Source organism: Shewanella sp. VB17, assembly GCF_013248905.1.
Lineage (GTDB): Bacteria > Pseudomonadota > Gammaproteobacteria > Enterobacterales > Shewanellaceae > Shewanella.
In genome coordinates, this window is the sequence record NZ_JABRVS010000001.1 from 4784195 (window position 1) to 4841865 (window position 57671).

General features: G+C 39.3%; 57 protein-coding genes. 27 read left to right on the top strand and 30 right to left on the bottom strand.

What is annotated here, in order from left to right; all coding sequences use genetic code 11:
* Positions 1-522: 522 nt before the first annotated feature.
* Together HQQ94_RS20585 and HQQ94_RS20590 are read right to left on the bottom strand one after the other, a co-directional pair.
* Positions 523-930, bottom strand: a complete 408-nt coding sequence (locus HQQ94_RS20585) for a CBS domain-containing protein (protein ID WP_173296174.1) — start codon at positions 928-930, stop codon at positions 523-525.
* Between the two features lie 100 nt (positions 931-1030).
* Positions 1031-1267: a hypothetical protein gene (locus HQQ94_RS20590; protein WP_173296175.1), complete on the bottom strand. Its 237-nt coding sequence runs from the start codon at positions 1265-1267 to the stop codon at positions 1031-1033.
* Positions 1268-1791: 524 nt separating this feature from the next.
* On the opposite strand from HQQ94_RS20590, the gene HQQ94_RS20595 reads away from it, so the two are divergent.
* Positions 1792-2391 (top strand): hypothetical protein, encoded by a 600-nt coding sequence (locus HQQ94_RS20595; RefSeq protein ID WP_173296176.1) that lies wholly within the window; start codon positions 1792-1794, stop codon positions 2389-2391.
* Between the two features lie 101 nt (positions 2392-2492).
* Here the strand turns inward: HQQ94_RS20595 and ubiA are convergent, their stop codons facing one another.
* The 9 genes from ubiA to HQQ94_RS20640 all read right to left on the bottom strand — a co-directional run bounded on the left by ubiA (position 2493) and on the right by HQQ94_RS20640 (position 11629).
* Positions 2493-3356: a 4-hydroxybenzoate octaprenyltransferase gene (ubiA, locus tag HQQ94_RS20600; protein WP_173296746.1), complete on the bottom strand. Its 864-nt coding sequence runs from the start codon at positions 3354-3356 to the stop codon at positions 2493-2495.
* A gap of 84 nt (positions 3357-3440) precedes the next feature.
* Positions 3441-5606, bottom strand: a complete 2166-nt coding sequence (uvrD, locus tag HQQ94_RS20605) for a DNA helicase II (RefSeq protein WP_173296177.1) — start codon at positions 5604-5606, stop codon at positions 3441-3443.
* Positions 5607-5725: 119 nt separating this feature from the next.
* Positions 5726-6307, bottom strand: coding sequence for a serine acetyltransferase (locus HQQ94_RS22930; protein WP_309247262.1), 582 nt, complete (start codon positions 6305-6307; stop codon positions 5726-5728).
* Positions 6308-6428: 121 nt separating this feature from the next.
* A complete protein-coding gene (locus tag HQQ94_RS20615) occupies positions 6429-6785 on the bottom strand; it encodes a RidA family protein (protein ID WP_173296178.1) in 357 nt (118 codons plus the stop codon).
* Between the two features lie 139 nt (positions 6786-6924).
* Positions 6925-8121 carry a sodium/glutamate symporter gene (gene gltS / locus HQQ94_RS20620; RefSeq protein ID WP_173296179.1) on the bottom strand — a complete coding sequence of 399 codons (1197 nt, stop codon included), beginning with the start codon at positions 8119-8121 and terminating at the stop codon, positions 6925-6927.
* A 262-nt stretch (positions 8122-8383) separates the two neighbouring features.
* Entirely contained in the window at positions 8384-9130 is a 747-nt protein-coding gene (locus HQQ94_RS20625; protein ID WP_173296180.1) for an alpha/beta hydrolase, read from the bottom strand.
* Between the two features lie 175 nt (positions 9131-9305).
* Positions 9306-9899, bottom strand: a complete 594-nt coding sequence (locus HQQ94_RS20630) for a Crp/Fnr family transcriptional regulator (RefSeq protein ID WP_173296181.1) — start codon at positions 9897-9899, stop codon at positions 9306-9308.
* Complete coding sequence (locus HQQ94_RS20635) at positions 9896-10792, bottom strand: DMT family transporter (RefSeq protein ID WP_173296182.1); 897 nt, start codon at positions 10790-10792, stop codon at positions 9896-9898. The genes HQQ94_RS20630 and HQQ94_RS20635 overlap by 4 nt, the downstream gene beginning before the upstream one ends.
* A gap of 12 nt (positions 10793-10804) precedes the next feature.
* Positions 10805-11629, bottom strand: coding sequence for an arylamine N-acetyltransferase (locus tag HQQ94_RS20640; protein WP_173296183.1), 825 nt, complete (start codon positions 11627-11629; stop codon positions 10805-10807).
* A 224-nt stretch (positions 11630-11853) separates the two neighbouring features.
* Here HQQ94_RS20640 and HQQ94_RS20645 point away from each other — a divergent pair, with 224 nt between their 5' ends.
* Entirely contained in the window at positions 11854-12705 is an 852-nt protein-coding gene (locus HQQ94_RS20645; RefSeq protein ID WP_173296184.1) for a phytanoyl-CoA dioxygenase family protein, read from the top strand.
* 167 nt (positions 12706-12872) lie between these two features.
* Complete coding sequence (locus HQQ94_RS20650; protein ID WP_173296185.1) at positions 12873-13787, top strand: homocysteine S-methyltransferase family protein; 915 nt, start codon at positions 12873-12875, stop codon at positions 13785-13787.
* A gap of 31 nt (positions 13788-13818) precedes the next feature.
* On the opposite strand, the gene HQQ94_RS20655 is transcribed toward HQQ94_RS20650, so the two are convergent.
* The 4 genes from HQQ94_RS20655 to HQQ94_RS20670 form a co-directional block, all read right to left on the bottom strand.
* Positions 13819-14361, bottom strand: a complete 543-nt coding sequence (locus HQQ94_RS20655) for a GNAT family N-acetyltransferase (RefSeq protein ID WP_173296186.1) — start codon at positions 14359-14361, stop codon at positions 13819-13821.
* A 161-nt stretch (positions 14362-14522) separates the two neighbouring features.
* A complete protein-coding gene (locus HQQ94_RS20660; RefSeq protein WP_173296187.1) occupies positions 14523-15014 on the bottom strand; it encodes a GNAT family N-acetyltransferase in 492 nt (163 codons plus the stop codon).
* A 345-nt stretch (positions 15015-15359) separates the two neighbouring features.
* Entirely contained in the window at positions 15360-15779 is a 420-nt protein-coding gene (locus HQQ94_RS20665) for a hypothetical protein (protein ID WP_173296188.1), read from the bottom strand.
* 1 nt (position 15780) lies between these two features.
* Positions 15781-16443 carry a TIR domain-containing protein gene (locus HQQ94_RS20670; protein WP_173296189.1) on the bottom strand — a complete coding sequence of 221 codons (663 nt, stop codon included), beginning with the start codon at positions 16441-16443 and terminating at the stop codon, positions 15781-15783.
* Between the two features lie 423 nt (positions 16444-16866).
* Here HQQ94_RS20670 and HQQ94_RS20675 point away from each other — a divergent pair, with 423 nt between their 5' ends.
* The gene (locus HQQ94_RS20675) at positions 16867-17052 is read left to right on the top strand and encodes a hypothetical protein (protein WP_173296190.1); all 186 of its coding nucleotides are present in this window, start codon (positions 16867-16869) and stop codon (positions 17050-17052) included.
* Between the two features lie 64 nt (positions 17053-17116).
* On the opposite strand, the gene HQQ94_RS20680 is transcribed toward HQQ94_RS20675, so the two are convergent.
* Genes HQQ94_RS20680 through HQQ94_RS20690 form a run of 3 tightly spaced genes read right to left on the bottom strand, consistent with a single transcriptional unit; the run spans position 17117 to position 19494 of the window.
* A complete protein-coding gene (locus tag HQQ94_RS20680) occupies positions 17117-18049 on the bottom strand; it encodes an SPFH domain-containing protein (protein WP_173296191.1) in 933 nt (310 codons plus the stop codon).
* Positions 18046-18978: a slipin family protein gene (locus HQQ94_RS20685; protein ID WP_173296192.1), complete on the bottom strand. Its 933-nt coding sequence runs from the start codon at positions 18976-18978 to the stop codon at positions 18046-18048. Before HQQ94_RS20685 ends, HQQ94_RS20680 begins: the two co-directional genes overlap by 4 nt.
* A gap of 54 nt (positions 18979-19032) precedes the next feature.
* Complete coding sequence (locus tag HQQ94_RS20690) at positions 19033-19494, bottom strand: NfeD family protein (RefSeq protein ID WP_173296193.1); 462 nt, start codon at positions 19492-19494, stop codon at positions 19033-19035.
* Positions 19495-19828: 334 nt separating this feature from the next.
* On the opposite strand from HQQ94_RS20690, the gene HQQ94_RS20695 reads away from it, so the two are divergent.
* Complete coding sequence (locus HQQ94_RS20695) at positions 19829-20575, top strand: outer membrane protein OmpK (protein ID WP_173296748.1); 747 nt, start codon at positions 19829-19831, stop codon at positions 20573-20575.
* A gap of 94 nt (positions 20576-20669) precedes the next feature.
* Here HQQ94_RS20695 and udp read toward each other — a convergent pair whose 3' ends face one another.
* Positions 20670-21428, bottom strand: a complete 759-nt coding sequence (gene udp / locus HQQ94_RS20700; protein ID WP_173296194.1) for a uridine phosphorylase — start codon at positions 21426-21428, stop codon at positions 20670-20672.
* Between the two features lie 420 nt (positions 21429-21848).
* On the opposite strand from udp, the gene HQQ94_RS20705 reads away from it, so the two are divergent.
* The 5 genes from HQQ94_RS20705 (at position 21849) to HQQ94_RS20725 (ending at position 26461) form a co-directional block, all read left to right on the top strand.
* Positions 21849-22070, top strand: coding sequence for a YdcH family protein (locus HQQ94_RS20705; RefSeq protein ID WP_173296195.1), 222 nt, complete (start codon positions 21849-21851; stop codon positions 22068-22070).
* 118 nt (positions 22071-22188) lie between these two features.
* Positions 22189-23034, top strand: a complete 846-nt coding sequence (locus HQQ94_RS20710; protein ID WP_173296196.1) for a mechanosensitive ion channel family protein — start codon at positions 22189-22191, stop codon at positions 23032-23034.
* 410 nt (positions 23035-23444) lie between these two features.
* Positions 23445-24467 (top strand): outer membrane beta-barrel protein, encoded by a 1023-nt coding sequence (locus HQQ94_RS20715; RefSeq protein ID WP_173296197.1) that lies wholly within the window; start codon positions 23445-23447, stop codon positions 24465-24467.
* 129 nt (positions 24468-24596) lie between these two features.
* Complete coding sequence (locus tag HQQ94_RS20720) at positions 24597-25550, top strand: LysR family transcriptional regulator (protein ID WP_173296198.1); 954 nt, start codon at positions 24597-24599, stop codon at positions 25548-25550.
* Entirely contained in the window at positions 25547-26461 is a 915-nt protein-coding gene (locus HQQ94_RS20725) for a LysR family transcriptional regulator (protein WP_173296199.1), read from the top strand. The genes HQQ94_RS20720 and HQQ94_RS20725 overlap by 4 nt, the downstream gene beginning before the upstream one ends.
* Before the next feature lie 123 nt (positions 26462-26584).
* On the opposite strand, the gene HQQ94_RS20730 is transcribed toward HQQ94_RS20725, so the two are convergent.
* Positions 26585-27313 (bottom strand): YebC/PmpR family DNA-binding transcriptional regulator, encoded by a 729-nt coding sequence (locus HQQ94_RS20730; RefSeq protein ID WP_173296200.1) that lies wholly within the window; start codon positions 27311-27313, stop codon positions 26585-26587.
* Between the two features lie 584 nt (positions 27314-27897).
* On the opposite strand from HQQ94_RS20730, the gene HQQ94_RS20735 reads away from it, so the two are divergent.
* Both HQQ94_RS20735 and HQQ94_RS20740 read left to right on the top strand, forming a co-directional pair.
* On the top strand, positions 27898-28860 hold the full coding sequence (locus tag HQQ94_RS20735; protein WP_173296201.1) for a TAXI family TRAP transporter solute-binding subunit: 963 nt from the start codon (positions 27898-27900) through the stop codon (positions 28858-28860).
* Positions 28861-29007: 147 nt separating this feature from the next.
* Positions 29008-31590: a TRAP transporter permease gene (locus HQQ94_RS20740; protein ID WP_173296202.1), complete on the top strand. Its 2583-nt coding sequence runs from the start codon at positions 29008-29010 to the stop codon at positions 31588-31590.
* A 63-nt stretch (positions 31591-31653) separates the two neighbouring features.
* Here the strand turns inward: HQQ94_RS20740 and HQQ94_RS20745 are convergent, their stop codons facing one another.
* A complete protein-coding gene (locus tag HQQ94_RS20745) occupies positions 31654-32601 on the bottom strand; it encodes a LysR family transcriptional regulator (protein ID WP_173296203.1) in 948 nt (315 codons plus the stop codon).
* A 94-nt stretch (positions 32602-32695) separates the two neighbouring features.
* On the opposite strand from HQQ94_RS20745, the gene HQQ94_RS20750 reads away from it, so the two are divergent.
* From HQQ94_RS20750 to HQQ94_RS20765, 4 genes are all read left to right on the top strand, one after another.
* The gene (locus HQQ94_RS20750) at positions 32696-33754 is read left to right on the top strand and encodes an HlyD family secretion protein (RefSeq protein WP_173296204.1); all 1059 of its coding nucleotides are present in this window, start codon (positions 32696-32698) and stop codon (positions 33752-33754) included.
* A gap of 2 nt (positions 33755-33756) precedes the next feature.
* Complete coding sequence (locus HQQ94_RS20755; RefSeq protein WP_173296205.1) at positions 33757-35331, top strand: DHA2 family efflux MFS transporter permease subunit; 1575 nt, start codon at positions 33757-33759, stop codon at positions 35329-35331.
* 171 nt (positions 35332-35502) lie between these two features.
* Positions 35503-36351, top strand: a complete 849-nt coding sequence (locus HQQ94_RS20760) for an ABC transporter substrate-binding protein (protein ID WP_173296206.1) — start codon at positions 35503-35505, stop codon at positions 36349-36351.
* 415 nt (positions 36352-36766) lie between these two features.
* The gene (locus HQQ94_RS20765; RefSeq protein ID WP_309247290.1) at positions 36767-37666 is read left to right on the top strand and encodes an aldo/keto reductase; all 900 of its coding nucleotides are present in this window, start codon (positions 36767-36769) and stop codon (positions 37664-37666) included.
* 43 nt (positions 37667-37709) lie between these two features.
* Here the strand turns inward: HQQ94_RS20765 and HQQ94_RS20770 are convergent, their stop codons facing one another.
* From HQQ94_RS20770 to HQQ94_RS20785, 4 genes are all read right to left on the bottom strand, one after another.
* Positions 37710-38543, bottom strand: coding sequence for a MaoC/PaaZ C-terminal domain-containing protein (locus HQQ94_RS20770; RefSeq protein ID WP_173296749.1), 834 nt, complete (start codon positions 38541-38543; stop codon positions 37710-37712).
* Positions 38544-38828: 285 nt separating this feature from the next.
* Positions 38829-39170 carry a hypothetical protein gene (locus HQQ94_RS20775; RefSeq protein ID WP_173296208.1) on the bottom strand — a complete coding sequence of 114 codons (342 nt, stop codon included), beginning with the start codon at positions 39168-39170 and terminating at the stop codon, positions 38829-38831.
* A 484-nt stretch (positions 39171-39654) separates the two neighbouring features.
* Complete coding sequence (locus tag HQQ94_RS20780) at positions 39655-40287, bottom strand: chemoreceptor glutamine deamidase CheD (RefSeq protein ID WP_173296209.1); 633 nt, start codon at positions 40285-40287, stop codon at positions 39655-39657.
* A 122-nt stretch (positions 40288-40409) separates the two neighbouring features.
* The gene (locus HQQ94_RS20785) at positions 40410-41291 is read right to left on the bottom strand and encodes a TraB/GumN family protein (RefSeq protein WP_173296210.1); all 882 of its coding nucleotides are present in this window, start codon (positions 41289-41291) and stop codon (positions 40410-40412) included.
* A gap of 65 nt (positions 41292-41356) precedes the next feature.
* Between HQQ94_RS20785 and HQQ94_RS20790 the strand changes: the two genes are divergently transcribed.
* Positions 41357-41668 carry a prephenate dehydrogenase gene (locus HQQ94_RS20790; RefSeq protein ID WP_173296211.1) on the top strand — a complete coding sequence of 104 codons (312 nt, stop codon included), beginning with the start codon at positions 41357-41359 and terminating at the stop codon, positions 41666-41668.
* Between the two features lie 148 nt (positions 41669-41816).
* On the opposite strand, the gene HQQ94_RS20795 is transcribed toward HQQ94_RS20790, so the two are convergent.
* Positions 41817-42338, bottom strand: a complete 522-nt coding sequence (locus HQQ94_RS20795) for a DUF3016 domain-containing protein (protein WP_173296212.1) — start codon at positions 42336-42338, stop codon at positions 41817-41819.
* 214 nt (positions 42339-42552) lie between these two features.
* Here HQQ94_RS20795 and HQQ94_RS20800 point away from each other — a divergent pair, with 214 nt between their 5' ends.
* On the top strand, positions 42553-42792 hold the full coding sequence (locus HQQ94_RS20800) for a hypothetical protein (protein ID WP_173296213.1): 240 nt from the start codon (positions 42553-42555) through the stop codon (positions 42790-42792).
* Positions 42793-42908: 116 nt separating this feature from the next.
* On the opposite strand, the gene HQQ94_RS20805 is transcribed toward HQQ94_RS20800, so the two are convergent.
* Positions 42909-43418, bottom strand: a complete 510-nt coding sequence (locus HQQ94_RS20805) for a DUF4240 domain-containing protein (protein ID WP_173296214.1) — start codon at positions 43416-43418, stop codon at positions 42909-42911.
* A 157-nt stretch (positions 43419-43575) separates the two neighbouring features.
* Here HQQ94_RS20805 and HQQ94_RS20810 point away from each other — a divergent pair, with 157 nt between their 5' ends.
* From HQQ94_RS20810 to HQQ94_RS20820, 3 genes are all read left to right on the top strand, one after another.
* Positions 43576-43977, top strand: a complete 402-nt coding sequence (locus HQQ94_RS20810) for a hypothetical protein (RefSeq protein ID WP_173296215.1) — start codon at positions 43576-43578, stop codon at positions 43975-43977.
* Between the two features lie 107 nt (positions 43978-44084).
* Positions 44085-44882 carry a response regulator gene (locus HQQ94_RS20815; protein WP_173296216.1) on the top strand — a complete coding sequence of 266 codons (798 nt, stop codon included), beginning with the start codon at positions 44085-44087 and terminating at the stop codon, positions 44880-44882.
* Between the two features lie 522 nt (positions 44883-45404).
* Positions 45405-45677 carry an HU family DNA-binding protein gene (locus tag HQQ94_RS20820; RefSeq protein WP_012326932.1) on the top strand — a complete coding sequence of 91 codons (273 nt, stop codon included), beginning with the start codon at positions 45405-45407 and terminating at the stop codon, positions 45675-45677.
* A 74-nt stretch (positions 45678-45751) separates the two neighbouring features.
* On the opposite strand, the gene HQQ94_RS20825 is transcribed toward HQQ94_RS20820, so the two are convergent.
* Together HQQ94_RS20825 and fdhD are read right to left on the bottom strand one after the other, a co-directional pair.
* Complete coding sequence (locus HQQ94_RS20825; protein WP_173296217.1) at positions 45752-48037, bottom strand: FdhF/YdeP family oxidoreductase; 2286 nt, start codon at positions 48035-48037, stop codon at positions 45752-45754.
* A gap of 17 nt (positions 48038-48054) precedes the next feature.
* Complete coding sequence (gene fdhD, locus HQQ94_RS20830; protein WP_217274085.1) at positions 48055-48855, bottom strand: formate dehydrogenase accessory sulfurtransferase FdhD; 801 nt, start codon at positions 48853-48855, stop codon at positions 48055-48057.
* Between the two features lie 334 nt (positions 48856-49189).
* On the opposite strand from fdhD, the gene HQQ94_RS20835 reads away from it, so the two are divergent.
* The 4 genes from HQQ94_RS20835 to HQQ94_RS20850 all read left to right on the top strand — a co-directional run bounded on the left by HQQ94_RS20835 (position 49190) and on the right by HQQ94_RS20850 (position 53385).
* A complete protein-coding gene (locus tag HQQ94_RS20835; RefSeq protein WP_173296218.1) occupies positions 49190-50710 on the top strand; it encodes a YifB family Mg chelatase-like AAA ATPase in 1521 nt (506 codons plus the stop codon).
* A gap of 112 nt (positions 50711-50822) precedes the next feature.
* Positions 50823-51731, top strand: a complete 909-nt coding sequence (locus HQQ94_RS20840; protein WP_173296219.1) for an acyltransferase — start codon at positions 50823-50825, stop codon at positions 51729-51731.
* 4 nt (positions 51732-51735) lie between these two features.
* Entirely contained in the window at positions 51736-52656 is a 921-nt protein-coding gene (locus tag HQQ94_RS20845; RefSeq protein ID WP_173296220.1) for an acyltransferase, read from the top strand.
* Between the two features lie 354 nt (positions 52657-53010).
* Complete coding sequence (locus tag HQQ94_RS20850; RefSeq protein ID WP_173296221.1) at positions 53011-53385, top strand: hypothetical protein; 375 nt, start codon at positions 53011-53013, stop codon at positions 53383-53385.
* Between the two features lie 56 nt (positions 53386-53441).
* Here HQQ94_RS20850 and HQQ94_RS20855 read toward each other — a convergent pair whose 3' ends face one another.
* Positions 53442-54533: a branched-chain amino acid aminotransferase gene (locus HQQ94_RS20855; RefSeq protein WP_173296222.1), complete on the bottom strand. Its 1092-nt coding sequence runs from the start codon at positions 54531-54533 to the stop codon at positions 53442-53444.
* A gap of 486 nt (positions 54534-55019) precedes the next feature.
* Here HQQ94_RS20855 and HQQ94_RS20860 point away from each other — a divergent pair, with 486 nt between their 5' ends.
* Both HQQ94_RS20860 and HQQ94_RS20865 read left to right on the top strand, forming a co-directional pair.
* On the top strand, positions 55020-55640 hold the full coding sequence (locus HQQ94_RS20860) for an outer membrane beta-barrel protein (RefSeq protein WP_173296223.1): 621 nt from the start codon (positions 55020-55022) through the stop codon (positions 55638-55640).
* Positions 55641-56181: 541 nt separating this feature from the next.
* Complete coding sequence (locus tag HQQ94_RS20865; protein ID WP_173296224.1) at positions 56182-57318, top strand: RCC1 domain-containing protein; 1137 nt, start codon at positions 56182-56184, stop codon at positions 57316-57318.
* Positions 57319-57671: the final 353 nt, after the last annotated feature.

Consider the following 57671-nt stretch of genomic DNA (forward strand, 5'->3'; position numbering starts at 1 on the left):
TCTCAGTAATAAGCGACAAGGGATCTACTCTTCATCACTAAGAATGATTAATAGTCTCAAACCTTATTTAGAAATCACTGATATGCTAGATTTCAGTATTAATCAGTTATTTTCCATTAAAAAAAATGAGCGATTAAATAGTGACAATCAGAAACAAGTGACTGGATTAAAGTAGCACTTTGGATACCATACATCACCACTATCAGCTACAGCCTGTGTCGTTGACATTGATGTTAGCAGGGTGGCAATAAGTACGAGTGTTTTCATTAAAGTTTATCCTTATTATTATATTATTTATTTTGTTTTATTTATATTTCAAGTGGAACTTATTTAACGCAAATCATCAAAATTCAGTCTAGATACTCTTCACCAATGATGTATTTCATAAAAAGTGACCACAACCATCTTTGCTAACTTGCGTAGGAATGAATACTAAAACAAATCAAGGAATATAACATACTAAAAACAGTTGTTTATTTTTAGTTAACAGACAAATATAGTATCAATAAAATACCTAAATATTCATTTTTTCCCCCCAAGCGCTCGTATTATATCCCGCCAAGAAAGTATGCCAACAGGTACATCATCATTGTTGGTTATCGGAATGCACGATATATTATTGTTATTAAATACTTCAATAGCACTAAGCACGGTAGCATTTTCATTAATTGCTATGGGTTTTCTCGTCATTATTTGATGAGCCTTTTTTTTAAGACAAGCTATATCTTTAGTTGTAGCAGCGATGCTATCCACAGCGGGGCTGAGTGATTTGAGTAGATCCCGATCTGAAATAATACCGAATAGCCGTTTATCTTCTAGTACCAATAAATGATGAAATCCCGTTTTTTCAAATAAACTTTTAATTTTACTAAGAGAATCATCCATTTCCACTGTAACAACATTTTTACTCATTAATTCACTAATTCTCATAATTTTCTCGAGTAGCACAAGGCATGAATACTTAGCTAACGACCATGATTCAGGTGTTAAGTGCGATTCAATGAACAAGATTGATTAACATATTGTTATGCTAACTAAACGGCTTGAATTCCATGAGGACATGTTCACCATCTCTTCTACCAATAGTCCAGTAGCCATCATCATTTTCAATTAATCCGGTTTCCATTAACCCTGTTTGTATCAATTTCATAATCATATCAGGGTCTTTAACTGGATAAAATGTCATATCACCTTTTTCCAATTGTTCACAATATCCTGTTGATATTTGAATCAGTTCATCCACATCAATATCCAGTTCTATTTTCATATTTATTCTCCATGATTAAAACCATGATTGTCTAACCTAACACCTAAAAAATAAATTACTTATTTAACAATGGCTTATCTAAAAAAATAAAAACATACTACATGAACATATAGCACAAATTAGTGAACACTACCGTATGTTCAAATAACATGCCCATTTCTATCGCCGAGAAAGCATCTTGAAACATGACAGCCTCAGATGAGACCTTATGCAACATGTGATGTGTAGCAGACCAATATATAAATTACTTTTAAATCATAATGATACATTAAAAACAACATTAAACATGTACTTAACTCTGATGATAAACCTCCAAAATGGTGACTGTTGTCAACTCTCTCTTAATGACTTTAAAGTATTCAGTCTAATACCAAATAAAATGACCACTTTATGTATTTATAATCGATTAACAGAGACAAAAACTGGATTATCCGTCTATGCTTATAACAATGAAAATAAGCATACTTTTAATAAACATAAATTTTTGAGCTAAAAGCTCTATTTAGTCACATAAAAAAGGTTTTATGAAGTCACTTACAAGACAATTTATTCATAGCCCTATGGGGTTGAAGCTAACGCTATCAATTATTGTTTTTAGCTTATTAATCACATTATTAGCTGCTGGATTGCAACTTATGAGTGACTATAAAAGCGATGTCAACAGAATCGATTGGCAATTAAAAAACATAGAAAAAGTTAATCTAGACGTGCTAGCGGCCAGCCTTTGGGTTATTGATGAACGCCTGATAAACCTTCAACTCAATGCCCTTATCCAACTACCGGATATTAGTTATATTTCAATTAATGATGATGGCGGTCAAAGGTGGGCGGCAGGGGAAAAGTTACCTACAGATACGATAGAAAAGTCATTTATACTCACCTATAATGCGGGAAAAGATAGGGTACCTGTTGGAGTTTTACATGTACAGGCTGATCTAAAAAATATACACAATAATCTACAAAATCACGCCATGATTGCCTTACTTTATAATGCCATTAAAGTTTCTATTCTCATCGGATTTATACTATTCCTAGCTTGGCTAATGGTGACAAAAAATCTACAAAATATAATTCGATACTGCAAAAAGATTGATCTTAACGATGGGAATAAGCAACAAGAATAGCTTTTAACTAACGAGCTATCAGGTTGATACAAGATTAAACAGCCCCTAGTAATAGACACAAAGGGGAGCTGACAATGCCATGCTCCAATTTGATAATCGTTTTAGATAAGGTAATCGAGCCCTAAAGCAGTAAACAAACTTAATCCCGCCCAATTATTATTAAGAAAAGCCTTAAAACAAAGACTGCGCGATCTGCCATAAATAAGCTTCTGTTGGTAGAGGCCTAAAACAACAAATGCAAGAATACCTAACGCATAAACCCAACCCCGTTCAGCAACTAAACCTGCAATAATAAAACACGCTAATGCCCCCAACTGAAAGAGCCCAATGATCTGACGATCATATTGGCCAAATAAAATGGCAGTAGATTTTATGCCCACTTTTAGATCGTCATCTCTATCGACCATGGCATACATGGTGTCATACGCTACCGTCCAACTCCAATTGGCGGCAAACAACCACCAAGCTGCATTTGGCACCTCACCCGTTTGTGCCGCATAAGCCATAGGGATTGACCAACTCCAAGCGACTCCGAGAAACATCTGCGGCATATTGGTGAAACGCTTAGTAAAAGGATAAATAATGGTCAAAACTATCCCTACAAAAGCAAGTTTAATAACAAGTTCATTAAGTTGTAATACTAAACAAAATGCAATTAACGCCAATACAGCAAACAAAATTAATGCCTCTTTAGCACTCACCTCACCACTGGCTAATGGCCTAGATTTAGTACGTTCAACATGAGCATCCAAATCCCTATCAGCATAATCATTAATGATATCACCACAGGCTCGCATCACGCCCACGCCAATAATAAAAATCACTAACACCTTAACATCGGGCATACCACCGGCGGCGAATAATAGTGCCATCATGCATGGCCATAACAGTAAATATGTCCCTATTGGACGATCCATACGGGATAGGCGCATATAAGCATCTAACTTTCCCTTTAAAACACTCATCATTGAAAACGTACCTTTAACTCTTCTAAAATAGCTCGATGGTTGTGATAATTGCTATTCATTACATCAAGCTGTAGCCGCGTTCTAGCAGGTTTCTAATCTCGCATAAGCAAGTACTAACCACTTACTGCCCACATCTAGAAAATGAACTTGTACCCTTGCTTGAGAACCACTTCCTTCAGTACTAGTAACCTTACCTTCACCAAACTTAGGATGCATAACACCCTGGCCTAGTTTAAAACCAGTGTCATTAACCACAGCCGAACGAGTAAATGAAGGCTGAGCTCGGGCAGGTGCATTGACATTGGTCTTCAAGCGGATCTCTTCCACATGCTCTGGCGGGATCTCCTTGATAAAGCGGGACGGCTTAGCAAAGTTTTCACGCCCATAAATACGCCGAGTTTCGGCATAAGAGATGTAAAGTTTTTCCATTGCGCGTGTCATCCCTACATAACACAAACGTCTCTCCTCATCGAGCCTATCGCCCTCATCCATCGCCATCTGACTTGGAAATATTCCCTCTTCGACACCCGACATAAAGACCACAGGAAACTCAAGTCCCTTAGCTGAATGTAGGGTCATTAACTGCACCGCATCAGTAAACGCATCGGCCTGACCTTCACCCGACTCTAGTGCTGCATGGGATAAAAAAGCATTCAGCTCTCCCATATCATCGCTTTCTTCTGGCATGATAAAGGTGCGGGCCGCCGTCACCAGTTCATCGAGGTTCTCAACACGTGATTGAGCCTTCTCCCCTTTTTCAGATTCATACATCGCTTTAAGACCTGACACCTTAATCACATGATCTGTGGTGCGATGCAAAGTCATGTCTTCGGTATCTTGTTGCATTTCAACAATCAAATCCATAAAGCTATTGACTGCATTTGCGGCGCGCCCATTGAGTAGTTTTTCTTCCATGGCACGTAAACAGGTTTGCCACAACGTCAGCTTTTGCTGACGAGCGGTTGAGCGCAATATGTCTAAAGTACGACCGCCGATCCCGCGAGCTGGCGTATTAACCACACGCTCAAACGCCGCATCATCGTCTTTGTTATTAATAAGACGCAAATAGCTCATTGCGTCTTTAATCTCTTGCCGTTCAAAGAAACGTAGTCCACCATAAATTCGATAGGAAAGTCCCTTATGCAACAAGGCTTCCTCTAACACACGAGATTGAGCATTCGAGCGGTACAAAATCGCACACTTACTCAAATCCCCTCCCATATCATGCCAATCACCAATACGGCCAACGATAAATCTCGCCTCATCCATTTCGTTAAAAGCGCAGTAAATAGAGATAGGCTCACCATCTTTATCTTCGGTCCACAGCTTCTTGCCTAATCGTTCAGGATTATGAGCGATAAGCGCATTCGAGGCGTTAAGAATATGCCCTGTAGAACGATAATTTTGCTCAAGACGAATGGTACTAGCTTGCGGAAAATCTTTGAGGAATTTGTGCAAATTCTCTACTTGGGCACCACGCCAGCCATAGATAGACTGATCGTCATCACCGACAATCATCACCTTAGCCGTGTCTCCGGCTAATACTCGGATCCAAGCATATTGAATGGCGTTAGTATCCTGAAACTCGTCCACTAAAATATTGTTAAATCTGTCTTGATAATGTTTCAGCACATGAGGCTTATTAAGCCAGAGCTCGTGGGCACGCAGTAAAATTTCGGCAAAATCGACTAAACCTGCACGATCACAAGACTCTTGATAGATTTGATAAATTTGCAGCAAAGTCTGCTCAATAGGAAAACCTCCAGCATCAATATGCTTAGGTCGTAGCCCCAGATCTTTCTTACCATTAATATAACCTTGAGCCTGACGAGGGGGATATTGCTTTTCGTCTAAGTGTAAACTTTTAAGGATACGTTTAATCAATCTTAACTGATCATCTGAATCAATGATCTGAAATGTCTGAGGCAAATTAGCGTCTTGATAATGAGTACGCAGCAGGCGATGGGCTAAACCGTGAAAGGTGCCAATCCACATACGTCCCATATTGCTTTCACTGACTTTTTCAACGCGTTCTCGCATTTCAGCAGCGGCTTTATTGGTAAAGGTAACCGCAAGAATAGAGTATGGACTTTGCTGTTCAACCTGCATCAACCAAGCAATTCTATGGGTTAATACCCGAGTCTTGCCACTACCCGCTCCCGCCAACACCAACATACTTGATTGCGGTGCACCTACGGCTTCGCGTTGTTTATCATTCAGGCCGTCAAGTAAAGAAGATACGTCCATTATTGCCTCCAAAAAATCGAAGAGGCAGTATAGCACAAGGTTGCTGTTGGTCATCTTCTAGGTATAAATTTAACCCGTTAGCTCAAGTAAGCAAAGAGGTTAAAATAACAGTTTATACATTAATAGGTTAAGTTATTCACCTTGGGTTTTTCGCCGTTATTCGGACACATTAAATACTCGCCTTTATCGGCAAAAAACCAAACACCACGTCGAGGAAAATAATAATTATTGTCCAATGTAGACTCTCTGGTTAACACTCTTTGCTCACCGTTAGTGACAATAGAATTATCAGGTACATCATGATAAACAACCGCATTAGCTCCAATTCTAACATTATGTCCGAGACGAATATTACCAATTATTTTTGCTCCTGCACCTATATAACAATTGTCACCAATAATCGGGGAACCATGCTTCTTAGAGTCAATTGTCGTTACCGAACCAATGGTGACTTGATGAAAAATAACGGCATTGCTTCCTATGACTGATCCACTTGATATAAAAATTCCCGATAGCCCATGAGGCAATGTAGGTTTGGATTTAAATTTCGCCCCAGCCATAACATTACAAGTATGTTTCACCATCAGGCTACCATAGTGTTTCTTTAGTATTCTACTTGTAGACTTATCACTCATAATAATATTTTTTACAGTCCACCAATCACCTATATATTTTGTAATAAACCAACTGATCAAAAACACAAATTTTACTCCAAAAAATCATTTAAAAAATCGCAAGCACCTTCCCTAAAGCTTTAAGATTAACTTGCTAATTTAGCTATCAGAAAGTTCAGGGTAATATCAATAAATTCACCATGAAAATTTACGTCACTTTCTCGGCAGCAACAACAGTGATCTCAACTAACAGTGCTTCTCTTGCCATCTTGGCCGCAACACATGCACGAGCAGGTGCATAACCTTCAGGTACCCAAGCATCCCAAACCGCATTCATTTCAGCAAAGTAAGACATGTCTTTGACATAAATGGTCGCCGACAAGATGTGTTCTCTATCACTTCCCGCTTGCGCCAATAAAGAGTCGACCTTTTCAAGCATGGTCGAGGTTTGTTCGGTAATGCCTTGTTCGGCATCTTTACACACTTGGCCACACAAGTAGATGGTGCCATTGTGCTTAACAATACGACTCATGCGAGTCGCTGTTTCTATTCTTTCAATACTCATATTTTGTCCTACTAATGTTAATCAAGGTGGTAATAATATACTCAAGTAACGTCGAGATGCTGAATTGAGCATCTCGAGCAGTGACCGAGAATCTGATGAGTGAGATCAAACCAATAAACCAATGCTACCAGCCCCACATTTAATTAATCCAATTTAACATCGTTGGAATAATAATGGCATTAGAAATATCGATAAAAAACGCACCCACTAAAGGCACAACAATAAATGCTTTGGGCGCTGCACCGTACTTTTTGGTTACCGCAGTCATATTCGCAATGGCTGTTGGGGTCGCTCCCAAGGCTAAACCAGCGTAGCCTGACGCCATTACTGCGGCTTCATAATTCTTACCCAGCAGCCGGAAAACCACAAAGATGACAAATATTGTGATCATCAATACTTGTGCTAATAAAAGAACCAAAATGCCACCGGCCAAATCAACGAGAGTCCACAACTGTAGGCTCATTAGCGACATTGCTAAAAATAACCCTAAACTTAAATCCGACACTAACGCCAAAGTTGGGGTACCATATGGCCAAGATATTTTTTTAAAACCATATGGCAAGGTGTTGGTCAACACGATACCACCAAATAGACAGGTCACAAATACAGGTATTTTAACTCCAAACTCTTCAAGTAGAAGCTGTAAATGAATCCCTAATCCCACCGCCATACTAATAATCAACAAAGACATCAACATAGAATCGACATTTATTTTTTCACCGATCTCATCTTGAACACCGACGGTGATAGCTTCACTACTATCAGCTTTTAGTTTATAACGTTTAATTAAAAACTTGGCAATGGGACCACCAACCACACCACCAAGTACCAAACCAAAAGTTGCGCAAGCAATCCCTAATTCCATCGCATTAGGAATACCATAGTCCTCGATAAAAACAGGTGCCCAAGCAATGGCGGTACCGTGTCCACCACTTAATGACACTGACCCTCCCAGCACTCCGGCATTAAGATTGCCACCACCCAACCCAGCGACTCCGATCCCAGTAAGATTTTGAATAAACAAATAAGTCACCGCCAACGCCAATAGGATAAGTAGTAATTTCCCCCCCTCCAATAAGGTCGATAACTTAGATGACAAACCGATACAGGTAAAAAATACCATTAACAAGGCATCACGCTGATCAAGTGAGAAATTAATCGTTAAATCGACAAGATAATATAAGGCACCGAAGATGAGTGAGGCTAGCACCCCACCAGTAACAGGCTCAGGAATATTATATTCTTGAAAGAAACCAACACGTTTATTGAGGTATTTCCCTGCAAACAGAACGATTATTGCAAGCATAAGAGTCTGACGACCATCGAAGTCTACCATATTTAACCTCTAAAAAAATAACAAGAAAAAGCTTGAAAGCTAGCTATCAGGCCTTCCAAGAGGTAATTCCTAGGTAGAAGTACAAAAAAGCTAACTAACAACATAAAAATATCAAACAAACCAATTTGGAACCGACTCCAAAGCTATTGCTTCTATGGCGGTAACCTCAATAATTAACATCATTGCTGTAGTACGAACCTTAGATAACCTTACCCCACAGATCTAGACATACGCAAACATTGTCTTTTTTTAAAAGCTCTTGCTAGGCTTTGATTAACTCAGAGCAAGCGTGTCCCTTTACGTAATGACTCATTATTAATGTAACATTGTCAGTTAACCATAAAGGACCAAAATCAGTGATGTCATTATGCCTAGCCTTCGGGATTGTTACGATACAAATCCCCTTTGCTTTTTGCTCACTTGCTGTGGGTAATACACCTTTATCCGCAGGGAAATCACTAGCCCTAATAGACAAGATTTTGATTTTCCCATCTCTAGGCAATGGAACACGCCGGTGATCTAATGTAATAATCTGCTGGATGTAAGCCTTACCTTCATTGCCCAGCCACGCTGAAATATCCCCACCGTTAGAATGGCCAACGAGCATAAGCTTTTCAAAATCGAATTGGTCGAAACGCTGACTCAATGAATCTTTTAAGAAATCTAACGTTTCCGCACCACGGCTCCAATTCTCACTCCGAGTGTCATATAAATTGCCAGACACGGATAGAGGAGGATCACTTGGCAACTCATGACCAATTGCAACCACAAGGTAGCCAAGCTGATTAAGTTGCTTGGATAAAAAAGTATACTTTATATGCGATACACCGTACCCAGCACTTAAAAAAGCAACTGGGCATTTTACATTAACAGAACACTTTTCCAACTCCACAGGAAAAGTCATCTCTACAGGTATGCTTCTATCTCTAGACTCATCATAAATATTCTCGGCATGAACAATCTTGACACAACAAGCAATAATGATTGCAATCACTTTTAAATACTTCATCACTCTCCTAAAAGGCTATCACCTAAAATACAGTCACTCATGGTTATCGCGTTAACATATACCGTCTAAAGCGAGTGAGCAATGAGCCGATTCGATATCAGTGCCAGAATAAATGGTTACTCACCACCCATAAGCACAAGTCTCAATGGCGAGCACCTAAATCTAATAGCAATATTTATGTTAACTTTTTGCGAATACGACTAAGCGCTATCGGTGTAATTCCAATATGTGACGCGATCATGTTAAGTGGTAATTTATCACGCAACTGGCTATTTTCTTGTAAAAAATGTAAATATCTTTGTTCAGCCGTTTGCCGAGCAAAGGCATATTCCCTTTCTTCTTTTTTAATAAACAAGTTCTCTAATAGAGAATTATAAGCCATTAAAAAACCTGGTTTATCTTGCATAATATTAAAAAATGATAGCCAATCGAACTCCAAACATAGCACATCATCCAAAACCTCAATACTAAACAAGGCGTTGGTTTTCCGACTCATTGCTCGAGTGGACCCTGCGATACCCGGTGAGTGAGCGAACGATTGAGTAAATTCTTTACCGTCCTCAGAAAGACTCAAATATCGCACATAACCTTTTAATAGAAAATAAATTTTGGGGGCTAGCTGACCTTGGCGGATCATAAACTGACCGATTTTATAATGTTTCAATTCGCCTTTTAGGCCAAATTTAACAAAATCGTCTACTTCGATACTGCTAGTATTCTTGCCAGTAAAATAGGCGAGAAAATCTTGTAACTCATTCTGTGTATTCACCTAGTATATTTCTGCTCTTTAGATATAAGGTATAATGCCAGCAGCGTTATTGATATACCAAACACGCTACCTTTTAAATTGGGTATTGAAGCCCCCCCTTCAGGGATAACCACTAAAATAGGGATTAAATAGGTAAAAGCCAATAACTGATTTGGCCCGACCTTCTGCACTAAATGTTGTTGTAAAAAGAAAGTCGCCATCGTCGTAAATACGGTCAAATAAAGCAGTATGCTCCAAAATGTAGAGGCTTGCCAAGCAACGTCATTAAGCTCTCCAAATAATACCATCAAGGGTAATAACATCAAACTGCCTAAAACCATGATATAAAAAGAGCCCTGTATTGGTGGAACCCCAGTTCCCCATTTTTTAACCAAAATCACATGGATCGACAAACTAAAACAGGCTATGATAAATACACTATCACCTATATACCAACTAAAAAACTCAACACTTTCCTTATTAAGGTCCTTATTAGAAGCCAGCAAGACTAAAGTCGCACCACAGGTTCCTAAGATAAACCCCAACAATTTGGTTATTGATGTTTTAGTTTTCAGCAATACCAACGTAAACACCATACTCATCAGTGGAATTAATGTATAAATGACTGACATTCGCATAGCGGTAGTCGACTTCAATGCTTCAAATAAACCAACAAAAAACAGCACTAAAAATAGGCTGATCAGACTATAGTGAAAATAAACCTTCTTGCTAGTCATAGGTCGGTAATGAGTGACAACAAGCGGGATCATCAAAATACTGGCTAAGATGAATCTCAACCCCGTACTTGCAATCGAATTAGCGTAAGGTATTAAATCAGCAGAAACGACAAAAGAGGAGGACATGAGACAAACCCAGAGTAGTAATAATACTTTATCTGAAAATAACAATTTCATACTATTTACCACTTAAGCTAAATCATTTGCAATGAACTTTGAGAATAAAAAACCTGCAATAGCAGGATCTAAATCCAATTCAAAAATCTCAGTCAAGATCTGATGTAAATGCTTGGGGTTCGTTATAACAGTAGTGATCGTTTCATCATTACTAATACGAAAAAAATCACTGTTTCGTAAAGAAAAAATATCATTATAAAACTTCCGACAAACGACCATGTTATTAACAAAAATTGCATCAGGGCTCTTATGTGAATAAAAGTGTGCAGGTAAGCATTCCGCCTCACTGTAGTAATTTAGATTAAATGTATATAGGGTAAAAAAGGCATCATCTTTAAATATCTGATAAAAATAATCATTTTGTGCGTTCTGGACGATGCGATAAACTGCATCTCCTTGGTCTTGCTCTACACCCAGTGCTAACTTCACCGGGAAACGCGCACCAAAATGGCCAAATCCGGTATCGACAATGTAATCATCTCCTGCTAAGTTGAGTAAGGTGACTCTATGGGTTCGAGCAACATCGACATCACGATTGTTAATGACCTTAGCCATGAGCAACCTGACGTCAAAACCAAGTTCTGATAATACATTCAGCACTAATTTATTATGTTCAAAGCAATAGCCACCACGTTTATTTTCTACTATTTTTTTGAAAATAGCCTCTACTTCTAATGAAATATCCTGTCCTAATACAACAGCTAAGCTGTTAAATATATACCGAGAAACATGTTTACTTTGCAATTCACGTACAAACTCAATATCCGTTGAGGCTGATAATTCTAAATCGGTTAAATAGGCATTGGTCATATACTGAAGCGATAGGCTGTTTGTCATGTTTATCTACCATTAATATTCTATGCTGCTCACTATAATCGAACTGTTTCCCAATGTAATAAACCTAGGTTTAGTTACAAAATAAATATCACCTACAATGCTTATCCTAATTTATGTATTTGGAGTATATGATTCAATTTAACGACCTACTATCCCTTTGATGGTAATTCTGATGACAATCACTCATTAAATTAAACTCACTCTGACGCCGAAGAAGGATGCTTATGTTAAGCAATGAACAAATACAGCACTATAAACAACAAGGTTTTCTAGTATTAGACCGCCTTATCGATACTGACATGCTAAGTAAGCTAAAACAACAAGCATCAACTATCGTTGAAAAATGGGTCGATGATAGCCAATCACCTGTTTTTACCACTAAAGACAATGATCGCAGTGGCGATGATTATTTTTTGCAATCTGCAGAAGAGATTCGATGTTTTTTTGAAGAAGAAGCTTTCGATGAAAACGGTCAGCTGGTACAGCAACGCTCATTATGCATCAATAAAATTGGCCATGCTTTACATGCGATTGATCCGGTATTTGAGGCTTTTAGTCACCAAAGTATATTCGGTAACATTGCCGCAAAACTCGGTATACAGCAAGCCCAAGTTCGCCAATCCATGTACATCTTTAAACAGCCTCACATTGGTGGCGAAGTTAACTGGCATCAGGATGCGAGTTTTTTCTTTACACAACCGCAAAGTGTCATGACTTTTTGGCTGGCTATTGAAGATGCCACTTTAAATAACGGCTGTTTATGGGTTGAACCTGCTGGTCATTTAGGTCCTTTAAGAGAAAGATTTAACCTTGAGGGGACAACAACAAAGATGGAATCCCTCCATAACATGCCTTGGCCTAGTCTTGATAAAGGACAACCCGTTGAAGTCAAAGCGGGCAGCTTAGTTGTTTTTCATGGCTCATTGCCCCATTACAGCGCACCGAATCGCTCAGCTTATTCACGCCAAGCTTATACACTTCATGTTACCGATGGCCGCTGTCATTATTCATCAAAAAACTGGTTGCAAGCCAATACACTCACCTTGCGTGGATTCGATCTGTCATTAACTGATTAGATAGTCTCCTTAGCAACCACTACTGGGTTTTCAATACTTACAATGATCTTAACAGCACAAGATCATTGATTGTAAAACGCGTCTATACATTCTCAATGTCACGCTTGCTTTACGTCAAGTACGCCGTTATTCTGTTTATTTAATGAATAACTGATTAAAACACCAGTATGACAATACAGTTTACATTACCGGTCATTCTTGATGGTGGAATGGGTCGTGAGCTTCAACGCATTGGCGCACCTTTTCAGCAACCACAATGGTCAGCTCAAGCATTAATTGAAGCCCCCCATTATATCTCTCAAGTACATCGTAACTTTATAAAGGCTGGCGCTGAAATTATTACCACCAACACCTACGCGTTAGTGCCATTTCATCTTGGGCAGCAAGGTTTCAACGAACAAGGAACAGAGCTGATTAAACTCGCCGCCAGATTAGCACGAGAGTGTGCGAATGATAATTCAGGTGTATTAGTCGCGGGCTGCCTTCCACCAGTGTTAGGCTCTTACAGACCGGATCTCTTTTCAGTAGAACACGCCAAGCCATTACTTGAAATACAGATTAAAAATCAACAAGATGATGTCGACATTTGGTTAGCCGAAACGATATCTTCTATCTCAGAAGCAGTCATGATCAAAGACCGCACACGTATTACAGACAAACCCACCTGGATTGCATTTACCGTTAAAGATGAAATAAGTTCCGAGTCGATGCTACGTTCAGGTGAATTAGTTTATGATGCGGTGAGCCACATTGCCGGACAACATGTGTCAGCGATATTATTTAATTGCAGTTGTGTCGAGAGGATGGAAGGTGCACTTATCGCAGCTAAGCAGGCGTTATTAGATCTAGGAATGACTGATACTGTTCAGCTAGGCGTTTACGCAAATAATTTCCCACCGATAGGGGATCAGCATCAAGCCAATATCAATAATGGTATCTCTAGGATCAGAGACGATATCTCCCAGGATAAATACACCGAGTTTGCAGCATGCTGGCTAAATGCAGGTGCATCGATTGTTGGTGGATGTTGTGGAGTGTCGCCACAACATATTAACAAACTAGCCAAACTTAAAAACCCTTGAATTATTGATTAACATCAGATGAATGTATCCTTTAATGTAAATTGATTACCTGGTAATAAACCGCCTCGACATCACCCGCTTCTGCATGATGTCGATAATTTTTTATATGGCTCATACCAAGATTTTTCATCACACTAATCGAAGCCAAATTATCTGCAAGTGCTGTTGCACTGAATGCATTAATGGCAGAGTCTTCACTCAGCTGTTCTTTGATATGCTGGGTAGCTTCAGAGGCGAAACCTTTACCCCAAGAAGATTGTTTAAAACGCCAACCTAATTCAAGATTATCAAATTCTGGTTTATCTGAGAAAAATGCCATCGGGCGCACTAAAACCCAACCAATAAACTCAGTATTATTGCTTAAAAACACTCCCCATAAGCCCCAACCTTTGCTCTCATTACGATAAGCTTCCATACTCGGAATAAATATGTCCGCAATATCGGCTCTTGAGGTTAACTTTCCTCCAGTAAGATAACGCATAACGTCAGGGTCTTGATCAAGTTCAAAAAATAACTCGGCATCTTCTGCGGTCAATAGACGAAAAGACAAACGACTTGTGGCTGTTAAATACATAATAAACCTATGATAAATTTACGCCCTAATAAAAGACAATAATAACATCAAATACTATTACCCTCTTTAATCAATATTTTATCAATTTTACCTGCTAAATGATGCTTGATAGATTAGGTTTTATTGTTGAGGATACTAACTTTATCGACAACAGCATTTTGTTAGTTAGCATTTATCCGAGCCATAAAAAATGCATCAACATATTTACCCTCTCTAAAAGCATATTTTTTAGCTTCTCCTTCGACTTCAAAACCGAATTTTTGGTAAAGATGTATAGCGGCTTTATTATCGGTGTAAACCTCAAGTTCAACCCTTATCAAATTTAACCAATTATCCGTCATATCTAAGGCCGCAGCTAACAGTTTTGAGCCAATTCCTTTTCCTGTATGAATATTAGCAACGCCCATTCCCAAGGTGGCTACGTGCTTTCTTCTCGCTCTTTCCATTACGTTTAACGTCAATTGACCCACAATGTCATCATCTAATACGGCCACCAAACTGACATTGCTCTCAGAGCTATCAGATAAGCGTTGCTCCCACAGAGAATCAGATTGATAGGGTAATTGCAAGGTACCACCATAAGCATGTTCCTGTTCAAATATTGCTTTAATACCTTGTAAATCAGATTTTTTACTGTGCCTAATTTTAATCATTTACGTCTCTCATTCGCTATCTAGAAAACAGATCGCAGCTTATTGTTTATCAGCGGGATAACAGACTAATCTGCTTATTGTTTTTATGTTAATCTAACACCACTAAGTATTTAGTGTAAATAGATTATTCCCCATAAAATATAGATTAAATATCCTGAGTAATTAGCGAAAAAAACCTCGAAATTAACGATGCCTGTCGATATTGATTGTGAGTTGACAGTTGCAGAACGTGAAAGCTCGCGGGAATGTCGATATGTTATTGATTAACAATGGCTGGCTATGATTTTGCGCGCTTGGGATAAGGACGCGGCTGCGCGCGGCCTATCCTTATTTGTTAGGTATTTTTCAATTACATTTCAATATTAAAAAGACAAGACCGATAAAAAAAACTTCCATTAAGTAAAAAATGAACAGAGTGGTAGAAAATATCGCATTATGCCATTTGTGTTTAGGTTTATTAAGCTGTTCAAGGATATTCATTTCAAATTGTGTATCGTCTTGCTTTCGAATATCATTGTAAACACCTCTAAATAGCCTTTCTTGCCAAAGAAAATAACCATCTAACGTCCAAAAAGCTATAACTGGAATAATGAAAGATAGTGTTAAAAATGTAGAGTTAGAACCATTACTTCTAGTAATAAATAATATTGCAGCAGCTAGTATTGTCATACTCCAACCCTTTATAAGGAAAGAGTTATTAGCAAGACGATTTACAATTCCTTGAGTTATTTCTAAATGTTTTATAACTCTATCTTTACCATCCATATTAAACCTCTTTGGTAATATCGAAAGAGTTTCTATCATCTCGAATAGAGATACATTTATTTAAATAATAATCTTTCTGACTTATGAAATCCTTCCATTTTACCGTTTCAATGTATGATGAAGAACCACCATAAAAACCTTTACCACAATAGTTACATTGACCTTGATGTTGCTCTTTATTTTTAGCATTGAACATATTGCTACTGAGTATTTGGAATGTTTTATTTGTTTGGAATTGTTTTGAATTACAAGCAGTACAAGATTCATCTATATAGTAACTGTATGAGCCGTAATAATCGGGCAATACTATAGCAAGTATCCCATTCGTATGACTCATTCTATCACTTCTTGTGATTTCTTTTAATGAATATGATATTTCCCAAGGAATCCATTGAGAAGACTCAGGAATATGGGTCTCTTTCATGTTTGGTGAAATAAGAACAAGAGTTACACTGCTATCATGTATTTTATCTTTTAATCTAGTCTTGATAGTCTCATTTTTAAACTGACTTATATCTTCATCACCTTCACCTTTATAAACTTCATCATGAAGTCGGTTTGTAATTAAATAGTCAACATAACCACGTGCAGTCTGAGTATATCCAGGTAAGTGCTGGACGTTATTATCCCGATGTTTATATGAAACAAAAACTTTTTTACCCATTTTTATAACTCCATGTTTGATTTTAAAAGTAGATTGAGTAGATAAATAGTATTAATACATAAGAGTTTATTAGGAGGAGAAACACACTCTTTCTTCAATGCAGCCACGTTCCACCTATAACTTTATTGCCTGTCACTTTATATTAACAATCACATTGAATCAATTAGTTATCATATACCGTAGTGCTCACGATGCTATTGAGTAGAAAACGGGCATTTTTCCCTCTTTAATTGCTTAATGTTAAAACTCGCTAACGAAGAGATGGGACAGTCGTAACTTTATAGACTATACGAAATCCTTTCAGATTAGCTTTTCTAAAGAAAAGAGCTTATTTGGTTTGATGGTCTTTTAGCCTGTAAAAATGATAAAGGGGTATAAATAAGCCAGAAAACTAACTAACAAGGCCAAATCGAAGAGGCACACTTGCTTGAAATAACGGGTGTAGATACGGCTGTGGCCGTTGACAGCATGGATGCTGTCGTCGAGCTTACAAGGACGTACTTGCAGCGAGCCACAGAAATATCTGCACATACCCCGCTGGAAGCGATAAATAAAAGTCAAGGTACGACCTTCAACATTCCACCTAACATCACATCAGCCAAAAGATAACACAGCCAAAAGCTAAACCATAAAATGTGATCGGCCTTCATTCGAAGGCCAACACATTATTGGTTTATTTTGTCTCTTCAAGCCCTATGCTGTCCATCCAGTGATCAAAGTCCATTAAATTCCCCGGCAAGACCACCTTGCTGGCACTATTGCTCAAACCATCAAGCTGCTTAAGGTATTCTGCACCGAGCTGCATACGCACCACGTTTTTGCCGCCTGGCGCTGCAATAACCTTTGCTATACGTTCTATCGATTCAGCGGTAGCGCGTGCAATGGTGATAATCTCTTCACCTTTCCCTTCTGCTTCATTGATCAACTTTTGCATTTCACCTTCTGAAAGGTTGATCATTTCGGTTTTAATCCCTTCAGAGCGATTGATCTTACTCTGCTTATCACCTTCACTCTTAGCCAATAGCGCACGACGTTCACGTTCTGCGTTAACCTGCATTTCCATGGCATTTTTAACTGTCTCAGGCGGGGTGATATTCTTTATCTCATATCTGTGTACACGAATTCCCCACATAGCACCAGCTTGATCAAGTACTTCAACCACTTTGGCACTGATCACGTCACGCTCTTCGAAAGTGCGATCTAAATCTAAAGTACCAATGACCGAACGCGTGGTCGTTTGAGCTAACTGGATGGCAGCATAGCGGTAATCCACCACGCCGTAACTGGCCTTCACTGGATCGACGACTGAAATATAAATCACCCCATCGACTTCGACATTCACCTCATCGCTGGAAAAGCACTCTTGAGGCGGTACATCAATTGTCTCCTCTTTAAGATCGTGAATATAAGTGACCTTATCAACAAAAGGAATTAAGGCATGAAAGCCTGCATCTAAAGTGGCCTTATATTTACCTAAACGCTCGACAATATACGCTGACTTAGTCGGTACTAGGCGGATCGATTGAAACAATTTAATAATGAAGACAACAAAGATGATCCCCCAAATACCTAATACTATAAAATCCGTATTTATACCTGCAATCATGAGCGTGCTCCTTTTGTTGAATGTGAACTCACCGCATGAGTCACCTGCTCCATGCCTTCAAAGAAACCTTCCAATTTGGCCATTTCAGCCGGAATAACGGACACTTCAGCCTCATGTAATATCTTACCAACTTGGCCAATAAACTGCTCTTTAAGCTGCATGTTCATCGCTTCATTACCGCCATCTAATGCCAGCGCAGTTGATACTAACTCCATCCCTTCGGCTTTCGCTTTGGCGACGATGCTAATTTCTTGAGCCAGTCCTTTCGCCTCATTAATCCGTTTCTGTTTCTGCCCTTCGGAGATATTAATGGCCTCTTGTCGTTCACCTTCAGATAAGTTAATCATCGCCGCTTTTTCAGCATTGGCTAAGGTGATTTCAGCGCGCTTTCTTCGCTCTGCTTCCATCTGTTTCTCTAAGGTATGGATAACCTTACGCGATGGCGTGATATTTTTAATTTCATAACGCAACACTTTAATCCCCCATGGATCTGAGGCTTTATCTATCTCACGTACGATAGATTCATTTAAGCTATCTCGCTCTGAGAAAGTTTGGCTTAGGGTCAACTTACCAATTTCTGAGCGCATGGTGGTTTGCGCAAGATTAACCGCAGCAAGACGGTAGTTTTCAATACCATAGCTGGCTAACTTACCATCCATCACCTTAAGATAAACCAGTCCATCAACCTCCAATTGAGTGTTATCTTTAGAAATACAGCTCTGAGGTGGCACATCTAGCACCTGTTCACGGATCTCATGCCTATAAGACACACGATCAAAAAATGGGATCAAAAAATGAAAGCCTGGCTGCAACACGGCGCGAAACTTACCTAGACGTTCAATGACATTAACCTCCCGCATCGGAACAATTAACAATAACTTGTAGAGGATAAAAAATACAAATAGCACAAATAATGTAAACACAAACATAAACTCTTTCCTTATTTGTTGGTTGCACCTAAATAGTTCATTAATACGATGAGTTTATTTAGCATGCTTGATAGGCTCTACAATCAGGCCAATGTTTTCACGACAGATAATTCTAACTTCTGCCCCGACAGCAATCTCGCTACCATCACCAAGTGCCGACCATTCGGTTCCCTGAAATTCAATCCGCCCAGGGTGCTGAGCAGGTCCTATCGCCTCTTTCACTAAGGCAATTTGGTTATAGATATCCAGTTCTTCATCTGTGTTGCCAACATGAGAGTCGCCGCCAACTATTTTTTGCGTCACCTGCCTAAAACCTAACAAAAAAATAATAGACACAATAAACCAAAGCGTCAGGCTTTGAGCGATCCCTTCAACTAAACCAATCCCTAAAGATAAGGCCACAATTAAACACGCTCCACCAAGTAAAATCACGATCCCACCAGGAATGATCAATTCAGCCAACATCAATAGCAGTCCAACACTGCCCCATATAATAATGGGATCCGTTAACTCCATATACCCTCCTTAACTCTGAGCGACGAGTCATCACTATATCAGTTGCGCTGCACTTCTGCGACATAATATGTCCTGATATTTAATAAGTAAAATTTACGTGACGAACCAAAGCTGCAGCCTCTACATCAAGGTCGATTAGTCATAAAAAATAAAAAAACTTAATATATTCAGTAAAAAGCATGTATTCAATATCTCAATATTTAGCATCAAACATTAAATAACCTATACTTCTTTTGTTAGTAGTGCGCACTCATTTTTAGGCTAACCCGACATCTATCTTAGAATATAATGATTGTGATTAAAATTACCTCTCCCGATAAAAAGGTAAATAATGATGAACAAAAAATGGCTGTTATTGGCCCTCCTCTTAAGCCAACCTGTCATTGCTGACAATAGAGTTCAATGGTGGGACATCAGTATCACTGCTTTACATGGTGACAATTACGATCTTGCACCCTCTGAGAGACAAACCACATTCACCTTCGAGACAGCAGGAGCATGGCAATATGGCGACTGGTTTGCTTTCCAAGACTTGACCTATTTTAACGACACTAATACTGACAATACGACTTACGGCGAACTATCAACCCGATTAAGTGTCACTAAAATCACAAACAACACCCTGGACTTTGGACCGATTAGCGATGTATCTTTAGCCATCACACTGGAAGAAGGTGAGGGGCCGGTTAAGAGCTTTCTTTATGGTGTGGGCTTAACCATAACGATCCCTTATTTCAGCTACTTCAATCTCAACACTTATCGCCGTGAAGCACTCAGTAGTAATGGTATCAGTGACGGTTGGCAGATGACGCCTGCATTTAGAATGGATTTTCCACTCGGTAAATCAACTATCGTCTTGGATGGTTTTTTTGATTGGGTATTTTCGACAAATAATGAAGGATATGCAGAGAATTTTCACTTTAACCCTCAGCTAAAATATGATCTTGGTACTGTACTGTTTGGTGAAAATAACAAGAATAAACTGTTTGTTGGTATCGAATATGACTACTGGAAGAATAAATATGGTGTTAAAGACGTTGACCAAAATACTTATTCGGTGATCGCTAAATATCACTTTTAAAACCAACCGGTAAACTTAACGACATTAAAACACCAACAAGGCGCCTATAGCGCCTTTGGCTGATTTAAACGTAAAAAACTACACTCGCTCACAATTAAACTAATAATTTTCTTGCCGCTGCCACCACGATAGAAATAGCGCTAACTTCAGTGCTCTGCATTTTAGCTTCATCGGGAATTTCTTGCTGTGTACGGTTAACGATCACACCCGCAACACATGCTGCGCGCCAACCTTGTGAGGCACACATGGTAAAAAGAGTTGAAGACTCCATTTCATAGTTAAGCACACCTAACTCCTGCCATTGCTGCATAGATCCCTTAAATTGCCGTGTTACTCGTCCAGACACAGTATCATAACGCTCTTGGCCAGGATAAAAAGTATCCGAAGAAGCCGTGATACCAATATGCGGCTCAAGGCCTGCTTCACGACTCGCTGCGACCATCGCTGTTGTGCATTCAAAGTCTGCTACTGCAGGAAATTCCATAGGTGCAAAATGCAGACTAGCACCGTCTAAACGAACTGATGCTTGAGTCACAATAACATCACCAACATTAACATGTGGCTGGATCGCACCTGTCGTACCGATACGTAAAAATGTACTCACGCCGAGTTGAGCCAACTCTTCAACCGCAATAGAGGTTGACGGACCACCAATCCCTGTTGAACAAATGACCACAGCCTTTTCATCAATATAAGCAAGATAACTGGTATATTCACGATGACTCGCAAGAAACGTCGCACCATCCATCAATTCAGCAATTTTTTTTACTCGCTCTGGATCACCAGGTACGATAGCTAGACTGGCTCCGTCCAACATTTTTTTAGTCAGTCCTAAATGGAATACATCTGACATGATAAACACCCCTTTAAAATTTAAATCTGCCAATGATAAAACTCTACTATTGACGGCTTTACTTCATTAAGTCTCATCGCTTAAGCATTAGCTCACCTTCATTGAGATGAACAAAATCAAGTTTGAAATATAAGCATTTACATATATCTACACCACTAAGATTAACTTGATCACACTTTTCTGAGCAATAGATAAATGCTACGTAAAACAAACTGATTGAATCAATTTTGCTACACCAAATTTAAAATAAATATATAAAACGTTAATAAGCAATCACCTTACTACAAACAATGCGAATAAAAATTAGGGGATGTTACTTAAAAAAATCACTTTTTTATTGATTCACATCATGTTTATCGCTTGAAAATAACGCTATTTTAGACATGAATTAAAGAATAAACAGAGAAAGGAATTGAACCTATGTTTCCAGAATACCGAGAACTCATTACAAAATTGAAAACAAATGATGCCCATTTTTTGAAAGTTTTCAACAAACATAATGCACTCGATGATGAGATAAAAGAATTAGAGTTACACAGCTCATCAGACTTAACGAATAAAGTTCATGCTCTTAAGATGAAAAAACTACATATAAAAGAAGAACTACACGCCATATTGAAATCTGTACACCAGCCCACTTAACCTGCCTTTATCAACAAAAATATAAAATGGGCGCATTGCGCCTATTTTATATGCAAAAAATACCCTCCCATAAACTAAACTCAATGAACAGCGCAAGACATGACTAATGGGATGACAAATGAAAGAAGATCAATTGGAGTTGGAATTACAACAACTACAAGGAATATACACTTTCATCTATGAATTTTTAGTTCAATATAGCTTCCAAATCTTAGGGGCTGGGTTGATATTTCTACTTGGGCTTTGGGTGGCTAATAAAGCATCAAAAATTGTTGCCGCTCAACTTAAAAAGCATCATATCGACATTACCCTTAGTAACTTCATGTCTAACCTGCTCAGGATCCTAATCATAGCCATGGTTGGGATTGTCGCTTTAGGTAAGCTCGGCATTAGCATTACTCCAATGGTAGCAGCAATCGGTGCAGCATCTTTAGGTGCAGGTTTAGCCTTACAAGGTATGCTTTCAAACTATGCAGCTGGGATCACTATCATTATCACTCGTCCTTTTGTCGTCGGCAATACCATTAGCATCAAAGAAATCACTGGTGTCGTGCAAGATATCTTCCTAGGAATGACGGTGCTTATTAATGAAGAGGGTGAGCAAATTAACATACCAAATAAGCACATAGTCGGTGAGATATTACATAATTCTTTTGCCAATAAACTTGTCGAAACCCATTTCAACATCAGCTATACATCGGATCCAGACAAAGTTATCAACTTAGCAACTGAGGTTATCAAGCAATGCACTGGTGTTAATCAAGAGCAAAGTCCACTTATTGGGATCAATGGCTTTAATAGTATCGGTATTGAAATAAATATCCGTTACTGGGTTCCTACTCATACCTATTATCAAGATAAATACCAGACAAACCTAGCCATCTATCAAGCGTTACTATCAGCTAATATAGTGTTTCCTTGCCCAGTTAAAGAAGTACACATAGAAAAACAAAACTCTGGTTAGGACGAACGTAAATCACAATCAACTTTGATACACCTTGTATAGAGAAGGTCAATAATTCGAAATACTTATTAACAACGCTTATTTTCTATCGTGAAAAACGAAAAACACACAATTAAAAACAATAAATACACGTAAACCCACAATTAAAAACACACTAATAACAGTAAATATTTACAAAAATTGACTTAAGCCACTTATATTTAAACTAAAAAACAAACAAAAACAAAATAAGCAACAAAATACAACATGATCAACATTTAGTAAGTATAAATCTGGACTGGCAATCACATATAAGTAAAACTAATAATCATTATAAGTATTACTCTATCGATCCATGACAATAATTTAATCAAAATACACGGTGTATAAAAATGAATAATTTTGAATGTCCATTTAAGGGATCACATAAAATGAAAAAATCAATTCTAGCTATCGCATTAATGAGCACTATCTCATATGCCAATGCCGCTGACGTTGACAACACTTGGTATATAGGTGCAGGTGCGGGGCAAAATAACTACGAATCAGTAGATGCTACCAGTCACCTAGGTGATGATAGCGACTTAGCATGGAACGCAATCATTGGTTATCAGCTGAACAAATATTTCGCAGTAGAAGCTGGTTGGCAAGATCTTGGAACCAATGATGATACTCACCTTTGGAGCACGGGTATTGATGGTTCTGAATCTATTGACGTAGATGGTTTCACACTTGGCTTAGTTGGTACACTGCCGCTAAGTGAGAAATGGTTCCTAACAGGTGAAGCTGGTGCTTATCAGTACCACCTTGCTCACCAGATGAGTGCGGATTATTATGTCAGCACTACTGACACCGCCGCTTACTTTGGTGCCGGTGTTGGTTACAAGATAACCGACTCTTTAGAAGTTTCAGCCAAATATCGTCGTTTCGCTAATATTGATGAGACGAGCTGGAACACTGCTGACATGGACGCACAGACTGTTGGTATCCAAATGCTGTACCGTTTCGGCGTTAAACCGACACCTGTAGCAGTTGTTCTACCTGCAATTATCGAAGAAACTAAACCTGCACCTCGCCCAGAGCCTGTTTATGAAACACAAACAGAGCAAAGTAGCGTAACGGTTCTATTCGGCTTCGATTCTTCAGAACTCAGTAGTACAGCAACTGCTAAGCTAGACGACGTTATTCGTGTCTCTAAGCTCAGTGAAAATGACGCAATTGTGCTGACTGGTCAGTCAGATAATCAAGGTGCTTCTGAATATAACCAAAAACTATCTGAAACACGTGTTAAACAAGTTGAAGACTACCTCATGTCTCACGGTTTAGAAGTTAAGAGCTTAGAAACACAAGCTTCTGGCGATCAAGATTCACACGCTACAACACTTTCAGAGCGTGCTCTAGAGCGTCGTGTTATCATCAATTTAACTGGTGAAACACAAGTACTTGTCCCTTAAATTCTGGTGACAATGCTAGTCATACCCAAGAAAGGCTAAGGAAGGCCTTTTTCATCTTTTGATTATTCTTTGCCTGCGCCACCATTTCATTTATAGTCGGTGAGATATCACCCTGCTTAAAGCGACTAAATGCCTTTAGAAAAAAAAATAGACCAACTCAAAAACTGCGATCTCAATCTGTTAGTAGCCTTATCGGTATTGCTTAAAGAGGCTCATGTCACCAAAGCTGCCAAAGAAATCGGCTTATCTCAATCAGCGATGAGTCAAGTACTTAAGCGCTTGCGGCTCATGTTTGAAGACCCATTACTCGTTAAAAGCCACAATGGAATGACCCTTACCAGTAAAGCCAGCGCCATAGAACAGGAATTAAAACCTCTTCTCAACAATGTGATTAGTATATTAGAAGGAGATAGTTTTAATCCAACTACCGCGCAAGGGCGAATTAGAGTCATGATGAATGATGTGCTTGCTCAATTGTGTATCACTGAGGTTATTGCTGAATTAAACCAGCATGCACCTGGCATTAAACTAGAATACATCACCCAAGAAACAGATGGCTTTACCATGCTGAGGCATGGGTACCTTGATCTCATTGTAGGCTTCTATGATTTTGTGCCTAAGCCAATCCGCAGCAAAGTACTGTCAACCTATCCATGGCAACTCGTGACATTAGATCCCAGTGCTCCAGAATACATAACAAAAAGAAATGAGGAACAGGGCATAATAGCACAAAGCCCTTTTAGGCTCTTAAGATACCAATACCAGGAACACAACCAATTCTATTTGGTCAACACCCTTAAAACAATTAAAATAGAAGAGACCTCTTACGCCTTAACATCAGTCTCTTTAAACACTATGACTCAAGCATTGACTGCACCACATACTGTGACATTATTGCCTCACTATGCAGTAAAGGTGTTTGAGCATCATCAAGCAGAAGATTTTATCTGGTTCGGCGATACGATAGATCTAGAGCTAAAAGTCTGTTGGAACGAACATAACCGGAATCTTGAGCTACACACATGGTTCAGAAAGTTACTTTCGTCGATCTTAATAAAACAACTAAGCGATACTAAACTATGAACCACTCAGATCTAAAAATAATTCAAGGGTGTGATCTTAACTTACTATTAAGTTTGACAGTATTAATTGAAGAAGGAAGTGTTTCCAAAAGTGCAGAACGCCTCAATATCTCTCAACCAGCGATGAGTCAAAACTTAAAGCAGATACGTAATTTGTTTGAAAAACCTTTATTTGTAAAGCATGGGCAAGGTATAAAAGCCACTGAAAAAGCGCTATCTCTGCTACCTAGATTGCAAGAATGGCTTGAAATGAGTAGTCGGTTAATTTTGCAAAAAACCTTCGACCCAAAAGAAGTAAATGGGGTTATTCGCATTGCCTTTATCGATAGTATGACAGCTGAAATAGTACCTCAAATGCTTGAAGTCTTTATGCTAGAAGCCCCAAATGTTGAATTGGAATTTTTGCATAAACCTAATAACATGTTTTCAATGCTAGAGTCGGGAGAATTAGATCTTTGTATCGGGGGGACTGAATTACCCCCTGCCAATATTCATGGTCGGCATATTCGTCTTGAAAGATTCTGTATCGCATCCAGTCCAGATCATCCTATTAATCAACTGACAGAGCCTACCCTAACTGACATATTTAGTTTTGACACAGCTGAATATTCAGTATCTAGTGCCGCTGAGTATCAAATAACCCAATTAGCACAAACAAATAATTTAACGCGAAAAGTCAGTTTTTCAACCAATTCGATGCTCGTACTTCGTCATGGATTATTAGCAGGAAAACATATTGCTTTTATGCCTGACACAATCATTAATAGCCCTTACTGGCAAGAAAAACTAGCCATCATAAACCATGAAGAATTACCACAAGTAAAGAGTACGCTATATTGGCATGCAAGAGTTCATCAAGATCCTTTAGTCCAATGGTTTAAAAAAAAATACCTCCTATTAACCCATGCGTAATAACAACGGAAATCATCAGTATTCTTTTATCACTTTTCTTAGCAACTCAGTGGCAAAAGTAATTTGATAACTTGCTTTAATTAAGCAATAAAAAACTACCTTTACCTAATGTGATGGTTCGATTCACTCTTCAGCAAGTTCGGCGTTATGGTACACATTTTGTACATCATCACAATCTTCTAAAGCTGCAATAAATTGCTCAAATTGAGCCACTTCTTCAGGATCGCTCAAATCTGCCATCGTCTGAGGAACAAAAGTAATTTCTTCAACAACAAACTCTGTATCTGCCAATGCTTCAGTTAATGCTGTCTTCGTCTTATAAAATTCAGTATGTGGTGCGTAAACATTGATCATGCCATCTTCAAGTTCGACATCAGTCACATCGACATCGGCCATCATCAACATCTCTAATACTTCTTCTTCATTATTACCTTTAAAAACAAAAACAGCTTGATGCTCAAACATATGACCAACAGTGCCAGGCCCCCCCAACTTAGCAGCATTTTTAACAAATGCTTGGCGCACCTCAGTAAAAGTACGCTTAACATTGTCAGTTAAGCAATCGACAATAACCATGATGCCACCAGGACCGAAACCTTCATAACGCGCAGTTTCATAATCTTCTCCTCCTCCTCCTCTGGCTTTCTCAATTGCTCGCTCAATGACATGCGCTGGAACTTGATCTTTCTTAGCTTTAGCAATCATATGACGCAGCGAAAGGTTACCGTCAGGGTCAAAACCACCATTTTTAGCGCAGACATAGATCTCTTTACCATAGCGAGAGTATATTCTCGTCTTCTGTCCAGCCGTCTTGGCCATAGATTCTTTTTTGTTTTGGTATGCTCTTCCCATCTTGCTCTATCTCACTATGCTTCAAAAGTTGGCTGCAATGTTAGCAGATTTGCTCACGTTTTTGCAGGGGGCATTGTTAATTTGGATAGCTATTTTAATCCGCTGCCTTTTCGTTTCAACTAAACACATAAGAAACAAAAAACAAACAAATAATATACACCGATATCCAAATATAGAAAGATACATATCGATACATAAAATCTAACCTCCTTTTCCATGTGTCCATATTCAACTCAAATGAATAATTATATTGCCTTAGGATGTGATCTTCAGCATTATGTCGTGCTATCTGGCCTTTTTATGCTGGTTAGACTTGCTTGAACTGACTCCTTAGAAGAGTATTTAAGCCCACTATTAGAGCGTGCCGATAAAGCGATAAATAAACATTAAGTAGCTGTATTAATATAATTTAATGACTAGATTCTGCAGAGGATCACATACCCACTCACAAGGGGGAACTTAACCTGAAAATGGCTAAGTTTATTAATGATAATTAAACGCTATTACAAGATTACATTATTGATTTAATAAGTTTTATTGAAAAACAACTACGCCAACACTTTATAAAAATGAAGGAAATAAGTATGTCTAAGAAATCCATATTAATTGCTGCAGCATTATCGACGATGGCAATCACTTCTCTTGTCCAAGCTCAAGAATTTTTAACCATAGGAACAGGTGGAGTGACAGGGATCTATTACCCTACTGGTGGTGGTATTTGCCGTTTGGTTAACCAAAATAACACCGAACACGATATGCGCTGCTCGGTTGAGAGTACCGGTGGGTCTGTATACAACATCAACACCTTAAGAGCGGGTGAGCTTGAATTCGGTATTGCTCAGTCAGATCAACAATACAATGCAATTAAAGGAACAGGTGCTTTTGCTAATACAGAACCCTATGATGATCTGCGTTCAGTTTTTTCAATTTATACCGAAGCATTCACTGTTGTCGCTCGTAAAGATGCCAACATCACCACGTTTAACGATCTAAAAGGCAAACGTGTCAATATCGGTGAGCCAGGTTCTGGTCAGCGTGCCACAATTGAAGCCATCATGGATACCAAAGGCTGGACGCGTAGCGACTTTCGTCTAGCATCAGAGCTAAAGGCCTCTGAACAAGCTCAAGCACTGTGTGATAATAAGATAGATGTGATGGTCTATTTTGTTGGCCATCCAAATGGTGCCGTTCAGGAAGCAACTACATCTTGTGACACGACAGTCGTGAGCGTTAACGACAAAGATGTGAAAGAAATGGTGAAATCAACTCCTTACTTTGTCTCTTATGAAATTCCAGGTGGCATGTACACTGGTAACGACAAACCGGTCATGACTATTGGTGCTAAAGCAACACTGGTTTCAAGTGCTAAAGTTTCAGAGAAATCTGTTTACTGGACGGTTAAGTCTGTGTTTGATAACTTCGATAAATTCCGTCGTCTACACCCTAGTTTTGCTAACCTGACTAAAGCAGATATGCTAGAAGGTAACACGGCTCCACTTCATCCCGGTGCCGAGAAATACTTTAAAGAAGCTGGCTTAATTAAATAATTATAAATTAGCCTTCTAGGGGCAATCTGATAAAACAGTTAAAGCAGTGTGGACTCACCACACTGCTTTAAAGGCGTCAGAAGATTTACAGGTTTTATTTTGTGGTGCTCATTAAGAGATCACAGTCAGTTTAAACAGGTTATTTACATGCAAAAAACACAAGAGCAAGAGACATTGGCTGAAATGGCCACAAGCAATGACTCTGGATCTAGACAGTTGACGGGATTTGCTGGCAAACTGGTCACCGGTATCGCCTTATTATGGGCGTTATTTCAGCTATGGTATGCTTCACCACTACCATTTATTCTTAACTTCGGCATTATTAATGACACTCAAGCACGGGTAATTCACTTAGCTTTTGCTATATTCCTTGCTTTCACTGCATTCCCGGCGTTTAAATCGTCAAAAAACACCAGCGTGCCTATCCTAGATTGGCTATTTGCCTTGCTAGGTGCAGCAGCCACACTTTATCTATTCTTTTTTTACGAGCAACTATCGACCAGACCTGGCGCACCAATCCCCATGGATATCTATGTCGCTGTCGTAGGCATGGTACTGTTGCTTGAGGCAACTAGGCGTGCTTTAGGTCCGCCATTGATGATTGTCGCAGGCTTTTTTCTAATCTATATCTTTGCAGGCCCCTACATGCCTGAAGTGATTTCCCATCGTGGCGCATCACTGTCAAAGGCCGCTAGCCATCTCTGGATCACCACTGAAGGGGTATTTGGTATCGCCTTAGGCGTATCAACCAGTTTCGTATTCTTATTCGTTCTCTTTGGGGCGTTATTAGAAAAAGCTGGAGCAGGTAATTACTTTATAAAAATGGCATTCTCCCTCTTAGGCCACATGCGTGGTGGGCCAGCAAAAGCTGCCGTTCTCGCATCAGGTATGACTGGGCTTATCTCTGGTTCCTCGATTGCTAATGTTGTCACAACAGGGACATTTACTATCCCATTGATGAAACGGATGGGATTTCCTGCCCACAAGGCAGGGGCTGTCGAAGTTGCTTCATCTTGTTACGGACAGATCATGCCTCCAATAATGGGGGCAGCTGCATTTTTAATGGTCGAGTATGTGGGGATCCCTTATGTTGATGTGATCAAGCATGCCTTCATTCCTGCCATTGCAGCCTATTTAACTTTCCTTTACATAATGGATCTTGAAGCGTTGAAAGCTAACCTCAAGGGCATAGAGCGTACCGACCCCCCTGCACCATGGAAAATCAGATTACTGCGTTCTGGTATTACTATATCAAGCCTGATTATTCTGGCTGGTGTGGTTTACTACGCACTTAACATGATTAAGAGTATGACAGGAGATGCTGCTGTTTGGATTATCTCTGTTGCGACTCTAATAACCTATGTTTTCTTGATATCTCGCAGTGCTAAATATCCAGATTTAGACATTGATGATCCAAACTGCACCACCCCCGTGCTACCACAATTTGAACCGACGGTAAAATCAGGACTCCATTTCCTATTGCCTGTGATCACATTAGTCTGGTGCCTAATGGTTGAGAAACTATCCCCCGGTTTGTCGGCTTTTTATTCCACTATATTTATGATCTTTATTCTCCTGTCACAACGTCCATTATTCAGTTTCTTTAGAGGACAAGAACATGGGTTTGCTGATATCAAAGCAGGTTACAAAGATCTACTTGATGGTTTAGAAACTGGTGCAAGAAACATGATTGGCATAGGTGTGGCTACTGCTGCCGCTGGTGTCGTTGTCGGTGCTGTCACTTTGACAGGGCTTGGTCCTGTCATGACGGAACTGGTAGAAGTAATGTCTGGTGGTAGCTTAGGGTTAATGTTAGTCCTTATCGCCGTCATTAGCTTGATCTTAGGCATGGGATTACCAACAACAGCTAATTACATTGTTGTCTCCAGTTTAATGGCACCTGTGGTGATAAGCCTAGGCGCACAACATGGATTGATCGTTCCACTTATTGCTGTTCATCTATTTGTGTTTTATTTTGGCATCATGGCCGATATAACGCCACCTGTAGGTTTAGCGGCATTTGCGGCATCGGCAATTTCAAAAGCCGATCCAATCAAAACCGGGATTCAAGCATTTAAATATGCCATGTTAACGGCTGTACTGCCTTTTATGTTTATCTTCAATACCGACATTATCTTAGTTGGCATCGATAGCATTTGGCAGATGATATTTATCTTTACTTATACCCTTATCGCCATGTGTTTATTCGCATCAGCCGTACAAGGATATTTCTTGACGTTCAATAAACGTTATGAGTCAGCTTTACTTCTTCTCGTGGCCTTTAGCTTGGTACGCCCAGACTTCTGGATTAGTCAGATCCAGCCTGAGTTTATCGACCATCCAGGTACTGATATCACTCAGGTGATTGAGACACTTAAAACAGATGAACCTTTACGCCTAGTCATGGGCTATGAAACCTATAAAGGTGAAAGTAAGCAACGCGTTATTATGCTGGCTCTACCACCAGCAGATACAGCCCAACAACGGCTAGATAATGCTGGCTTACTCTTGATACAAAATGATAAAAATCAGACCGTTGTCGACATGGTTACTTTTGCTAGTAATGCACAAAAAGCAGGTCTAGATTTTGACCAGCAGATCCTCGCTGTTCAGCAAACAAATGACCGCATTGCTAAAGAATGGATTTTTATTCCTTCATTAATGCTTGCTGGCTTCGTTTTCTGGCGTCAACGTAAGCGTAGAACTGCAAAGTCACAATTCAATAAGTAAGGTGTTATCGCCTAAAACTTGCGATTAAAAAAGCCGTTAACGATTACTCGTTAGCGGTTTTTTTTAAACGTGATTTGAGACTGAAAGAGTAACAAAATCGGGTATATCCAGTAACTGATACTCAGGATTTTGACTCATCGCACGATAAATGAACTCGATAAAAACTTGATATTTTCTGGGTAGATATACACGTTGAGGCATGCTCATGGTTATCTTATTTTGCGCTAAAGGAAAATCCTCTAAAAGAGGCAACAAGAGTTTATCCTCTAATGCCTGTTGAGCAATAATAGAAGGAACCACTGTAATACCCAATCCTTCTATTGCAGCTTCACGCGCTAAAGTCACATTATTCACCGTTAATTGCGCCTCAGGCTCTAGAGTGAGCCATTCTTTGCCATCAAATACTGTCCAGCTTCCATCAATATGAGTCGACTTTAATTTAATCGCTTGATGACAACTGAGATCTTCTGGCCTTTGAGGCATACCATGACGAGCGAGGTAGGAAGGACTGGCGACCAATATCTTATCTGTATACATCACCTCAAAAGTTTGCAAGCTAGGGTTTGCCACAGAAGTGATCTGAAATAAAATATCTATTCCTTCTTCAACGACGTCAACTTGTCTATTACTAAGCTCAACATCAATAGTAATATCTGGATAATGAGTTAAAAAACGAGCAAATATTCGCCCTAAAAAAAGCTGTCCTAACTCAATAGGACAAACAATACGTAAATTACCTTTTACCATCAACTGGCTCGAGCTGAGCTTATCTTCGGCATTTTTCAGATCCATCAAAATTCTTTGCACCCGATTATAATACGCATTTCCCGCATCAGTAAGCTTAAGCGATCTTGTTGTCCTAAAGAGTAATATCACCCCCGTATCAAGCTCAAGCTCAGCTATTTTGCGACTGACTGTCGCCTTAGTCAGCCCTAGCGCCTTTGCGGCTGCAGTAAAACTGCCTTGCTCTACGACCTGAGCAAACATTTGTACACGATTAAGATCTATCATTGTTACACCTGTGAAACAGTAGGTTTAATTTTAACTGTCTAATAAAAATAGAGAGACAATAGTAAACTATACAGCACTTATCAAGGAGCCATGAATGTCCAAGAGTAAATTATACATAACAGTACCCATTATCTTTGCCGCCTTAATCAGCGCCGGATATTATTATTGGACTGAGCTGCGCTTTATAGAATCAACAGACAATGCCTATGTTGAAGCTGATATCTCCCATATTAGTGTCAAAGTTCCGGGCTATGTGGTGTATACCGACATTGTTGATAACCAGCATGTTCAAGCAGGTCAGCTTTTAGCTCAGCTGGAAGACAACCAATATAAAGCTAAATTAGCACAAAGTAAGGCTGCTTTAGATAGTGTTAAAGCAGAGCACCAAACCTTGGCCGCTAAAGTGGCATTACAATATGCGCTGATCAATCAAGCCACAGCCAGTGTACAGGCAGCTAAATCTGATCGCTTACGAGCAGAGCAACAGTTAAGTCGAGCCACAAAACTAAAAGTTAAAAATTACAGCTCTCAGGATAATGTTGATCAAATGCAGACAAATTTTGCATCCTCGGTTGCTCATCTTGATGAAGCACGAGCCGCATTAATCGCTAAACAAAGTGAACTTGCTGTATTTAAAGCGCAGCTACTTCAAGTCAATGCAAATGTGACCCAAGCTCAGGCTGGACTTAAACTTGCTGAAATACAACTAGCAGACACACAAGTGCGCGCACCATTCTCAGGGATCATTGGCAAACGTGGCGCCATGAAAGGTCAATACGTACAACCAGGGCAAGCCCTGTACAGTTTGGTTCCCGATGATCTAGTGTGGATAACAGCGAACTTTAAAGAAACCCAAATCCAGCATATGCAAGCTGGTCAACAGGTAAAAGTCACGCTAGATGCATTTCCCGACAAATCCTTTACTGGCAGCATTGATAGCCTATCACCTGCATCCGGTGCAAAATTCAGTTTACTGCCAGCCGAAAATGCCACAGGTAATTTCACTAAAATAGTTCAACGCATACCAGTGCGGATAAGTTTCAATGTCGATAATGAAATCACTAATGCCTTACCAGGACTCAGTGCCGTTGTTGAAATAGATACCCGTAAAACATCAGTAGATAACGCCATCGCTGCAAACGCAGGCCATTAGAAATGAGTGCATCTGCTGCAGTAATATCGACTATATCACCAAGGGTTATTCCTCAAGGTTATGAGTCTGGAAGTAAGCGTTCGTGGATCGCGGTTTTTGGCGGTCTAATCGGTGCATTTATGGCGATTTTGGATATACAAATTACCAACGCATCGATGAAGGAGATTCAAGGAAGTTTAGGTGCAACCCTAACAGAGGGCTCTTGGATAGCCACTGCCTATCTCGTGGCTGAAATGATCGCTATCCCTCTGTCCGGTTGGCTAAGTCAGGGACTGTCCATTAGGCGGTACCTTATTTGGACAACTGGCGCCTTTATTGGTGCTTCATTACTGTGCTCTATCGCTTGGAATTTGGAGTCAATGATCACTTTTAGAGCGATGCAAGGATTCTTTGGTGGAGCACTCATTCCTTTGTCATTTCGCCTCATACTCGAACTCCTTCCCGAAAATAAACGTACATTAGGTATGACCTTATTTGGCGTAACCGCAACCTTTGCCCCCTCAATAGGTCCTGCATTAGGTGGGTGGCTAACAGAGCAATTTAGCTGGCATTATCTTTTTTACATAAATGTACCTCCAGGATTGCTGGTAATGGGAATGCTGGCCTATGGCTTAAAGAAAAAGCCCGTCATACCTGAAAAATTAAAAAACGTCGATCTTTCCGGCATCATCACTATGGCCTTAGGCATGGGCTGTCTAGAGATCGTACTGGAAGAAGGTAATCGCAAGGATTGGTTTGGATCTGAACTGATCTGCAACCTCAGCATGCTAGCAGCAGTCAACATAGCCCTATTTATTTACATACAACTGAAGAAGACAGAACCTCTGGTGAATTTACGTTTACTAGGACAGAGAGACTTTGCCATTTCAACCATCGCGTATTTCTTACTCGGAATGGCATTATTTTCAGCTATTTATATGATCCCACTCTATTTGGCACAGATCCACAACTACAGCCCACTAGACATAGGTAAAGTCATTATGTGGATGGGGTTCCCACAACTGCTAGTACTTCCTTTTGTTCCCAAACTCGCTGAACGCTTCGATGGTCGATACCTAGCAGCATTTGGCTTCATCGTATTTTCATTAAGTTATTACATGAATAGCCATATGACCATTGATTTTGCTGGTGATCAAATGATCGCATCTCAAGTTGTACGCGCTATAGGTCAGCCCTTCATTATTGTGCCTATAGGGATCATAGCGACCATGCACATTAAGCCACACGAGAATGCTTCAGCTTCTACTGTTCTTAATGTCATGCGAAATCTTGGAGGCGCCTTTGGTATAGCCTTAGTGTCAACATTAACAGATACTTTATCCAGAGGACATTTAGCGCATATGAAAGAAACTTTACCCGCTGTCAGCTCGATGGCTAATGAATACCTCATGCAAACAACTCATGTCTTCATTCAAGCAGGATCCGATCCGATAGCTGCCACATCACAAGCAAATAGCCTATTAGAACAAACGATGACTCAACAGGCTTATATTCAAGCTTACAATGACGTATTTTTCATTATCTCCATTTTATTGCTCATCGCAGTAGCCTGTGTGCTCTCGATTAGAAAGCCTTGATCATTCGCCTATCACTGATAGGCCTTACAAGCGAATAACAATAATACTCATACTAAATAAGTTAAGTCGACTAAACTTGAAAGTAGCCCATATCCTCATACACCACCATATTAAAGTATAACTGGATGATTAATCATAATACACGTTCGAAGCCAAACCTATATAGATCATATGATGCTTAGTCATTATCGTGGCAATTATCTCGTACTACTGATGACTTTAATCAGTTTACTCTTCACCGATAACTCGCAAGCCAACAGCATTGTTACCCCCAATACACCTCAGAAAACAAACGCACCTGTTATGCGAATTTGTTATGAAGATAGAGGCTATTTCCCATACGCTACCACAGAGCCCATCACCGACAGTAAAACACTGAATGTACATGGGGTATTCGTAGACTTAATCATTAAAACAGCTGCAAGATTAAACTTATCGATACAACTTGTTAGGCTACCTTGGAAACGCTGTATTCAGCATTTAAGCCAAGGGAAAACAGATGCTATATTTGCTGCTATATGGACACCTGAAAGAGAAAGTATAGGAGTATTTCCTACACGAGAAGGTCAAATAGATGTAGAGCGACGCTTATGGAGTGGCAGTTATCAGGTATTTACCCATAAGCAATCAAGCCTAAAGTGGAATGATGGACAGTTCTCAGGACTCAAATTAGGCGTGGCTGCACCTTTAGGTTATATAACTTATGATAAGTTGGCTAAGCTAGATGCACTCCCCCTCAATAACTTAACCTCAAAAGAAGGGTTTACTTTACTCGCTAAAAGGAAGTTAGATGGTTATGTGGTCGAGAGATACATAGGCTTAAGTATGATTAAAGATATGAAATTAACAGCTGAACTATCTGCATTAACGACAACTTTTATGCAAGTCAATTTGTATCTACCTGTCTCTCACCAATGGAACCAACAATACTCGGCGCTTACGCTACAATTTTGGCAAACATTAAGTGAAATAAGACAAGAACAAGGTGATATGATCTTAGCTGGTTATCTAAATCAATAATGTCGTAAAGGTGATTAACAAGATTCAAACAACCTCTATAAAGATATTGTATAGGCTACAATAACAAGATAAAGTCAATTTGAAAATTGAACCTGATTAGATTTTATGTTTGCTTACTCAGCTCAAGAACAAACTTTGATGCCGCTCATATCTTAATGTGAGGTAACAATGAAAAATTATCAATTTTTTTTCTGTTTTCTTATCTATATATACACGTCAAGATTGGTCTTTGCTTCTGATATTAATATTGATATTTATGCAGATGATTCTTATCCTCCCTACTCATATAATGAAAATGGTGAACCAAAAGGAATATCATCAACAAAAGCCAAGAAAAAAACGTAAAACCGAGTGATATCAGGCCTTTAACAAGACACTCCTAGGTAGAAAAATATCAATTCTAAATAAAGAGAAAATAATGAAAAATCAATTTGAAATGTCAGATTTTATCGCCGGTTTTTGGAGATTAGCAAGCTGGCATTATTCCCCGCAGCAAAGACTGTCATTAATAGAGCACTATCTCGATTTGGGCGTCACGACGATGGATCATGCAGACATTTATGGACAGCTACAATGTGAGATCCTTTTTGGTGAGGCCTTATCTATTAAGCCTAGCTTGCGAACCAAGATCCAATTAATCAGTAAGTGTGGCATAAAACCCACTTTTGAATCGGCACCAGAACGCTACGTTAATCATTACGACACAAGTGAACAGCACATATTTACTTCAGTGGACAACTCCCTAACTCGACTCGGTACAGATCATCTTGATTTATTATTAATCCATCGCCCAGATCCCTTAATGAATGCCGATGAAGTCGCTCTGACTTTCAAAAAGCTCCAACAGTCGGGTAAGGTTCTTCACTTCGGCGTATCGAATTTCAGTACTGGCCAATTTGAATTATTACAGTCTAGATTGACACCGATGAACATTCAACTCATCACTAATCAAGTCGAAATATCTCCTTATAATATGACGAGTCTACACGATGGTACCTTAGAGCAATGTCAGCAACATAGAATATCTCCTATGGCTTGGTCTTGCTTAAGTGGTGGTGAGATATTTACCAGTCAAAGTGCACAAGCGATAAGATTAAGAACAGTATTGAATCACATCGCTAATAACCATTGCGTTAAAGATATTAGCCCAATTGTCTATGCTTGGATAAATGCACTTCCTTCACAACCCAAGCCTATTATTGGAAGTGGTAATGTACAGCGTATCAAAAATGCAATCTCATCTAAAAGTATCAGCCTAGATAAACAAGAATGGTTCAGTATTTGGGAAGCGTCAACGGGACACAGCGTACCTTAATAAAGACGTTATTTACGCCTTTATTAAGCAATGCGTTAACAGCTCACAGATAACTTATTTTTCCAGATAAATGAGGACGTCGACCACGGGCATCTCTTAACTCGAACACTAACTCATCTTCGTTATTTTCAGCTGCAAAACTAACATCGGACGGCATAAACAAAGGGAGCTTAAAGACAACATCGACCTTACAAGGACACTCACCAATTTTAGGCATTATTTGAGCAATACAACGTGCTTTTGACCACATTCCATGGGCAAGCACTCTATCAAAACCAAAGCGCTTAGATAAAATAGGATGGAGATGAATTAGATTATAGTCACCGGATGCTTTTGCGTATTTTCGACCTAAATCATCAGCTAAAGACCAAGAATCTGGTGATTCCCAAGCCATGGCATTGGCTTTGGGTGGGCGTACTCGACGCGAGGCACTTTCAACACGATATAAATAGGTAGACAATGATTCCCAGACCAAAATCCCATTGACGCGGGCTTGGGAGACTAATTCAAACTCAAGGCCTGCATCAGTGAGTTGACTATTAATCAAAGCACACTCTAAATCAAAATGTTCATCGACAGTTAGCTGCCTATATTGAGTAATACTATTTTTTAGATGGATCATCCCAAGCAAAGGAAAAGTGATCCCTTTATGCGTAAAAATAACAGCGTGAAGGCGAAACACCATGACGTACAAATACGTTAGAGGTAATATTTTACCATCAAAATCGAAGCCACAAATAGAAGCATAGTTATTAACATTTTTGGCTGATAGACTGATATTGTGAGTACGAACTCGGATATGAGGTAGGGCTAGCTCATCCCAGCCAGGCTTACGCTCAAAGAAGATCTTACGATACAAGGAAAATAACGAAGGCATTGCCTTTAAATCAACCAAGTACTCTTTTTTTTCGCTCACCAAACCGTTCAAATTTCAACTCACCTATCAGATATAAAGCTCGTGAGTATACCCAAAACAACGCAGCTTGTCTTGATGCTGATTAAACCATAAAATATCAATGAGATAAGACCGTTACTTTACACATTTAATGCTCAGCGATCCTTTTGAGTAAACATCCCATTAAAAAGCAGGTCTCATATTGTACATCCTCCCACTAAAATCAGTTTTTCTGATTGACTAGTAAAGAGGATGTCTAAACTTATATTATTCGCCTGCCATACAGCGGAAAATAACCATAGATACAATACTATTTAGCGTGGGTGTCTGAGAGCCAACTTCCAACCTTCCGACGTTAATCATGTCGATAATAGTTTCATTTGCAGCTAGTTCAGTCAGGCCTTGGTGAAAAAGAACCCCCATTTCACTGCTTGGGTGTGTAAGCGCCATCGTTGCTATCTTAAGGTTTTTATCAAAACACACCTTCGTCGCAGAGTCCATCACAACAGCATTATTTACTGATTGATTTTCATTAGCAAATGAAGAAGCACTGCTAAAGGCGATCACTGGAGTTAAGAGCGCGGCTAAGGCTATTTTTTTGAATTGCATTTTTTTTCCTTTGGTTAGTCATTGGGCTGAAAGCCCCTTAATTTAATTAACAAAGATAAAAACACTTAACAGCAACATAAGTGAAACAATAAACTAACACAGGTCTAGCCTTTCGTCTCCTATCTATTTCACAAATATATATCTGATTGTACTAAAGGACATTTTTGATTACTGGCAGATTATTATCTCAATGGATACAAGAAAGTGAGCGGCTCGATTTTAAGCATACTCATTCAATGCAAACTTTTCTGAGATGTGGAAATGATGAGGGATTATCGCGGTTACACATGTGATAGATACTGTAAATATCAAGTAGGAGTCGTTATAAAGTCGATATCATGCATTATATAGTATGTATCAAACATTATTCACAGTCATTTATATAGGGGTTATGCATACTCTATTGAGCGCTTTGAGCGAGGGTTCCTAGTGACTTGTAAGGATAAAGGCTATTTCAAGATGTACTAAAGTAAATAAGTCTTAATCAAAACAACTCAACTTTACTTTCAGTTTCCGTCTGCTCCTTAATAATACCTTTAAGGTAAACACTCTCCTCTTTCTCCATTTGTATTATTCCACTTACAGGAAGTCGCTTCAGTAAAACTTTGCCACTATTAGGGTGAAAAAGAACTTTACGCGGCCATGGGCCACCAAGATCTTCAACTTCAACTTCTATCTCTTCCATATGTAAATAGCTCTTCACAAACTCGATATTAGACTTGCCTACATTCAGTACTGTACCTTTACTCATTTGAGCACCTCCAAAAATTTTGGCTCTTAATCTTTTTTTTTGTCCCCCTAAGGTCAGTATCCCATTAATTAACTGCTCCATAGCAAAATTGCCATAACGACACGAAAAACTCATCAGCTCATGCCAATCTTCATTGAGTTCTCTTTCAGGCAAAAGAAAATGATTTAACCCACCAATACCCATCATCGGATCCCAGATACAGGCTGCGACACAAGATCCAAGTCGAGTAAATACATATTCGTCTTGTGTTGTAATATAAAATTCGCCAGGATCAACACGTGCGACAACCTTATTTCGTTTCGCGTCCCATTTTCTTGGGATCCCTTCAAAGCCTTTAGTTGGCGATGAGATAACCAGTTCAGTCATTCAGCCTCCTTGCTGGTTAAATGATTAAAAGAATCTAACATATAAATAAATGAAGCTACACGTGCCAGTATAGTCAAAATAATACCCGTTAGACCTAAATTTTCATTCGATAGAGGCGTAACTCACGAACATATCAAATCCCAACAATTTTTCACTTTTACTCCCTCTTTAATAAGCTCTTTAACAATACTCTTAGATCCAACAACATGCCCTGCACCAACTATGATAAACATGGGTTGAGGTGTGCTTTCAGCCCCCATTAATTGGTGAATTTTAGTTGCCATTTGCTGATTACGTTGCCACAACACTTTCTCAATCATTAGGAGATCACCCTCATCGATCATTTGTCCTTCCATCAGCTCACTCAAATGCACTTCGTCGCCTCTTCGCCATGTATTGACTAAATCGTGCATCTCAGCATCTGGCGCTTCAATTGTTTCCTTCACCATCTTCCACTGAACCTTATCACTGAACGATGACATCAATTGAAATTGAAATTCTGTACTCTCCAGCTCTAAAAGAGGCTTGTTATTATTTTTCGCAATAAATTGTTGTTCGACACCATAAGCTGCGCTGTAACCCAATGCCTCAAAACGAGCAACGCCAAACTGCATCGATTGTAACCAAGGAGAAAACCCTTTCACGGCTGAGCACATCTCCCTTCTTGAATGACAATAGTCATCTAACAACATTTGTGTCTTTACGTCTGCGGTCACTGGTTTAAGGCCGTACTTACTTATCAAAGCATTAATATCAACATTCGCTATATCAGCCTCGACCACAAGAGACTCTGCCGAATTAAATAACGATTCAATAATCGGATCCATTGGGTAAAAATCGGCTATCCCCATGTGTATAGAACCAAGTAAATATGCCTTTTTCCCTTTATATTCAATTTGGTAAAAAGGGGGCTTATCACCAGCCAATGCCTGTACTGAAAAAATACTCGTTAACAAAAATACCCATATGACAATAAGTATTCCATTGAGTTGACTTGTTGCCATCAGCTTCGCCCCTTATAATCCCGATAATTAAAATTTATTACACTATATGAGAATGAGAGGCTGCTATGCCACATACCCGTGTTCTTGAACAACTTAAAGACAATCTACAAACAGCCTATCGTAAATCAATTGATGCCGATGGCAAACTGGATGAGCTAAAAAAAGCAGGCCATGTAAAATTCAACACCATTTTTACACAAAATGAAGGGTTTTCAACTCGAAGTAATCGTTTCAAACCCTACGTTGAAGAACTGGCAAATGAACTCAACACAATATCAACAGATCAACCAGTATTACCGGCAGAATTAGCGTTATTGGTCAAAAAGCTGGGCGTATTACTACAGACTTTACAGGCATTTAAAGATCAAGCTAACTAATACCAACCTACAGGCATAGGCCATAGCATCTTAATCAATTTAGCATTCAATGATTGATGAGAAAGCTTAAGTACAAAAAAGGCCAAAAAAGCAGCGAGCTTTTTAGCCTTTTTTGACATAGGGTTTAGCAAGTATAAAAAGTAAGCCATTAGAGTTTAGGCGCAACTACTTTTTTCACCCAATCTGCCAACAATTGTGATTCATATCGAGTCGACTTATCATTAACTCGCCCAATTGAGTTCATAAATCCTAAATCAGATAATTTTTCATCACCAACCATAATAACTTTACCATCTTCGATTACTGTGTAACTAAAAGTAATGCGAGGAGGGTAAATATCTTTAATCACACGAATATCCTGGCTACTAGCTCCGAATGTCGGCCTAACATCACCAGCAAGATCAAGATCAGTAACTTGAAGCTCAAGCTTTTGATTGGCAGTTAACACTTTGGATGCTTCTTTATTTAAACTCTGAGTCAAAGTGTCAAAGGTACGCATTTCATAACGGGATTGGATATCACCCACGGCTTTAATGTCACGAAAGCTCTTAGGATCTTGCCATTCAATTTTCACTATGCCATTTTCTGTTACTGGGTTTACCGCAACCTCTTCTGCGGCAGCAATGCTTGAAGTCATCACTCCTACGAATAAAAAATACGTTAATTTCATATGAACCTCATTAAAATGAATAGTGTAGACTAATTAATGTCATTAAAAATTCCAGCTTATTATTGTACAATTAACAACCTGAACATTGACTTAATGCAAAGCTATTTAACCACTCAGCCTTAATGAAATCGGTTCAGTCATCATTCAAGTTGCCCTTGTTACAATTGGCCACATTATCTACAGGGATCTCCCCACTACATATTGGAGCCACGCAATGAACATCATCTTAAGACCCATTTTACTACTCATTATACTTGTCTGCCCCTTAATAGTGAGTGCTAACAATGATGGAAGTCATGATCTTTCATCCTCTGCAGAAGACATTCTGGCAGAATATGATAGTGTTAATGAACAACAGTCTGCTGAGCAGCAAATAGAAAAAGTCAAACATAAACTCGATGATGAAGCACGTGAAATGCTCAATAGCAATCTCAGCGAACACGATGCAAAATGACATGCAGAGCTAATTAAAGTGTCCTTATCAGAATAACTAAGTGTTAACTTGAACTCGTGCTACCGAGTTCAAGTTAACTTTATGACAAACCAATTAAAAACACATTTATTGATAAATTAAAAAGGGAAACGTTGACTCAATTGAGGGTAGGTTAATGTTAATAATTTCTTCTTTGTTGAAAACTTTTTCCCTTGAGGAGTCGCCATTCCTGATGATACAAAAGGCAGTTCACCTCCAGTGCGGTCTTCAAAAATTTGTCCTGCAATAAGATCATATTCATCTAGAAAAGGGTAAGCATAACCATCTTTTTCTGGCCACAAAGTCAATGTACCAAGTTCATCAGGATTATTAATCACTTTTTCATACCACTCTTGTCCTAGTGAAATGATAAAGCAACGAAACTCAGCAAATGCATACTCAGAATCGCAACCTGTAATAATATAGGCAGCTCCCCATATGGACCAAAAATAACAACGACGCATTTGCTGGCCAAAAAATTTATCAAATTCAACTAATTCATCATTATTTAACAGCTCAAGTCTAGCTTTTAAATTATCAGCTAGGTCAATCTGATCCTGTTCTGGTGACGTCCTTGTCACCAATTGCCAAAACTCTGCTTCGGTCATCGTATCTTTCTCATTAATGCATTCTCCCCCTATTCTAACCAATTCGCCTCACCTGAGCAGTAAAATGATAAATAATGAGGGTTAAATAACAAATTTTGACTCTAAGCAGAGATTTTTTTACACTCTCATCGGTAAACTTAACCTAACGAGATGTACCATGAAAAAACCCACTTTGCCCCTCAGCATCATAATGATTTTGTATGCCATTATGACCGCTGTTGCAACATGGAGAGCAATCAATATTCAAGCAGTCGATCTATTCTCATTAGGTGTTGTACCTGTATTATTGGGTTTAATGTTAAGGACAAGTTGGGCTAGTATCGCCTTTAAAGCCTATTTAGCGATCCAAACCTTGGGGCTTACAGCGCTCGCAGGCACAGCCATCATTGCATACCAGATATCACCACAAGATGTAAAAATTGCTTTCAATAACCAAGAAATACCCGTCCCATTAGTGGCTATTGCTGCCACGATTTTGTTAGTATTTCAATATTGGGTCGCCTTTTCTAAGTCCACTAAAGTCTATCTAGAACACACGACTGTTAAAAGTAGAATATAGATAATTAGATTCGCGTAACACAATGATAATAAAGAAAATTAATCAAATGTTGTGTTTACCTTCTTTTTGTTCCATATTTTAATATAAACCCATAGAACATTGACGCTATGAGCACACTGTTACCAAGTGAACTTTCTATACTGCTTTTAGAAGCATCAGATACTCAAAGAAAGATCATCAGTAGTAAACTATCAGAAGAAGGCTTCAGCAATATTCAAACAGCAACCACAGTATCTGAAGCACTCGACATCATTAATCACTACCCGCCAGATCTGGTGACCAGTGCGATGCATTTTGAAGATGGAACAGCACTCACAATCCTAAAAGAAATAAAAGAAAATAAAAATCTTGAAGACATACAATTTATGTTGGTCTCTTCTGAATGCCGTCGCGAACAATTAGAAGTCTATAGACAAGCTGGAGTTGTTGCTATTCTTCCAAAACCTTTCTCTTCTGAGCATTTACTAAAAGCGCTCAATTCAACTTTAGACCTGTTAAACGACAATGAACTTGAACTCAGTCATTTCGATGTCCATGAGCTTAAAGTCCTCGTTGTCGATGATAGTAAACTGGCAAGAAATATTATCAAACGAACCATTGCTAAGATGGGGTTGAAATTAATTACTGAAGCCGAAGATGGGGCTCAAGCAATTGAAATAATGAAAGACAATCAATTTGATTTGGTGATCACCGATTACAATATGCCTAGTGTCGATGGTTTAGCATTAACTCAATTTATTCGTAATGACAGCCAACAATGTCACGTACCGATATTAATGGTGTCATCTGAAGCAAATGACACCCATCTAGCTAATGTTGCTCAAGCAGGCGTTAATGCACTATGCGATAAACCTTTCGAACCAATGCTAGTTAAGCAGCTTCTTTATCAACTATTAAATGATTAGTTGGCCATTACTCACATCTAGGATCCATTCCACTAAAATCTAACCACGACTTTTATCTTTTCGCTTACTCTTTAATCACGTGTATATTCAACAAAAAACACTAGTAACTTCATCCACAGAGCTGTCGTTCACCCCCTGAGAGCAGCAAGCAAACTTATAGAAATTAACATTTTAATTAACAAACTAGATACTCTGACCTTCACCTACATTCCATTTTTAACTGATTTTAACGCCATAACATACTCTTTTTCGCATAGAAACCAGCCAAGCTCTCTCTTACCCTCTCAATAAAACACTGCCTTCATAACGCTAAATTTTTAACCTAAACACTTAACATTTACGAAGAGATCACTCAACTCATCATTAAAGAACGTTTTTTACACGATTTTTAACCAGAAAAGAGAGTCATTACACTGAAAGACCTTTTCATATGGTATATCTTATGGCATGTTAGTGATTGCAATTACAAAGAATACAGTGTGATTGGTATAATTAAATCTACCGAAAGAAGAGACTATTCAAATGAATAAAACTGAACTTGTTGCAAAAATGGCTGAGCATGCGGAACTGACTAAAGCAGAAGCTGCACGTGCATTAAAATCTTTTGAAGAAACTGTTACAGAAGCAATGAAAAACGGTGATAAGATTTCTATCGTTGGATTTGGTTCTTTCGAAACGTCAAGTCGTGCTGCACGTACTGGCCGCAATCCACAAACTGGTAAAGAAATTCAAATTCCAGCAGCGACAGTACCTAAATTTAAAGCAGGTAAGACTCTGAAAGATAGTGTGAACTAAATATATCTTTCACTGTTGTAAATAAAAACCTCCTATTGGAGGTTTTTTTGTATTAACACTTCACCTCTAGCAAGTTACGTTAATATTTCAACCGCTATTGACTTAGATGTCGGTGTCCAGCTTACATCCCCTACGCTCCCCAAAGGCACGAGAGGATTCGTTTCAGGATAATATGCTGCAACATTACCTGATGGAATATCATACTCAATTAACATAAAATCGGATACCTGACGTATTTCTTTATCCGGCCACAGTGAATTAATCGTCACTTTGTCCAGGTGCGATAATCCTAACGCTTTTATATCTTCAGCATTCATCATTAACACTTTACGCTGGCCATAGACACCTCGATATCGGTCATCTAAACCATAAACCGTGGTATTGTACTGATCATGAGATCGTAAGGTCTGTAACACGAAAACAGGCTTATCTGTCAATTCATAAATTGATTGAGGGAAAATTGAATCTGGTAACCCATGGCTCATAATTTGTGCTTTATGGCTCATGGTATTCCATATATGTTGAGCTGCTGAATTTCCCAAATAGAAACCACCTGGCTGTTTAATTTTATCATTAAAATCAGCAAAACCTGGGATCACATCAGCAATTGCATTTCTAATATTGTCGTAATTTTCAACCATGTGAGACCAATTAACCGTATCACTCCCTAAGGTTGAAGCTGCAATACCGGCAATAATAGCAGGCTCAGATAACATGCCATCCAATTCACTTTCCACCACTCCTGCAGAGGCATGTACCATGCTAAATGAATCCTCCACTGTCACTTTCTGAGGCCCACTTAACTGCGTATCAATATCACTTCGCCCCAAACAAGGTAATATTAAAGCCTGCTTACCCGTAATTAGATGACTTCTATTTAGCTTAGTTGCAATATGCACCGTTAAATCACAGCGGCTTAATGCCTCTTCGGTGAGTCTAGTATCAGGGGCTGCGGCGGCAAAGTTTCCACCTAAACCAATAAACACTTTACTCTCACCTGACAACATAGCGTGAATCGCTTGCACCACATTATGGCCAGGCTCTGTCGGTGGCGAAAAGCCAAATTTTTGCTCAAGACGGTTCAGAAACATAGGATGCGGTTTCTCGTTAATTCCCATCGTTCTGTCACCTTGTACATTGCTGTGACCCCGAACCGGACATAAACCAGCCCCAGACTTACCGACCTGCCCACGTAACAACTGTAGATTCGTCAGCTCTTGAATAGTCTGCACAGAATGTTTGTGCTGAGTCAGCCCCATTGCCCAAGTACAAATAACACGATTGGCATTCACATGAACGTTAGCCGCTTGCGCTAACTGTGCTTGACTTAACCCTGACTGCTCGATAATTTGACTCCAACTCGTGCGCTCAACCAATTCAAGGTAATTAGCCAGCCCATCACAATGCTTAGCAATAAAAGTATAATCAAATACACCTTCACCACCATCGGCTTTATCAGTGATATCTAACACTAACATGGCTTTAACCATCCCCCTGATCGCTGCCATATCCCCCCCCAATTTAGAGGTAAAATAGACACTACTGATAGGTGTTGACCCATGAGTTATCATCTCAACTTTATCTTGGGGGTTGGCAAAACGCTCTAAACCTCGTTCTTTTAAGGTGTTAAAAGTGATAATTTGTGCACCTCGACGAGACGCTTTATGCAGAGAATCCAACATACGAGGATGATTACTACCCGGATTTTGACCAAACACAAAAATAGCATCTGCATGTTCAAAATCAGCAAGGCTTACCGTCCCTTTGCCAATCCCAATAGACTCTGTCATTGCGATCCCGCTCGCTTCATGGCACATGTTAGAGCAATCAGGAAGATTATTGGTCCCAAACAGCCTAACAAATAACTGATAAAGAAAAGCAGCCTCATTACTGGTGCGTCCTGAGGTATAAAATTCAGCTTGATTTGGGTTATCTAGTCCATTCAAGCTCATTGCGATTAATTCAAACGCATCCGGCCAAGATATCGATTCGTATTGATCAGTATCAAGGTTATAGACCATAGGCTCAGCGAGACGTCCTTGCGACTCAAGAAAATAGCTATCTTGTAATTTAAGCGTACTGACACTGTACTGTTGGAAAAAATCAGCTTTAACCCTTTTACTGGTCGCCTCCCAATTTACCGCTTTAGCCCCATTTTCACAGAATTTAAAATGTCCTTGTTCACGGCTTTCCCCCCAAGCACATCCCGGACAATCAAAGCCATAATCTTGATTCGTTTTCAGTAAATTCCTAATATTATTAGTAACATTTTCGCTTTTTATCAGTTGCTTTGCTGTACTAGCTAACGCGCCCCAACCACCAGCCGCATGTTTATATTTAGCGATTCTTTTTTTTATCATGGTATGTTCTCAGCTAATTAATCACCTCGGTTATAAATCCTTGGCGCGTCTTTTTTTGTAAGATGAATTAAATTAATATTATGTTGTTGTGCCCAATATACTGCCAGTGTCGTTGGAGCTGATAAACACATTAAGGTCGGAAATTCAGCGCGGGCTATTTTTTGAATTAACTCATAGCTACAACGACTGGTCATCACAACAAAACCCTCGCTTGGATCAAGCTTATTAGCCACCACATACCCAATCATCTTATCCAACGCATTATGACGGCCCACATCCTCCCGGCAAACTTTTATCTCTCCAGAGTGGCTGACAAAAAAAGCAGCATGCAAGGCTCCTGAAATTTTGCCATACTGTTGCCAATCTCTTAATTTAGGCTCCAATTCATCAAAAACCTTCGCATCAGGCAGCACGCTTTTAGCGACTGGTTTAGCTGGAACCAATAAGTTTTTCAAGGCTTCATGGCCACAAATACCACACCCAGTTCGCCCGCTCAATTGGCGTCTATGTATTTTTAATGCTGCAAAGTCTCTCTCATTAATCATCACATTGGCTTCAATCCCCATTGCCGTCATCTTGTATTCAATGTCTTTAAGACTGATGGCTGAGGAAATAATGTTTTCAGATAAGGAAAAGCCTAAAATAAAATCATCTAATGCGATTGGTGTAACCATCATCACAGCATAATTAATGTCATTATAACTAATAGCTAATGCAACCTCGATCACCAATTCAGCTCTACTCAGCCCATTATCAACACATTCAAAATTTAAGGCTCTACTTGCTGCAGACTCATATTCAGTTACATTCTGAGACACTTTTCTACGACCATTAGCAATAATTTAATGACACTACACACTTTTAATATCTGAGAGTCAATAGTTAACAGCCACACTTTCACCCAACATTTATTATAATTAACAGTATGATTCCTATCTATTATATCGATATAAAATGGCAGTCCTGTTTCTGTCAGTAATACTGACACCAAACCCGTCTCACGCCCCATTAAGATTGAGAAAGGTTAACGCACAAAAAGATTACCTCTCATCATTGCATCTCTATCGACCGTAAAAGGTTTACCCTGCTACACTAAACTACAAACAGAAACTCCCTAAATTCACCCATGTAATTAAACAAAAGGATTTGTTTATGGCCATCGCCTGCGTCGCTACCCGAGCCAGTAAAGGAGTTGAGGCTCCTGCCGTAACGGTTGAAGTACACCTCAGTAATGGTCTTCCTGCATTTAATCTGGTTGGATTACCCGAAACCTCAGTGAAAGAAGCAAAAGAGCGAGTTCGCAGCGCCATTATCAATGCTGGTTTCGAATTTCCCACGAGGAGAATTACTGTTAACCTAGCGCCAGCAGATTTGCCTAAACAAGGAGGCCGCTATGATCTTCCCATTGCCATCGGAATATTAGCCGCGTCAAAACAAATCCCCAACAATGCTTTGAAAAATCATGAATTTGTTGGTGAACTAGCCTTATCTGGACATATCAAACATAGCCATGGTCTCTTCCCCGTCATTGTCGAGGCTCGTAAGCAGAACACTGAACTCATTGTCCCTTTGGATAACCGCGCAGATGCAGAATTGGTTGGGTATAATAAAGTTCATTTCGCCTCTCATCTTCACACTGTCAGCGAGTACCTGCATGGCCAAGCTCCTCTACCCGGTATAGAGTCAGGCTTAGAGTGGATAGAAAATGACATTGTACAGCAGGCTTGCTTCAGCGAAGTCATAGGTCAGTATCATGCAAAGCATGGATTAGAGATAGCTGCAGCGGGTAATCACAATATTTTACTACTTGGTCCCCCAGGTACCGGTAAGAGTATGCTGGCTAGCCGCATGATACAATTGCTGCCTCCGTTAAGCTACGATGAAGCACTAGAAGTTGCAGCAATACATTCAGTTGCAGGCCATGATATTCATCCTAAAAAATTTTACACTCGTCCTTATAGAGCGCCTCATCATACTAGCTCAGCTATCTCTCTTGTCGGTGGTGGTGGCATCCCTAAACCTGGAGAGATCTCACTGGCTCACCGAGGGGTACTTTTTCTCGATGAAATCGTAGAGTTTCCACGAAAAGTACTTGACTGTTTACGTGAGCCCATGGAGACGGGGGAAATTGTGATCTCGCGCGCTGCAGCTAAACTCACCTTTTTAAGCCGTTTTCAGCTTGTCGCAGCGATGAACCCTAGCCCTTGTGGAGATATAGAAAATGCCAGAGCCACTCCTGATCAAATCCAACGTTACTTATCACGTTTATCAGGCCCCTTTCTTGACCGATTTGATCTCACCATTGACGTACCAAGACTACCTGCAGGTTCATTAACGCAAGCAGACAATCAATCTGAAACCAGTAGTATTATCGCCGCAAGGGTCAAACAAGCACGAGATATCCAACTGAACCGAGCAGGCGTCCTTAATGGTGAACTGACAAGCAAACAGCTCAAAGATCTAGGCCAGTTTAAACAAACAGATCTGCTCTTCCTAGAACAAAGTGTCAACAAATTAAATTTATCTACACGCAGTTTTCATCGACTACAAAGAGTCGCACGCACAATTGCAGACCTTCAACAGAGCCAGGAAGTGGAACGTAATCATATCGCCCAAGCACTTGGTTACCGCGCCATGGATAGATTACTTAATAACCTTAAAACGCCTTACTAACGATGATCCTAGTCATTTAAAAAGTAAAATGGCACTAATCTAGCACAACAATATTGAGCAAAAGCCTGACTAGGAGTAATATAAGTCTCCAATTTATATCGGGGGACATTACGTGGGTCGAATTAGTTGTTTAATCAGGGGATCACTAGCATTTGTATGCTTGGGAATAAGTACATTATTTTGGGTACTCCCTATTATCATATTAAGCCCGATTAAATTACTCCCTATACCGATGATTCGAACCATGATCTCATCTCTACTTGATAATTGTGCCACGACTTGGATTTCTATAAATGGGATCATTGAGCGCATTTTTCATCCCGTGGACATTCACCTACACGGCAATGCTGAACTCACACCTAAAGAGTGGTACATGGTGATAGCAAATCATCAGTCTTGGGTAGATATTTTGATTTTACAGCGTGTTTTAAACAGAAAAATCCCTTTTTTAAAATTTTTTCTCAAAAAAGAACTGATTTTCGTCCCCTTTCTAGGCTTAGCTTGGTGGGCATTAGACTTCCCATTTATGCGACGCTACAGCACGACACAGCTACGAAAAAACCCTAAGCTTAGGGGGAAAGATATTGAGATAACTCGAAATGCCTGCGCCAAATTTAAGTCTACCCCCGTCAGCATTATGAATTTTGTTGAAGGCACTCGATTTAAAACAGAAAAACATCAACAACAAAAGTCTCAATTTACACATTTACTTAAGCCCAAAGCGGGTGGTCTTGCTTTTGCATTATCAGCTATGGGCGATCACATCCATAAATTAGTTAATGTTTCTATCTATTACCCACATAAGATCCCCACTTACTGGGAATACATTAGTGGTCAGGTTAAAGATGTACATGTCCATATCGAAGTGACGGATATTCCAGCTGAGATGCGTGGTGATTATATTAAGGACAGAGCATTTAAAATCGCATTTCAAGAGCAGCTGAATCATATTTGGCAAGAAAAAGACCAAATACTGAACCAGTTAGCCCAAAAAAATACAGAAAATCACAAGGTACGATAGTCAGATGTTAAATTTTCTTCCTGCTTCAATACTCTATATCATGAGCTCACTGCTTTTAGCCATCAATACTACAGTATGGGCAGGTTTGATTAGCCTAGGCGGAATAGTCAAGCTTTTTATTCCTTTCATTGCTGGACGTAATGCTCTGACCAGAATAATGAATAAGTTTATGTGGGCATGGGCTACATGTAATGGTGGGATATTATATTTACTTGCTGATATAGAATGGGATATACAAGGATTAGAAAATTTAGATAAAAATAGTTGGTACTTACTGATTAGTAATCATCTCAGTGGTTTGGACATTGCAGTACAAACTTATGTATTACGTAATCATATTCCAATGCTTAAGTTTTTTCTTAAACGTGAGCTAATGTACATACCGTTTTTAGGCTTGGGTTGCTGGAGCTTGGATATGCCATTTATGAGCCGTACAAGCCCAACAAAACTAAAGAAACAACCTAAACTTAAAGGTAAGGATTTAATCGCGACTCGACGGGCTTGTGAAAAATTTAAAACCATGCCGACTTCTATCATCAATTATGTTGAAGGTAGTCGTTTCACCGAAGATAAACACGCTCGCCAAAACTCACCTTATCGCTACTTACTAAAGCCCAAGGCTGGCGGTATTGCCTTTGCACTGTCGGCAATGGGTGAACAATTTACTCATTTACTCAATTGTACCTTGGTCTACCCACAAACCAAGTCAGATCCACTGTCTGAAGTAATGCATGGCAAAATTAATAAAATTATTGTGAAAATAGAAGTATTACCTGTCCCAGAAGTTGACAATACACGCTATTTTTCTGAAGCAGCATACCGAGTCGAATTTCAGCGTTGGTTAAACCAATTATGGAAAGAAAAAGATGAACAAATACATCAAGTAATGCTTGAAAATGGTATAGAAAAGCAGGATAAAACCTAACAAAGAGTCGATATTAGTGCCTAAAAAACATTCATTAGGCACGACACAAAGTGTATGAGCAACGGTATCAGCACTATCTAGCGAATCACATTTAAAACACCTCCTCTAATCATCTTATTATTTTGATTCACCTTCTAACTTCTGTTACTAAAAAACAGTAACTCGTTTTTAAAATGTTTACAGTTAAACCTATCGATTTATAAGATGTTACTCACTCGTTTATAAAATAAAGCTGTTTATCCTGTAAAGGCTTATTTACTACATCAAATGCTCGATATGTCTGTAGAAGATCACTACTATCACGCCACTGTGAAAAATTAATATTTTGACACCACAAACTAAAAGTGACCCAGAATGGAACAAATCTTAACAAAAATATCAAGCGCGGTATTAATCATATTCATGTCAGGCTGCTCAACTTTTTTTCAGCCTCTCTCACATTCGTCAAACGTACTCAAGGTCAACTCAACTGAATTAGGCAACTATTGGCTAGTAAAAAGTAAAACGCTAGATTGGTCGGCTTTTCTGCGTAACAACCAAAAGAGTAGCTTTGCAGCGACATTTACGATTAATAGCGATGGCCAGATAGAACATTTATATCTGAAAAAAATTACAGGTGAATTTAAACCCGATGAAAAGATGTATGAAGATTTTTCTAAACAGACCTTCATCGCTACTTATTCTAATTATCGACATCAGCCAGTCACTGTGACCATGAAAATAAACTAGCTTTCAAAAAATGTAACACAAAACAGCATAAAAAAGGCGCAATAAGCGCCTTTTTGTTAATCCATACTACGTTGTACGCACTTCATCCAGCCTTCTGGGCTCTCAATGTTGCCCTTTTGAATATCTGTCAGTACTTGATATAAACGTCGAGTGTGATCACCAACCTGACCATTACCGACAGTGATCACTCTGTTATCTTCGAATATATAAGAACCGACAGGCGACACCACAGCAGCAGTACCAAAACCACCAGCCTCGATAATGTCACCCGACTCGATATCATTAATAAATTTATCTAACATCACCGTCTCTTGACGCACTTCACAGCCTAATAATTCACCTAACTCTAATATAGACTCAGAGGTAATCGATTTCAAAATGGTATCAGTAAACGATGGGATGATCACTGTGCCATCTTGTAATATATGGAAGTGATTCATTGCTCCTACTTCTTCAATCTGTGTATTACTCGCATCAAGATAAAGCACTTGAGCTGCACCGTATTCGGCAGCAGCTTTGCCTGCCTTCAATGATGCGGCATAATTCCCCGCCGCTTTTGAAGCACCCGTTCCACCAGAAACCGCGCGATGAAAACGTTCACTGATGAGCAAACGGATGGCTTTATTGAAGCCATCGGCATAATAAGGCCCACTAGGGCTTAGCATGACACAAAAAGTATATTGCTCACTCGGACTCACAGACAACCTGTCTTCGGTTGCAAAAATAAAAGGTCTGATATAAAGACAAGCGTCTTCCTGCATAGGAAACCAAAGCCTATCAACATCAATAAGTGCATTTATCCCCGCAAGTTGCATTGACTCAGGCAGGCTAGGAATACACAAAATATCAGCTGAGCGGTTAAGACGCTCTGCATTTTTGTCTAATCGAAAGGTGTAAATTTCACCATCATCATGTCTAAAGGCTTTAGCACCTTCGAACACAGATTGACCGTAATGAAGTGCAATCGCACCGGGCGCTATCTCAAAAGGTCCATAAGGGATCACCCTTGGATCGCACCACTCCCCATGACGATAATCCATTAAAAACATATGATCGGTTCTGAGGTTGCCAAAGCCCACGTTTGTTTCAGGCTCGAACTGCTCAGTACGGCGCTCTAACGCGGGCTTTAAATTATAATTTATTTGCATTGTATACCACCTTAAATACTGATGGAGCAGCCTATGCAGCGGTCATAAAAAAGTCAAGCAAAACGGAAGCTAGCCGCAAAATATCCACACCTTAGTCTGTAAAGTAAATACAACTCATATTCTGATTGCCACGCTAAATTTTGCCTTATATCAAAATAGTCATAAAAATAAATGAACATTCCAGCAAGATAAAAAAATAACAAAAAACCTTTAAATACAATACCTAAAATAATATCAAACTTAAACAAAATACAATGTGGATACAATAAAACCCCAATAAAAAACAACTACAACAGCCATTAATTCAAAATAAAAAACCAAAACCAAACAAAAAATACACAAAAGCAACAACAAATTTGCCTCGTACATTCTACTGACACTGTGTTCAGCCACTGTTCAGCAAACAGACTCTATTATGCACTCAAGCGAAAAATACGAAACAATTCCTAACCACATATTTAAGAGAGAGAGAGAGTGAGTCATAATATGAAAAAAACATCATTAACATTAGCAGCACTTTTAGTGACAGCCATATCAGCCCCAACCATGGCAGCAGACTGGTTTGTCGGTGGCGGAGTGGGCGCACAACAAAACACTTATGAAGCAACAAGCACTGCAAGTATGGGTCACGGGGATATTATGAACCCTATATACATCCCAGGTACTTCCGATAAAGAAGACTATACTGATGCCATCTATGAATTTCGCGCCGGTGCCTATTTAAATGACGAAAACCGCTTATACGGTACTTACTCGTACAATACTGATGACGGTTCTGATCAGCAGAGCCTATTATTATCATATGATTATCTCATTCACCTAAATGACAGTAATAGTCTCAACTTATTTGTTGGTGCTACTGTCGGTACTAACCATTATTCACCTGATGCAGATGATATCAGCTCAAGCAATAATTTTGTTTGGGGTGGTCAAACCGGCCTTATGTACCGCATCACTGACAGCCTAAGTACTGAAATTGGTTATCGTTACCTTAAGCAAGATGTAAGTGATACAGAACAGTGGAAAGAGAGCAATATTAACTATGAGGGAACTGTATCATTAGATAACTCACAGCAAGTTTATCTAGCTGTCGATTACCGTTTCTAAGCGAGAATCTGGCTAAATGAAGCCCCGCAAGGGGCTTTTTTGTGTCTAAACATAACATGAAGCTTACAGTGGCATATTGTCATAAAAAGCAAATAAACGTTAACACTATGATTTTAATCAAATAAAACCTTTAAATACAACTAAACAATCTTATATCCCTACTGACACTGTGTTCAGCCTACATCCCTATTTATGCCATCAAAATAATACTTGACACAAAAACATCTGCGATGAGTCCAATAGAGAGACTACTATTTCCTTTCGAGTACCGACAATAGTAAGGTATTCGAGCGTCTAATGATTGGCAGAGGTTTAACTTAGTAGTACACGTCGCTCAACTCGGTTAATAACGGGCTAACTCTTAATTTTATTAACTGAGCTAAACAAACATCAATAGCATGCTTACCCTAAAATACCTGCTGTAGCTGGTTTATATGAGAAGACACCTAAAGTTTTACCGAGTCATTCATGATTGAATTAACAGACAATAATGTTACCATTTAACACTCAATATATTAACACATAGGCATAAGTAGTAAGAATGCGTACATTTAAGTTGTTTAGCTTGATTTTAATATTAATAAGTAGTTCGAATATAAGCGCTGCAATACCTAGCACTTGGGAGCAAGTAGCACTTGGTTCGTCTCATACTTGTGGGATACTAAAAAATAAAGAAATTCTTTGTTGGGGACATAACTATTCTGGACAATTAGGTTTAGGAAGTGAAGTCAGTGAAACAAGACCGCAACGACTCAACATGACAGAAAACCCTAAAGCACTCACGTTGTCAGGCTCCCATTCTTGCGTGTTGCTTGAAAATAATATTGTTAAATGTTGGGGAGAAAATAGTAGGTCTTTATTAGGTAATAAGCTTCATAGATTGGTGACTCCAAACAATTTAAATATAGCTGATAATCCAAAGGCCATTATCATGGGGAAAACTCATGCTTGTATGACTTACTTCGATGATAAAGCTAAATGTTGGGGCAATAATTTTTTTGGGCAATTAGGCTCTGGAACAACCAGTCCTAGCAGGACACCAATTAGAGTAAATACTCATGATAATATAAAACAGATAGCAATTGGAAACCTGCATTCTTGTATGCTATCCGATGGTGGAGAAGTACACTGTTGGGGAAGTAATTATTTTGGTCAGTTAGGGATCGGGTTTTCACCTCAGCAAAACCAAGATACTCATTCGTATACGTCGCCGCAAGTTGTAGACTTAGGCGAACAGGCTAAGCAAATATCCCTTGGAGCAGAGTATAGCTGCGCCTTACTAGTGGATGGTAAAGTGAAATGTTGGGGCAAGAATCAATATGGACAATTAGGCTTAGGCTATACCCATGTAAAAGCCAGACCTCAGCTCCTTAGTTTACTCGGTTCAGTTAGGCAAATAGCACTTGGTGATGAGCATGCTTGTGCGCTTATCGAAAATGGCCGAGTTCAATGTTGGGGAAATAATGAGTATGGACAAATAGGCATAGGTAATACAGATAATCAATCACTGCCACAGACAATACTGCTTAGAAGCAATGCTAAAACACTCGCATTAGGTAAAGGCCACAGCTGTGCTATCTTGGACGATGATACTCTACAATGCTGGGGGGACAATATTTACGGGCAGTTAGGCATTGGCAACACGCAAATACAGGTGACGCCACAAAATATCCTGTGATTTATTAATGCTAGCTACCTTAAGCAAAATGCCAGTGAGACTTATAGCGACGAAACTTTTACAGAGACATTATCATTAGATAACTCACAGCAAGTTTATCTAGCGAGAATCTGGCTAAATGAAGCCCCGCAAGGGGGCTTTTTTGTGTCTACACTCGCTAACACTAAACCTGCAGCTACCAAATTAAGCGGTCTTTGTGGCCAATAAGACATCAAGACTCTCGGCTCCATAAGCATGATTTTTTTCTAAAATCACCGTAAGAATAGTAAAGTATTAGAGGAATCTAAGAAATACATCCCATGTAAGCTAAATTCTCGATTATTTTTGTTCACTTAGCATAATTAACTTTTCAC

What these genes read in the sequence shown, in the direction of transcription:
- HQQ94_RS20825 (WP_173296217.1), bottom strand. Translation starts at nt 48,037, where the DNA reads ATGATAAAAAAAAGAATCGCTAAATATAAACATGCGGCTGGTGGTTGG.
- HQQ94_RS20670 (WP_173296189.1), bottom strand. Translation starts at nt 16,443, where the DNA reads ATGGGTAAAAAAGTTTTTGTTTCATATAAACATCGGGATAATAACGTC.
- HQQ94_RS20845 (WP_173296220.1), top strand. Translation starts at nt 51,736, where the DNA reads ATGTTAAATTTTCTTCCTGCTTCAATACTCTATATCATGAGCTCACTG.
- HQQ94_RS20710 (WP_173296196.1), top strand. Translation starts at nt 22,189, where the DNA reads ATGAAAGAAGATCAATTGGAGTTGGAATTACAACAACTACAAGGAATA.
- HQQ94_RS20595 (WP_173296176.1), top strand. Translation starts at nt 1,792, where the DNA reads ATGAAGTCACTTACAAGACAATTTATTCATAGCCCTATGGGGTTGAAG.
- HQQ94_RS20625 (WP_173296180.1), bottom strand. Translation starts at nt 9,130, where the DNA reads ATGAAGTATTTAAAAGTGATTGCAATCATTATTGCTTGTTGTGTCAAG.
- HQQ94_RS20585 (WP_173296174.1), bottom strand. Translation starts at nt 930, where the DNA reads ATGAGAATTAGTGAATTAATGAGTAAAAATGTTGTTACAGTGGAAATG.
- HQQ94_RS20800 (WP_173296213.1), top strand. Translation starts at nt 42,553, where the DNA reads ATGAACATCATCTTAAGACCCATTTTACTACTCATTATACTTGTCTGC.
- HQQ94_RS20730 (WP_173296200.1), bottom strand. Translation starts at nt 27,313, where the DNA reads ATGGGAAGAGCATACCAAAACAAAAAAGAATCTATGGCCAAGACGGCT.
- uvrD (WP_173296177.1), bottom strand. Translation starts at nt 5,606, where the DNA reads ATGGACGTATCTTCTTTACTTGACGGCCTGAATGATAAACAACGCGAA.
- HQQ94_RS20680 (WP_173296191.1), bottom strand. Translation starts at nt 18,049, where the DNA reads ATGATTGCAGGTATAAATACGGATTTTATAGTATTAGGTATTTGGGGG.
- HQQ94_RS20780 (WP_173296209.1), bottom strand. Translation starts at nt 40,287, where the DNA reads ATGACTGAACTGGTTATCTCATCGCCAACTAAAGGCTTTGAAGGGATC.
- HQQ94_RS20615 (WP_173296178.1), bottom strand. Translation starts at nt 6,785, where the DNA reads ATGAGTATTGAAAGAATAGAAACAGCGACTCGCATGAGTCGTATTGTT.
- HQQ94_RS20590 (WP_173296175.1), bottom strand. Translation starts at nt 1,267, where the DNA reads ATGAAAATAGAACTGGATATTGATGTGGATGAACTGATTCAAATATCA.
- HQQ94_RS20785 (WP_173296210.1), bottom strand. Translation starts at nt 41,291, where the DNA reads ATGGCAACAAGTCAACTCAATGGAATACTTATTGTCATATGGGTATTT.
- HQQ94_RS20850 (WP_173296221.1), top strand. Translation starts at nt 53,011, where the DNA reads ATGGAACAAATCTTAACAAAAATATCAAGCGCGGTATTAATCATATTC.
- HQQ94_RS20865 (WP_173296224.1), top strand. Translation starts at nt 56,182, where the DNA reads ATGCGTACATTTAAGTTGTTTAGCTTGATTTTAATATTAATAAGTAGT.
- HQQ94_RS20805 (WP_173296214.1), bottom strand. Translation starts at nt 43,418, where the DNA reads ATGACCGAAGCAGAGTTTTGGCAATTGGTGACAAGGACGTCACCAGAA.
- HQQ94_RS20810 (WP_173296215.1), top strand. Translation starts at nt 43,576, where the DNA reads ATGAAAAAACCCACTTTGCCCCTCAGCATCATAATGATTTTGTATGCC.
- gltS (WP_173296179.1), bottom strand. Translation starts at nt 8,121, where the DNA reads ATGGTAGACTTCGATGGTCGTCAGACTCTTATGCTTGCAATAATCGTT.
- HQQ94_RS20705 (WP_173296195.1), top strand. Translation starts at nt 21,849, where the DNA reads ATGTTTCCAGAATACCGAGAACTCATTACAAAATTGAAAACAAATGAT.
- HQQ94_RS20775 (WP_173296208.1), bottom strand. Translation starts at nt 39,170, where the DNA reads ATGCAATTCAAAAAAATAGCCTTAGCCGCGCTCTTAACTCCAGTGATC.
- HQQ94_RS20745 (WP_173296203.1), bottom strand. Translation starts at nt 32,601, where the DNA reads ATGATAGATCTTAATCGTGTACAAATGTTTGCTCAGGTCGTAGAGCAA.
- HQQ94_RS20815 (WP_173296216.1), top strand. Translation starts at nt 44,085, where the DNA reads ATGAGCACACTGTTACCAAGTGAACTTTCTATACTGCTTTTAGAAGCA.
- HQQ94_RS20645 (WP_173296184.1), top strand. Translation starts at nt 11,854, where the DNA reads ATGTTAAGCAATGAACAAATACAGCACTATAAACAACAAGGTTTTCTA.
- HQQ94_RS20725 (WP_173296199.1), top strand. Translation starts at nt 25,547, where the DNA reads ATGAACCACTCAGATCTAAAAATAATTCAAGGGTGTGATCTTAACTTA.
- HQQ94_RS20855 (WP_173296222.1), bottom strand. Translation starts at nt 54,533, where the DNA reads ATGCAAATAAATTATAATTTAAAGCCCGCGTTAGAGCGCCGTACTGAG.
- HQQ94_RS20820 (WP_012326932.1), top strand. Translation starts at nt 45,405, where the DNA reads ATGAATAAAACTGAACTTGTTGCAAAAATGGCTGAGCATGCGGAACTG.
- HQQ94_RS20795 (WP_173296212.1), bottom strand. Translation starts at nt 42,338, where the DNA reads ATGAAATTAACGTATTTTTTATTCGTAGGAGTGATGACTTCAAGCATT.
- ubiA (WP_173296746.1), bottom strand. Translation starts at nt 3,356, where the DNA reads ATGAGTGTTTTAAAGGGAAAGTTAGATGCTTATATGCGCCTATCCCGT.
- HQQ94_RS20685 (WP_173296192.1), bottom strand. Translation starts at nt 18,978, where the DNA reads ATGTTTGTGTTTACATTATTTGTGCTATTTGTATTTTTTATCCTCTAC.
- HQQ94_RS20650 (WP_173296185.1), top strand. Translation starts at nt 12,873, where the DNA reads ATGACAATACAGTTTACATTACCGGTCATTCTTGATGGTGGAATGGGT.
- HQQ94_RS20750 (WP_173296204.1), top strand. Translation starts at nt 32,696, where the DNA reads ATGTCCAAGAGTAAATTATACATAACAGTACCCATTATCTTTGCCGCC.
- HQQ94_RS20690 (WP_173296193.1), bottom strand. Translation starts at nt 19,494, where the DNA reads ATGGAGTTAACGGATCCCATTATTATATGGGGCAGTGTTGGACTGCTA.
- HQQ94_RS20770 (WP_173296749.1), bottom strand. Translation starts at nt 38,543, where the DNA reads ATGCCTTCGTTATTTTCCTTGTATCGTAAGATCTTCTTTGAGCGTAAG.
- HQQ94_RS20655 (WP_173296186.1), bottom strand. Translation starts at nt 14,361, where the DNA reads ATGTATTTAACAGCCACAAGTCGTTTGTCTTTTCGTCTATTGACCGCA.
- HQQ94_RS20695 (WP_173296748.1), top strand. Translation starts at nt 19,829, where the DNA reads ATGAACAAAAAATGGCTGTTATTGGCCCTCCTCTTAAGCCAACCTGTC.
- HQQ94_RS20640 (WP_173296183.1), bottom strand. Translation starts at nt 11,629, where the DNA reads ATGACAAACAGCCTATCGCTTCAGTATATGACCAATGCCTATTTAACC.
- HQQ94_RS20660 (WP_173296187.1), bottom strand. Translation starts at nt 15,014, where the DNA reads ATGATTAAAATTAGGCACAGTAAAAAATCTGATTTACAAGGTATTAAA.
- udp (WP_173296194.1), bottom strand. Translation starts at nt 21,428, where the DNA reads ATGTCAGATGTATTCCATTTAGGACTGACTAAAAAAATGTTGGACGGA.
- HQQ94_RS20665 (WP_173296188.1), bottom strand. Translation starts at nt 15,779, where the DNA reads ATGGATGGTAAAGATAGAGTTATAAAACATTTAGAAATAACTCAAGGA.
- HQQ94_RS20720 (WP_173296198.1), top strand. Translation starts at nt 24,597, where the DNA reads ATGCCTTTAGAAAAAAAAATAGACCAACTCAAAAACTGCGATCTCAAT.
- HQQ94_RS20760 (WP_173296206.1), top strand. Translation starts at nt 35,503, where the DNA reads ATGATGCTTAGTCATTATCGTGGCAATTATCTCGTACTACTGATGACT.
- HQQ94_RS20860 (WP_173296223.1), top strand. Translation starts at nt 55,020, where the DNA reads ATGAAAAAAACATCATTAACATTAGCAGCACTTTTAGTGACAGCCATA.
- HQQ94_RS20635 (WP_173296182.1), bottom strand. Translation starts at nt 10,792, where the DNA reads ATGAAATTGTTATTTTCAGATAAAGTATTATTACTACTCTGGGTTTGT.
- HQQ94_RS20755 (WP_173296205.1), top strand. Translation starts at nt 33,757, where the DNA reads ATGAGTGCATCTGCTGCAGTAATATCGACTATATCACCAAGGGTTATT.
- HQQ94_RS20740 (WP_173296202.1), top strand. Translation starts at nt 29,008, where the DNA reads ATGCAAAAAACACAAGAGCAAGAGACATTGGCTGAAATGGCCACAAGC.
- HQQ94_RS20715 (WP_173296197.1), top strand. Translation starts at nt 23,445, where the DNA reads ATGAAAAAATCAATTCTAGCTATCGCATTAATGAGCACTATCTCATAT.
- HQQ94_RS20835 (WP_173296218.1), top strand. Translation starts at nt 49,190, where the DNA reads ATGGCCATCGCCTGCGTCGCTACCCGAGCCAGTAAAGGAGTTGAGGCT.
- HQQ94_RS20790 (WP_173296211.1), top strand. Translation starts at nt 41,357, where the DNA reads ATGCCACATACCCGTGTTCTTGAACAACTTAAAGACAATCTACAAACA.
- HQQ94_RS20735 (WP_173296201.1), top strand. Translation starts at nt 27,898, where the DNA reads ATGTCTAAGAAATCCATATTAATTGCTGCAGCATTATCGACGATGGCA.